The organism is Microbacterium sp. NPDC090281, assembly GCF_044769635.1.
Classification (GTDB): Bacteria; Actinomycetota; Actinomycetes; order Actinomycetales; family Microbacteriaceae; genus Microbacterium.
This window is the reverse complement of sequence record NZ_JBIVYH010000001.1, coordinates 1,588,789-1,644,061: the sequence shown is the minus strand read 5'-3', so window position 1 is coordinate 1,644,061 and position 55,273 is coordinate 1,588,789. Positions and strand designations below refer to the sequence as shown.

Sequence of the window (55,273 nt, the reverse complement as noted above, 5' to 3'; positions counted from 1 at the left end):
GCATCGGAGGGCAGATCGCCGTCGGTCTGGTCCGGCGAGGTCGCGATGCCCTGAGCTGACAGCAGCGGGTCGTCTCCGGCTGTCCCTTCGAGCGCCTCGTCGAGGATGCCGCGCGCCGTGACGGCCCAGGTCACCTCGCCCGTCGCGAGCGCGAGCGCGAACAACCCGTCGGCGAGAAGCCCCAGGTCGGCGGCCGTCGCGACCGCGGCGGACGCGCGACCGTCGAGCGAGGCGCGCACGAGCGCACCCCTGTCGTCCCGGTTGACGTGCAGCACGTGATCGGCGGCGGAGGCGGCGGCATCGATCCACGTCTGCTCGCCGAACGCGGCTCCGGCCCGCGAGAGGGCCCCGATCGCGAGTCCGTTCCAGCCGGTGATCACCTTGCCGTCGACAGCCGGCGGCTCCAGAATCGCACGCTCGGCGAGCGGACGGAGGTAGTACCCGCCTTCGTTGCGCACTTCATCGATCGTCGACTCCGAGTCCTGCGCCGAACCGAACCCGCCATCATCACGACGGAGCACGTCGATCAGGAAGGAGGCGATGCCGCGCACGGTCCGCTCATCTCCCGCATCACGCGCGACATCGAGCAGCTGCGCGTTGTCGGTCAGCATCCGCTCGTAGTGCGGCACCGTCCAGTCGCGCTGGGTCGCGTAACGGAAGAACCCGCCATCGGCATCGCGCAGGTCGGAGCCCGCCATCGCGGTGAGTCCCCGCGACGCAGCGGCCGATGCCTGCGGAGCGCCCTCACGCACGAGCGGGTGCTGCAGGAACCGCAGCGTCGTCGCCACCGGGAACTTCGGGGCGCCGCCGAAACCCCCGAACTGCCGGTCTTCTCGCTGCGCGATCACCTCGGCCGCAGTGGCGATCGCGACCATGTCGGGCAGCTCCGACGGTGCGGAGTCCGCCGCACGGGCGAGCGCGTCGGTCACGGCATCCGCCGACTCCTCGGCCTGCGCACGACGCAGTGTCCACGCCTCCCGCACCGCGGCGAGCACGTCACGGAAGGCGGGCATCGGCGGTCGGGCCTCGGGCGGCCAGTAGGTGCCGGCGTAGAAGGTGCGCCCACGCGGCGTGGCGAACACCGTGAGCGGCCAGCCGAGGTTCTGCGTGAAGGCAGAGGCCGCGGCCATGTAAGCGCCGTCGACCTGCGGATGCTCCTCGCGGTCGACCTTCACGGCCACGAACCCCTCGTTGATGAGCGCGGCGGTGGCAGGGTCTGCGAACGACTCCCGAGCCATCACGTGGCACCAGTGGCAGGTCGAGTATCCGATCGAGATGAGGAGCGGCACATCCCGCCGCCGGGCCTCCTCGAAGGCCTCCTCACCCCACGGGTACCAGTCGACGGGGTTGTCGGCGTGCGCACGGAGGTACGGGCTGAGGGTGTCGGCGAGCCGGTTGGTCATGCCTTCACGCTACGCCCGCGTTGTTCCCCTGCACGATCACTTCTCATTCAGCGCACGAAGCATGTCGAGGAAGCGGCTGAGGTCGTCCGGACCGAGCCTGTCGAAGAAGCGTTCGTCTGCTTCTTCGACAGCACTGTTCGCGGCGTCGATCACGGCAGCCCCCTCACTCGTGGGTGTGAGGAGGACGGCGCGTCCGTCGGTCGGATGCGGGCTGCGAGTGACCAAGCCTCGGCTTTCGAGTCCGCGGATGACCTGAGAGGTCATCATCACATCTGTCGCGGCGGCATCGGCCAGTTGCTTCTGCGTCGCCTGGGTGGGCTGCATGGATGCGAGGGTGGCGAGCAAGACGAACTGAACGTGAGTGAGTTGGTGAGGCGCGAGGGCCGTCCTGATGGAACGCTGCCAAGAATTCGTGAGGTGCCAGAGCATGAGACCCGGGCTGTCATCGGGCCTGCCGAACCGTGTGGCCAGCCCGCTCATCCGCGCATCGCCTCTCGAATGGTCGCAACGTCGCGCGGTTCCAGTTCGATGAGACCGAAGCGCAGTTGGTACCCCCATCGCGCCGCGGAGGTGAGGATCAGCCGATCGCGGACCTCGTCTATCGACACATGCCTGCTCGGCTCATAGTCGCAACGGCGCCGGAACGGTTGGAAGTCACCCTCGTCGGCCTGCCAGATCTCGTCATCCGGGAACGTGCCGATCGCGGTGAAGGAGCGATATCCGTCAGTCACCCCTCGCGCGACCGACGGCGAGTAGTACACCAGGACGTCGCCCGCGTGCATTCGCGCGAGGGGCGTCTTCTTCCCGTGATTGATCTGGGCGATTCCGAGTCGGACCCCCCGTTCGACGTGTTCCGCGGACACGACTCCGAGCCAGCCCCGGCTCATGCGGCGTCCAGATACGCGACCAACCCGGCGATGTTACGTGACGCGGCGTCAGCGAAGCCCCTGCGGAGTACGGAGCCCCAGAGCGCGCTCAGCGGCCCGTCGACACTGATCTTCACGGTCATGCGGCTTCCCCCTCGCGTCGGTTCCACCGCATGTTCGAACGACAACGCTGCGCCGGGCATCCGCGACACCGTCGTGAGCAACCGATCATGGCGCATCGCCACAATCTCGAACGTCGTGGCCGGGCCCGAGGCTGGACGCATCCACCCCCTCGCTCCTTCCACAGGTTCGCCCGCGAAGCGCACCTCGGTGACGTCGGGATCCCACTGCATCCACGAGTCGGGTTCTGACCAGAGTCGATAGACAGCCCCAGCCGTGTGCGGACTGATCTGAGTGTGTGTACTGAGAATCTTCACTCAACAAGTATGCGCGCTTAGTTTCTGACGATTCACTGTGTGCGCACCTGCGACGGCGAGGAACACCGCCAAGGGGCGCCCCCCGCAACGCGTGGATCGCTCGAGGCCGACGCCCTCAGCCGACGAGCAGCTCGACCGGACGCGACGCGGCATAGCCCACGAGCGGCAGGGCTCGCTCGGCAGCCAGCGCGATGCGCGCGTGCAGCACGTCGGAGGTGATCTCGTACCCGTCGAAGTCGGTGTTGCTCGCGTAGACCCCGAGCGGAAGGGTGAGCGCCTGGAAGAACGCGAACAGCGGACGCAGCTGGTGCTCGATGATCAGCGCATGCTTCTCGCCGCCGCCGGTCGCGGCGAGCAGCACCGGCTTGCCCACCAGGTCGTACTGCCCGACGAAGTCGAACAGGTGCTTGAAGAGCCCGGTGAACGAAGCACGGTAGACGGGGCTCCCCACGATCAACAGATCAGCGGATTCGATCGCCTGCAGCTGCGCCTCGACCTCGGGCGGCAACTGGTCACGCTGGAGCGCTCCGGCAAGCCCTGGGCCGATCTGCGTCAGCTCGATGAGTTGCGATTCGACCGGGGCGCGCTCGGCGATCGCGGCTGTGATCGCACGGACGAGGGCGGTCGTCTTGCTGGGCTCGTGCAGGGATCCCGACACGGCCACGACGCGGAACGGAGCTGTCATGCCTCGACGGTACTCACGCGAACGCCCCGTGTCGCGCGAGGCGACACGGGGCGTCATGTGGGCCAGGGACCCGGTTCGCAAGGAGCGGGTCAGTTGACCTCATCCGGGTGCGAGCCGACGCGGCCGGAGCCGTCGAGCGGGTCGAGAGCATCGATCGCCGCGATCTCGGCGTCGGTCAGCTCGAAGCCGAAGACATCGAGGTTCTCGCGCAGGCGCTCGGCGCGCACCGACTTCGGGAACACGATGATGCCCTTCTGCAGGTGCCAGCGCAGCACGGCCTGCGCGGGGGTGACCCCGTGGGCAGCGGCGGCATCCGCGACAGCCGGGGTGCCGAACAGGTCGTACTTGCCCTGACCGAGCGGACCCCACGCCTCGATGCGCACGCCGTTCGCCTCGGCCCACGCGACCACGTCGCGCTGCTGGTAGGCGGGGTGCAGCTCGATCTGGTTCACGGCCGGAACCACGCCGGTCTCCTTCACAGTGCGCTCCAGGTGCGGCACCAGGAAGTTCGAGACGCCGATGCTGCGGGTGAGGCCCGCCTCGCGCAGTTCGACGAGCTTCGCGAACGCGTGCACGTAGTCGTCCTTGGCAGGCGTCGGCCAGTGCACCAGGTACAGGTCGACTTTCTCCAGCCCGAGCTTCTCGAGGCTCTCGGCGATGGCCGCGCGCGGCTCGTCGTCGTGGTGGCGGTCGTTCCAGAGCTTCGTGGTGATGAAGAGCTCGTCGCGGGCGATTCCGGATGCCGCGACGGCAGCACCCACACCCTCTTCGTTGCCGTAGATCGCGGCCGTGTCGATGTGGCGGTAGCCGATCTCGAGCGCCTCGCTCACCGCGCGCTCGGTCTCTGCCGGCGGCACCTTGAAGACGCCGTAGCCGAGCTGCGGGATGGAGTTGCCGTCGTTCAGTTCGAGTGCAGGAATCGTCATGCCTCCAGCCTATGACCTGTGATGACAGGCGATACCGGACGGTGACGAAAGATGTCAGTCGAGACCGCTGAGCCCCTGCGACATCATCAGGAACGCATCGACCGCGCGCACGGCGGGGCGCGGTCCGTCTGGATCCGCGGTCCACTGTTCGAGGCCGACGCGGATCGCGTCGGTCGCGACGGCGGCGATCAGCCTCGCCTCCCACGCGGCGACTCCCCGCTCCTGGAGGATCTCGCGGAGCCGACGCTCGGAATCGTCGTTGACACGCAACCAGACGTCGCGCATCGCCGCATCGTCGTCGAGACCGCGGAGCACGCCGAGCATCGTCTCGAGCTCGAGCCCGTCGCCCTCTGCGAGCTGCGCGCGGATCACCCCGGGAATCTGCTCTCGCAGCGAACGCTCCCCGACCTGCGCAAAGGCCTCCTGCCAGCGCTGAGCGCCGAAGCTGAGGATCGGCGCGATCGCATCTTCCTTGCGCGCGAAGTACCGGTAGAAGGTGCGCACCGAGACGCCTGCTCGCGCGGCGATCTGCTCGGCGGTGACGCCCGCTACGCCCTGCTCGGCGAACAGCGCGGCGGCGGCGGCGGCGATGTCCCGCTCGGTCGCGGCCTTTCGGCGCTCGGTGAGGGTCGTGGTCTCCACCGTCACAGCGTACGGGAATAGGTCACCCACTCGGCAGGTTGGGTCTATGTGGCACGATCTGCCACACAGGCATAGTCTGCCTACAACGGAACGTCGACACGACGACACCACCACGAAGGGAAGATCATGAACCGCTACGAAGGACGTCGGGCTCTCATCACCGGCGGAGGGTCGGGCATCGGCCAGGCCACGGTGCTGCGCATGCTCCGCGAAGGCGGCAGCGTCGTCGCCGCCGACGTCAGCGCCGCCGGCCTCGAAGACACGGTCGCCAAGGCAGGACCACTCGCCGAGCACCTCACGACCGTGACGATGAACATCGCCGACGAGGCCTCCGTCTCGGCAGGCGTCGCCGAGGCCGTCGCAGCTCTGGGCGGACTCGACGTGCTCGTCAACGCCGCCGGCATCCTGCGCTCCTCGCACACCCACGAGACGACGCTCGACCAGTTCGAGCAGGTCATCCGGATCAACCTGGTCGGCACGTTCCTCGTGATCCGTGAAGCGATCCCCGCCTTGCTCGAAGGCCACTCGGCCGCCGTGGTCAACTTCAGCTCGACTTCAGCCGGCTTCGCCCACCCCTACATGGCGGCCTACGCGGCCAGCAAGGGCGGCGTGCAGTCGATGACCCACGCGCTCGCCGCCGAGTACGCGAAGAGCGGCATCCGCTTCACCGCGGTGCAGCCCGGTTCGATCTCGTCCGGCATGACCGACGGGTCCGGCCAGAGCAACCAGAGCAACGGCCCAGGCCTCCCCGCCGACGCCGACATGAGCCTGTTCATGAAGCTCGCACCCGCGATCGGTCAGGGCTTCGCCGGTCCGGAGTCGGTCGCCGGTGTCGTGGCGATGCTCGCAAGCGAAGACGGCGCCTTCATCACCGGCACCGAGGTGCGCATCGACGGCGGCACCCACTTCTGAGAGACCGCAGGTGGGGGCACCCGACCCGATGCCGGTGCCCCCACCTGCTCACTCACTAGCCCAGTCGGATGGACTTGACCTCGTTCACGCGCACGATGTTGGTGCCCGTCGCGCTGCCGGCCCGATAGGAGAACACCGACGGGGAGCCCTCGGCCTGCAGAGCCGGAGTCGCATCGGTCGTGGACACCTGCCACGCCGTAGGCTCCGGCTGACCCTCGGCCCACAGCTTGGCGCGGATCGTCGTCGACGGTGAACCGGACGTCTCGGTCGACAGGTGGAAGACCGTCCCAGCACTCCAGGTCAGACCGGGAACCGCCGCGCTGGCGATCGCCGTCCCGTTGCGCTGGATGACGACCCAGACCGCCCCGTCGGCGCGATGCCATGCCAGCGCGCGGTACCCGCCGTCACCGGCACGACGAGAACCCGCACCGACGTACGCCGTGCCGGACTCCGGACCGCCCGAGAGCGTATACGACATCGTCGTGGCAGAATCCCGCACCGACGCGTCGTCCAGCAGCATCTCGCGCGTCTGCCCCGCAGCGAGGTCGATGACCCCGGCACCGTCGACCACGGAGAGCGCGGTCGACTTGCCCTGCATCGGCGTCCACACACCACCCACATCAGCGGTGCCCCAGCCGGAGTCGACCGCACGATCGAATCCGTCCGTCGCCACCACGACATCGGCCACGACGGGAGCCGTCACCACGACCTGCTTCTCGCTCGACGCCGACAATCCACTGCTGTCGGTCACCGTCACGCGCACCGTGTAGGTGCCCGCCGCCGCGTACTCGTGCGACGCGGTCACACCCGTGGCCGTCGAGCCGTCGCCGAAGTCCCAGGCGTAGGCGCTGATCGATGCCGCACCGTCGGCGACCGAGCCGGACGCGTCGAGCGCCACGCTCAGATCGGTCGGCTGCGCCGTGAAGGCCGCCGTCGGGGCCTTGAGCCCCTTCCCCACCTGGAAGTGCGCACGCACCTGATCCGCGTTCAACGCGACCGGGTACACCGCGGCCTCGTCCAGCGAGCCCTTGAAGTAGTTCGACGAGGGCGCCGACGGCCAGCCCGTGAGCAGGTCACCGCCGATGCGGAGGTAGGCGGGATCGGTCCCCGCCGTCGTCACCGCAGGATCCGAGGCGACGAGCTCGCCATCGACGTACAGCTTCATCCCCTCCGCGCCCTGCGAGACGACCGCGTGATGCCAGGTGCCGTCATTGAGTGCCTTGTCGCCGGAGATCGTGGCGCGGCTCTGACCGGCGAAGACGCCGAAGGTCACAGTGCCGCTGTTGGTCATGTAGAGCTGACGGTCGACGGTCGCGGAGCTGCCCGTCTTGGCAGCCCCGGAGCCGATGAGCATGCCGCCGGTCTTCGTGGTCGTCTGGAACCAGATCTCCGAGGAGAACTCCTTCGACACCGCGGCCTTGGCATCGGACGACACCCGGCCGTTCGTCGTACCGTTGAACGTGGTCGATCCGGTGCCGCTGTTCTCGATGCCGGACGACGAGACCGTGGCGCCCGTGCCGTTCACCGGGTTGTTCGCGCCCGCCCAGTCCTTCGAGACGTTCCCCATCGGGTAGTACAGCGACGGACCGTCCGCGAGAACCTTCGTCGTATACGCCGAAGCGGTCCCCGCCGTGGCCTTGGCGTTCACGCTCGCACTCGTGGCGGTGTTGCCGTTGCCGTCCTTCGCGACCACCGTGTAGCTCTGCGTCGCACCCGGCGTCGCCGTCGGGTCGTCGAGCGTGACCGTCGCGCGCTTCCACCAGGTGCCGTCCGCGGTCGTGCTCGCCACCGGTTCAGCGGTTCCGGCCCGGTACAGCTCGTACGTGAGCGTCAGATCGTCCCGATCCCAGTTCGTCTGGATCGACACACGAGCACGGCCGGGCACCGGGGACGTCCCGGCGGTCGGCTTCCAGCTCGCATCGGAGACCCGAGGGCCGTCCTTCGCACCATCGGGCGGGTTCGTCGAGAAGCGCACCAGTCCCTCGAACTGGCCGTTGTTGACGGATCGGAACTCACCGCCGATCGAGATCATGTCGCCAGCGCCCGTGATGGACAGTCCGGCCTGACCGAGTCCGGTCGTGGTGCCGACCGACCAGTCCGGCGCCCACTGATACGGCGACGGTGCCGGGGTTCCCGCCCAGTTCGCGTACCCGGAGTAGGTGTTCGCGGCGAGGGTGCCGCGCGCATCGGCCGTGTATGCCTCCGCGTACTGGTACACCGCGGGGTTCTTCTGCGGCTGCAGGCCCATCGTGTTGCAGGAGTGCATGTGGCTGGTCGTGTAGACCACCTTGCCGGTCGAGTACACGCCGTAGTGGTCGCCGTGGCAGTCCGCGATCCAGCGCACCGCGCCGGTGCCGGCCTCGGCCGCGAACGTCCCCTCGAGGTTTCCCCCGCCGGCCCAGCTCCAGCCGGTGCCGTAGACGGTGTTCGCGTCGGTGGCGAGTGCGAAGATGCCGGAGTTGCTGCTGCTCCCGCTGTTCTTGACGACCTTGGGTATGCCCCAGGCGGTGTCAGCCGCCCCGGTGGACTTGTCCACTGCCGCCGAACCGCGCAGGCTGCTTCCGTTGACCGTCGAGAAACGTCCTCCGACGATGACGTTCGTCCCGGCCGGGTCCATCACCAGGGCATCGACCTGGCGGTCGGCCTGGGGTGCCCAGCTCATGAGCGCGCCGTTCTGCTGGTCGAAGGCTGCGAGGTTCTTGCGGGCGACGCCGTTGGCCTGGGTGAACAGACCACCGAGGTAGATGTTCGACCCGTCGGTGGTGATCGCGTACACGCCACTGCCGCCGATCGACGGCGCGAACTGCGGCACCAACTCACCGGTCTTCGCATCCAGCGCCGCGAAGTTCCACCGATCCTTGCCGTTCACACTGTTGAACGAGCCACCGATATAGATGCGCGACCCATCAGGAGACGCCGCGACCGCCTTGATCACGCCGTTGACCTTCGGCGCGAACGACGACAGAGCGCCAGAGACGATGTCGTACGCCAGCACGTTCGACCGCGCCGTCAAAGAAGTGCCAGGTGCAGCCTTCGGCTCCCGCGCGTTGTCGAACTTCCCCACCGCGTACACCGTCGTACCGATCGTGGTCTGCGCCCACACGTACCCGTTGTCGATCTGCACCGTCGGAATCGGATCCGACGTCACCACATTCTCATCGCGCTGCAGCTGCGGTGGCGTCGACGGTGGCACGTCGGCAGCAGCCGCCGCGGTCGCTCCGACTCCGGACAATCCCGCGATCAACAGGCCCGCGGTCAGCACTGATGCGACAGCACCCCGTACTCCGCGCCCAAAACTCGTGTTCCCCACAACGACTCCCCAGTCATGTTCTTTCGAACGCGAAGTCACCTTCACACCGCGCGCTCGACGAAATCGAGGCGGCGAAGAACGCCGCAAACGCGGTGGTGTGAACTCCCCAGTTCGAAACTCCCCAGTCCCGACCCGAAAAAAGGGCCGGTCGCGAACGCCAGAAAGCGCTGCACTTCCACGCTAGCACATCGTCTGGCCCGCCCCTATCCGCGAGCGGCGTCCGACCTGCTCAGCGCCGGGGCACCGCCGCCATCGCCGCAGCTCCTCGGCCGACCAGACGTTCAAGCGGTCCACGTCCGAAGAACATCGACCAGAGTGTCGTGACGAGGAGCAGTCCGATCGCGGTCGCGGCCCAGAACGCATTGCTGGAGAAGAACGCGCCAGGCCCGCCGACCAGCACGATCGAAACGACGTGCGCGCTGTATGCCGTCAACGGCATGGAGCCGAGCGCTCCCAACGGGAGCAGTACCCAGCGCAGTGGCCTGCTCAGCAGCAGACACAGCGCGATGACCACGAGCGCGAAGCCGCCGGAGCCGAGGATCTCGGCCGTGCCGCCGCTGTGCGGGTCGACCGCGAAGACCGCGGTGAGCACGGCGCCGAGAGGATCGCTCTCGGCGAGCGCCTGCGGGTAACTCTCCCACCCGGACGGTGCCGTGCCGATGCTGCCGGACCCGCCGTCGATGATCGAACTGCCCTCGCCCGACGAGAACGAGCTGCTGCCGAGGGAGCCGGTGATGCCCGCAGTCTGTCCGATCCCTCCCAGGCCGTAGCCGACCACCACGAGCGCGAGACCGATACCGAGAGCGACCACCGAAGCGCGAAGCTGCCCGATGTGCAGACGCCCGAGCGCCATGCCCGCCAGCACCAGCGACATCCAGACCGTGATCGGATACGTGCCGTAGAACACGAACCCGATGCCGGAGCCGTAGGGGTGAAGCATCACCGCGTTCAGGAACGCGAGCAGTGCGGGCCCGAGGAGCGCGAGCACCGCAGCACCCGTCAGCAGCTGCCAGGGTCGCCACCGCAGGAACGGGATGACCGCGACGTAGAGCAGGCCGTACAGGGTGAGGATCACGGCGATCGGGGTGTTCAGCATCTCCAGGGCCAGGCCGATGAGGAAGATCACCGCACCGCGTCCGATCAGGTTCAGCCGGATGCCCGGGATGCGCTCGCGCTCGGGCACGGCGCTGCGTCCGGTCATCAGGGCGATCGAGATTCCTGCGAGCACCGCGAACAGGATCGAGGAGCGCCCGTGCACCAGGTCGGTCCATGTCGCCGGGTCGAGCCACTCGAACGGCTCGGTCTCGCCGATGTGCGCTCCGGCCATGCCGAGGATCGCCAGCCCCCTGGCGATGTCGAGTCCGAGGATGCGCGGGGGCCGTCCGAACTCGCGGAACCACTGCAGCACTCTCGTCATCCGACGATCGTATGTGCTCGATCCCGGCATACGATGGAGGGCTATGTCCTCCCCTGTGATCTCCTATCCCCCGGAGCTGCCCGTCAGCGCTGCCAGGGCCGAGATCGCCGACGCCATCCGCGACCACCAGGTCGTCATCGTCGCCGGTGCCACCGGATCGGGCAAGACCACCCAGCTGCCGAAGATCGCGCTGGAACTCGGTCGGGAGCGCATCGCGCACACGCAGCCTCGACGCCTCGCCGCCCGCACGATCGCGGAGCGCGTCGCAGAAGAGCTCCAGGTCGAGCTCGGCACCCTCGTCGGATACAAGGTGCGCTTCACCGACAAGGTGTCTGAATCCACCCGCATCGCCCTGATGACCGACGGCATCCTGCTCAACGAGATCCATCGCGACCGGCTGCTCACCCGCTACGACACGATCATCATCGACGAGGCGCACGAGCGCTCCCTCAACGTCGACTTCCTGCTCGGCTACCTCGTCCGCATCCTCCCCGAGCGCCCCGACCTGAAGGTGATCATCACCTCGGCGACGATCGATCCGGAGAGCTTCGCGAAGCACTTCGCCGCACCGTCCGGCGCAGAGGGCGACCGCATCCCGGCACCGATCATCGAGGTCTCGGGCCGCACGTACCCGGTGGAGATCCGCTATCGCGGGCAGGTCGAGGGGTCGGACGACGAGGACACGCCTGCCGAACCGGAGGACGAGGTCTCGGCGATCGTCGCCGCCCTGCGCGAACTCGACCGCGAAGCTCCGGGCGATGTACTCGTCTTCCTCCCGGGCGAGGCCGAGATCCGCGACGCCGCCGATGCCGTGCGCGGTGCGTACGCGAACGACCGCGCGCCCACCGAGGTGCTGCCCCTCTTCGGCCGCCTCTCCGCCGCCGACCAGCACCGGGTGTTCGAGCGCAGCCGGGTCGCCGGCGTACGCCGCCGGGTCATCCTCGCCACGAACGTCGCCGAGACGAGCCTCACGGTTCCCGGCATCAAGTACGTGATCGACACCGGGACCGCCCGCATCTCGCGCTACAGCAACCGTTCCAAGGTGCAGCGGCTGCCGATCGAGGCGATCTCCCAGGCGTCGGCCAATCAGCGCTCCGGCCGTGCGGGCCGCACCAGCGACGGCATCGCGATCCGCCTCTACTCGGAGGACGACTACGACAAGCGGCCGGAGTACACCGAGCCCGAGATCCTGCGCACCTCGCTGGCATCCGTCATCCTGCAGATGCTGTCGCTCGGCTTCGGCGACATCACCGCCTTCCCCTTCCTCACCCCGCCCGACTCCCGAGGAGTGAAGGCCGCGTTCGACCTGCTGACCGAGCTCGGCGCCGTCGAGCCGTCCCGCAGCGATGGTTCCCCGCATCTCACCCGCACGGGGCGCGACATCTCGCGGATGCCGATCGACCCACGGTTCGCGCGCATGCTGATCGAGGCAGGACGCTCGGGTTCCGGCGCAGGAGTGACCCGTGACGTCCTCGCGATCGTCTCGGGCATGACGATCCAGGATGTGCGCGAACGACCGGAGGAGCGTCGCGAGGAGGCTGACCGGCTGCACGCGCGATTCGTCGACCCGACCAGTGACTTCCTGACCCTGCTGAATCTGTGGAACCACCTGCGTGAACAGCAGCGGGAGCTCGGGTCGAGCGCGTTCCGTCGCCTGTGCCGCTCCGAGCACCTCAATTACGTGCGGGTTCGCGAGTGGTTCGACGTGCATCGCCAGCTGCGCACACTCGTGAAGACCCCCGACCGTGGCGGCGACGACACCCGGATCGGCAAAGACGGCGGCGCGAGCGACCCCGACTCGATCCACCGCGCCATGCTCGCCGGTCTCCTGTCGCAGATCGGCATCCTCGACGAGCGCACCGCCCCTGCGGGCAAAGCGCACTCCCCCGCCAAGGAGCCCAAGGGCCGGCGGAGTGCGGAGTACCGCGGGGCCCGCGGCATCCGGTTCTCGATCTTCCCCGGTTCGGGGCTGCGCAAGAAGAGCCCGCGCGCGGTGATCGCCGCCGAGATCGTCGAGACCTCCCGCACCTTCGCGCGGACCGTAGCCGCGATCGACCCGGCCTGGGCGGAGCCCCTCGCCGGCGATCTCGCCAAGCGGCAGGTGACCGAGCCGCACTGGTCGAAGGATGCCGGCGCCGCTGTCGCGTTCGAGAAGGTGACACTGTTCGGGCTCGAGATCATTCCGCGTCGACGCGTGCAGTTCGCGCGGATCGACCGGGCAGCGTCGCGCGAGCTGTTCGTGCGGCACGCGCTCGTCGAGGGCGAATGGGACCCGACGCGGATCGACAAGCGGGTGAGCGCGTTCTGGCGCAGCAACGCCGAACTTCGCAAGCGCCTCGAGAAGCTGGAGGAGCGCGAGCGCCGCCGTGACATCCTCGCCGGCGACGAAGCGGTCTTCCGGTTCTACGACGAGCGCATCCCCGCCGACGTGTTCGATGTGCGCTCCTTCGAGAGCTGGTGGCGAGAGGCCATGGCGACGACGCCGAAGCTGCTCGTGATGCGCGAGAGCGACCTGATCGACGACGAGGAGCGCGCTGATCAGCGCGAGTTCCCGACGCGGTGGACTCAGGGCGACCAGGTGCTCGGCCTCGCATACCGGTTCGAACCCGGCGCGGACGACGACGGCGTCAGCGTGGTCGTGCCGCTGCCGCTGCTCGCCCAGATCGAGGACCGTGGCTTCGACTGGCAGGTTCCGGGTCTGCGCGCCGAACTCGTGACAGGCCTGCTGCGCGCGCTCCCCAAGGCGATCCGTCGCCATGTGGTCCCTGCCGCCGACTGGGCCGAGAAGTTCGGTGCGGAGCTCGCCGAAGAAGGCCCGGAGTCGCACGGCGGCCTGCCCCCGCGCACTCTCAAGGAGGCCCTGGCCCGGCGCATCCAGCCGCTCGCGAACCAGCTGGTCTCGGCGGCCGACTTCGACGATGAGCGGGTGCCCCCTCATCTGCGCATGAACTTCCGTGCCGTGGACGAACGCGGCAGGGTCGCAGGCTCCGGCCGCGACTTGCGGGCACTGCAGGCGCAGCTCTCCGATCGGGCCCGCAGCAGCGTCGCCCGCTCGATCGCCGCGCCTGCGCGCTCCGGAGGACCGGGCGGGAACCGGGGTGCCGAGCGCAGCGGTGTCGGCGGGGGTGTCGAACGTATCGCCGCCGCGTCGATCGAGCAGACCGGTCTCACGGCCTGGACCTTCGGTGATCTGCCCGAGGTGCTCGACACCCGCGTCGCCGGCGGCGTCGTGCGCGGGTACCCCGCCATCGTCGATCAGGGCAAGAGCGTGTCGGTGCGCGTCGAGTCGACACCGGATGCGGCTGCCGCGGCCACCCGCGACGGCGTGCTGCGGCTGGTGCTGCTGGGCGTGCCCTCCCCCTCCTCGTACGTGCAGGAGCACCTGACCAGTCAGGAGAAGCTCGCCCTCGCTGCCTCGCCTTACCAGTCCGCTGCCGCCCTCATCGAGGATTGCCGCGCCGCGGTCGCCCGCAGTGTCATCCACAAGACGGTGCCGGGCGGCATCGTCCGCAGCGAAGCCGAGTTCGCCCGGGTGCGCGACGCGGTCTCTGCTGTCCTCGTCGACGAGCTGTTCGCCTGCGTCTCACTGGTGGCACGCATCCTGACCAAGTCCCGCGAAGTCGAACGCGGCATCAAGTCGCAGAACTCGCTCGCCCTGCTCGGACCGCTGAACGACATCCGCACCCAGCTCAGCGGGCTGCTGCACCCGGGGTTCATCTCCGCCGCCGGCGCCGAGCGGCTCACGCACTTCCCTCGATACCTGGAGGGGATGGTCGACCGCCTGAAGACCCTGGCCAGCGAACCGGGCAAGGACCGCGCGCGCATGACCGAGTACGAGCGGATGGCGAAGGCCTTCGAAGACGCCGGCGGCACCATCCCGCTCCCGGCCGATGCGCCGACTGCGCTGGTCGAGGTGCGCTGGCTGCTGGAGGAGTACCGCGTCAGCGTGTTCGCCCAGCGCCTGGGTACCGCCCAGCCGGTGTCGCCGCAGCGCATCATGAAGGTGCTGTCCGGCCGCTGATCCGCAACCGCGGGTGCCCGGCGCGGGTAGCCTGAAGGCATGGCCAGCGCGATCGTCTACACCGAGTTCGGTTCCCCCGATGTCCTGCACCTGATCGAGGTCCCCGATCCCGTCGCCGCGCGCGGCGAGGTCGTCGTCCGCATCGAGGCGGCCGGCGCGAATCCGATCGACGCGAAGATGCGCAGCGGCAAGCGGCCATCGCCTCCGATCACCGAGCCGCGTCCGGTCGGCTTCGACGGAGCCGGCATCGTCGAGGCGCTCGGCGAGGGCGTCGACGACTTCGCGGTCGGCGACCGGGTGGCGATCCGTGACGGGCGTGGCACCTACGCCTCGGCGCTCGCGATCTCGACCGAGAACCTCGCGAAGCTTCCGGACTCCGTCACGACCGCGGAGGGCGCCGCGATCGGCATCCCCGCCGGCACCGCCTACCAGTCGCTGCGCTCACTCGACGTGAGCGGCAGCGATGTGCTGCTCGTGCACGGCGGCTCCGGCGCGGTCGGACAGGCCGCGGTGCAGTTCGCCGTGGCCTGGGGCACGACCGTGATCGCGACCGCGAGCTCCGCCCGCCACGAGCAGCTGCGCGAACTGGGCGCGATTCCCGTGGCCTACGGCGACGGTCTCCTCGACCGGGTGCGCGAGGCCGCGCCCTCCGCCGTCACCGTGGCGCTGGACTGCGCCGGCACCGACGAGGCCATCGAGACCTCGCTCGCGCTCATGGCGGACCGTGAGCGCATCGCCACGATCGTCCGGGGCCCGGACGCCGCATCCTTCGGCATCCGCGCGTTCTCCGGCGGCTCGCCCGTACCGTTGACCGACCAGGAGCTCGCCTGGCGTGCCGAGGCGCTGCCCGAGACGATCGCGCTCCTGTCCACCGGCGACTTCGTCGTCGACCTGGGCCCGCAGCTGCCGCTCGCCGAAGCGGCGCAGGCCCATGAGCTCATGGAACCCGGCGCCGCCTCGGGCAAGATCATCCTGCTGCCCTAGCCGCAGGTCAGACGGCGGTGTCGATCGCTGCGCCGACGATGCCGACGACGATCGCCTCGGCGACCGCCTCCGCATCGAGCCCCGTGACGATCCTGGTCTCGCCCTCGCCCGGGTGGAATCGGCTCACGCCCTCGATCTCTCCACCCCGGAGGATCTCGATACGACCACGTGGCGAGAACGCGAAGAGCTCGGGCTGCGTCAGCGTGAGCACAGTCACGGGGTCGTGCGGCACGTTCCACTCCGTGCCCCAGAACTCCCACCACTGCCTGATCTCGGCATCGATCACGCGCCCGAGCTCCCCGGATGCGCTCATCCGCACGAGGGCATCGCTTCCCATCGTGATGAGTCGTGTGATCTCGAGGCCCGCCACGGTCGTGGGGATACCGGCGGCGAAGACGATCTCGGCCGCGGTGGCGTCGCTGCGGAAGTTGTGCTCCGAGTCTTCTTCCACGGCGAACGAGCCGCCCATGACCCAGAGATGCCGGACCGCACCTGCGAATCGCGGTTCGCGCTCGATGGCTGCCGCGATGTTGGTGAGGGGTCCGATCGCGATCACGTCGACGGTGCCCGGCTCGGCACAGACGGTCTCGATGAGATGGTCCACGGCGTCGTCACCGTCGAGCAGGTGTCGATCGAGGTCCTCGTAGAGTCGGGCTTCGTGCCCGGCCCACCAGATCTCGCGTCCGGACAGCGTCTCCGACTCCCCGGCGTGGACGGGGATGGTCACGCCGGCGATCTCGGCGATGCGCTTCGTCATCCGCCCGCGCAGCGCGGTGTCGCCGTACACAGTGGTCACACCGAGGAGCTCGATCTCCGGAGAGCCGAAGATGAGCGCGAGCGCCATCAGGTCGTCGACATCCGTGCCGATGTCGGTGTCGAGGATGACGTGGTGGAGTGCAGACATGTGTCGTGCGCCTTTCGTGTTCTGCGTCACTACTTCAGACCCGTCGTGCTGACGGACTGGATGAAGTAGCGCTGGAAGCCGAGGATGATGGCCAGTGGGATGAGGACGAGGATCATGGATGCGGCGAACAGGACGCCGTAGTCCACCTGGAACTGCCCCTGCATGTTCGACAACGCGACCGGACCGAGGATGTGGTCGCTGTCGGTGCCCATGAGCAGCGGCCAGACGTAGGCCTGCCACTGGAACAGGAAGAGCATCAGGCCGGCGCCGATCAGCGCGGGGCGCGAGAGCGGCAGATAGATGCGGGTGAAGATTCCCCACCAGCCCAGGCCGTCGAGGCGCCCTGCCTCGACGAGCTCTTCGGGGATCGCGAGGAAGAAGGTGCGCAGCAGGAAGATCGCCATCCCGTTGCCGATCCCGGGAAGGATGAGCCCGAGGAAGGTGTTCTGCAGCTGCCAGTCGCGGAACATCGCGGCCAGCGGGATAGCGATCGCGTCGAACGGGATGAGGAACGAAAGGATCACCACCGAGAACAGCACCGTCTGCCCCCGGAATCGGAATGCGGAGAGCCCGAACGCAGCGGTCGCGCAGACCACCAGCCCGACGATCACCGTCACCACGCTCACGAAGAGCGAGTTGAGGATGGCGCGTCCGAGGTCGCTGTCCAGCAGCGCGGCGTAGTTGTCGAGTGTGGGCGTGAGGGTGAAGAACGTCTGCCACTGCAGCGGGTTCAGGTAGCTGAAGGTCTCAGACCCGGGGCGGAGCGAATTGATGAAGGTCCACCACAGCGGGGCGAGGAAGGCGATGCCGACCGTGATGGAGAGCAGCGTCGACCACAGGATCAGGATCGTCTTGCGGGAGAGGCGCCGTCGTGCGCCGGTGCGGGTAGAGCCTGCGGCGATGCCCGTCGTGTCTTCGGCTATGCCCGTCATGGCTGGTCCTCCGTCTTGAGCAGGCGGAACTGCAGCGCCACGATCACCACGGTGATGAGCACCAGGATCACGACCTCGGCCTGCGCCTTGTTGATGTCGCCGAACGTGAAGGCTCGGGTGTACAGATCGTGCATGAGCAGGTTGGTCGAGCCGTTGGGGCCGCCCTTGGTGAGGATCTGCACCGGCGCGAACACGAGGAAGTTCGACACCGTGTCCGCGACGAGCACGAAGGCCAGCGGTCGGCGCAGCAGCGGCAGCGTGATGGACCATGTCTGCCGCCACCAGGACGCCCCGTCGAGCGATGCCGCCTCGTAGTAGGAGGTGGGGATGTCGTTGAGGCCGGCGATCAGGAACATCATCCAGTAGCCGACGCCGATCCAGGACAGCAGGATCATGATCGAAAGCAGCGCCTGATACGGCGAGGTGAGGAACGGCTGCGGCGGAATGCCGAAGACCGCGAGGAAGCCGTTCGCGAGTCCGTCCGGGCGGTAGATGACACTCCACACGACCGCGGAGACCGCTGGCGGCACCGCGATGGGGAGGATCACCATCGAGCGCCAGAACTTCGACCCGACGGCCCTTCGCGTGAACAGCACCGCGAGCAGGAACGCGGCGGCGATCTGCAGCGGGTTGATGATCACGGCGAAGAGCAGCGTGACAGCCAGCGAGTTCTGGAAGTCGGCGTTCGCGAACAGCTCGACGTAGTTGCCGAGGCCCACGAAAGAGGTACCGCCGAGCAGAGTCGTGCGCGACAGGCTGTCGACGAGAGCGACACCAGCCGGGGCGAGACGCAGCAGGAGCAGGGCGATCAGTGCCGGAAGCAGGAAGAGCAGCGCGATTCCTGCGGGGCTCCGACGGCGATGCCGCTCGCCCGATCCGCGGGTGCGGGAATGGCGATTCGCCACTCCCGCACCCTTGGTGGGGGTACTCATCGCAGCTGACTCCAGGCATCCTCGATCTGGGACTGCGCCTGCACAAGACGTTCGCCCGCGTCTGCGCCGTTGCGGATATCGCCGAAGGCCTTGTTGATCAGCGACTCGAACTGCACGTAGCCCACCGAGACGGGCCGGGCCACCGCGGTGTTCTCGATCTCGGAGGTGATGAGATCGGCGACGCCCGTGCCGTGGTCGCCCGCGAGTGCCTCGAGGGTGGGGAGGTAGGTAGCGGCCGCCTCCGTGTTGGCGGGGATGATCGTGGTCGCCTCGGTCGTGGCGAGGCTGCCTTCCGGGTCCAGCGCCGCGAACTCCAGGAACTCCTGGGCTGCGGCCTTGTTCTTCGACGCGGTGTTGATACCCCACGACCACGAGCCGGTCGGCGTGACCTCCGATCCGCCCTCGAAGTACGGGTGCGGGGCGATGCCCCAGTCGAAGTCGGCGTTGGCCGCGAACCCGCCGACGTCCCACGGCCCGCCGACGAAGAATGCGACCTTCTGGTCGGTGAAGACCGCGCTGGTCTGGAAGCCGCCCACACCACGTGGCGACAGTCCGGACTGGAAGGTGTCGGCGTACCAGGACAGCGCCTTGTTCCAGCCGTCGTCGGTCACATCCACCTCGAGCATGTCCTTGCCGGAGATGCCGGAGCCACCGCCCGCCGACTCGATCAGGGGCTGCAGCTGGTAGTAGGCCTCGACCTGCTCCAGGAGCAGTCCAGACTCGGCGCCTGCGGCCTGCGCCGCACGTCCGGCCTCGGCGACCTGCTCCCACGTCCAGCGCGACGCCGGATCGATGGCGGGTGCCTCGACTCCCGCGGCCGCGAGGAGGCTCTTGTTGTAGAACAGCATCTGGGTGGAGTTCCAGATGGACAGGGCATACATCTTGTCGTCGTAGATGTTGATGTCGTACTGCGCGGCGGAGGTCGCCTTCTTCGCCTGGTCCTTGAGATCGCTCAGATCTTCGAGGAATCCCTGCGCGGCGATCTGCGCGAGGTTCGGCTGGTCGACCGCGAAGACGTCGATCGTGTCGTCCTTCGCCGAGAGCCGCTGCTGGAGCGTGGTGGCGTACTGGTCGAACGGCACCTGGGTGTACTCCACCGTGATGTCGGGGTGTCCCTTCTCGAACGCGGCGATCACCGGGGCGAAGACCTGGGGATCCTCCGGACCGAGGAACCGCACCGTGCCCCCGGCATCCTCCGAACCGGATGTACCGGCATCGGCACCGGAGCAACTCGAGAGCGCGAGAGCGGCGATAGCCAGCCCTGCGATCGCGGCGACGTGTCGCTTCATGTTCTTCTCCCTTGAACGAGCATTGAATCTATGCGGTTAGACGATGCGGTTAGATGGACTATAGTCCGAGATGGACATCGAATCAAGTGAGTATCGGCAGGCCCGGTGCTAGCCTGACACCGGTGAATCTAACCGCTTAGTGGGGGGAACGGCATGTCAACCGCCAAGGACGTAGCTGATAGAGCCGGCACTTCCACGGCCGTCGTGAGCTACGTGTTCAACAACGGTCCGCGCAACGTCTCCCCCGCGACGCGGGAGAAGGTGTTGCAGGCCGCGACCGAACTCAGCTACCGACCCAACGCCCTGGCCCGCGCATTGAGCTTCGGCAAGACGCTGTCGATCGGCCTGATCGTGCCTGACATCGCCAACAGGTTCTTCGGCGAACTCGCCCGCGCGCTCGAAGAGGCGGCGGCGGCGCAGGGCAACCTCCTGCTGATCGGAGACTCGGGGCTCGACGTCGAAAGAGAGCACTCGCACGTCGCGGCCTTCGTGGAGCGGCGCGTCGACTCCGTCGTCATGGTGTCGATGTCGGACACCCCTGATCTGCGCGCCTTCACGGATGCAGGCATCCCGATCGCGGTGCTGCACCCCGTCGCCCCAGGGCAGCAGGCATCATCGATCTCGATCGACTACCGTGCCGCAGCCGAGGCCGCGACCGCCCACCTGATCGGTCACGGCTACCGCTCGATCGCCCTGCTCAACGGACCGAGCGACTCGGCCGGATCCCGCCAACATCGCGACGGGTTCTTCCGCGCGATCGAGGCGAGCGGCGTCGTGGTCGAGACGACGGAGCTGCAGACCGAGATCTCCCGCGCGCACGCGGCCCAGGTCGCCCTCGACGTGCTCGCACGACCCTCGCGACCCCGCGCCTTCTACTGCTCGACAGACGAGCAGGCCCACGGCGTGATGTTCGCGTGCCACCGCCTCGGCCTTGCGATTCCCGAAGACGTCGCCGTGACCGGGTTCGACGGCACGGAGCATTCCGCCTATACGTATCCCCCGCTCACGACGGTGCGTCAGCCGGTGCCGGAGATGGCGGAGCGGGTGATCGCCCTCCTCACCGGACCAGCTGACCTCCCCGTCCACGAGACCGCACCGTTCGAGCTCATCCTCCGCGAGTCGTGCGGCCCGCACGAGCGCCCGCAGTCCTGAAGGACGACGAGTCAGACCGGAGCCACCGGTCGTCCGATCGACAGCATCAGCCGGTTGGCCCAGTTGAAGAACGCGGCGCCGTGGATCACGTCGGCCACCTCGAGGTCGTCGAGCCCGGCAGCGCGCAGACGTGCGATCTCGTCCTCCCCGAACGCACTCGGGGTATCGGTGAGCGCGACCGATGCGGCGACGATCGCGTTCCACCGCTCGCCGAGATCGGCGTCGATGCCTTCGTCGAGCAGCAGATCGACATCCTCGACGCGCTTGCTGTGGTGTGCGGCGAAACGCGAGTGCACCGATGCGCAGAACACGCAGCCGTTGCGACGGGATGCCGCGGTCGCCGCGAGCTCACGGTCGGCCCGAGGAAGGCCCTCCGCAGCGTTGTAGAAGATGTCCTTGTCGACGAGAGTCCGCGCCCTGAGCACTTCGGGATCGCGCGCGAGCAGACGGAAGTAGTCGTTCTTCGCCCTGGCCGCCTCGACGAGGCCGTCGTAGTGCCGCTCGGTCAGCTCCTCTTCCGCGAGGGGTTCCAGATGCGGGACCCAGCCGACCTCCCCGCGGGTGAACTCATGCGGGTGCGGGGCGTCATCGTGGCGGAGCACGGTCTGTTCGGCGGTCATGCGGCTTCCTCCTCCTCGGAGATCTCGGTCGTCTCGGTCTCGGTCGCGGTGGCGAGTCCTGCGGCGGCGAGCACTCGGAGTCCGGTGACGACCCGTTGCTGGAAGGCGAGGAACGACACCAGCTGCGACAGCGTCACGATCCCGTCCGTCGACCAGCCCGCATCGAGCAGCCGGCCGAGGTCTGCACTCGACGATTCACGGGGCCGGAACACCAGCAGGTGCGTGTGCGCGAGGGCCGCGGAGAGTCGTTCTCCGACGAGTGCGATGACCGCATCGGACGGCGCATAGCGCTCCCCCTCGGTGTTCTCGCTCTGGAGCCCCAACTCGGTGTAGGCACCGAACGGGCCGCTGACTGCTGCGTCGGCCGCCTCCGCGAGCACGACGGTGGCCCGCTGCGGATCTGCCGCCTGCGCGCGGGCGGCATAGAAGCCCGCGGTCGCGTCCTCGGCGCCGGCCAGCCCCGTGGCGAACGCCGCCACGAGGTCGCGCTCCGACAGCGAGACGTGCTCGACGGTCACCGGACGGAACAGGGCGTCGAAGCTCGCCTGCAGCTGCTCCCTGGTGACGGGGCGGCGGCGGCGCAGCGCATCGAGCTCCGGCGTCACCTCCACGATCCGGTCCACGATGTCGTCGGTCATGCGTTCTCCTTGAGGGTGAGGTTGTCTTCGGCGGAAGGGGTGAGCGTGTAGCCGAGGGCCGGGGCGACCTCGTCGGCGAAGAGCGCGATCGAGCGCAGCACGTGCTCGTGCGGAGCATCGACCGAGTGCACCTGGAAGGCCACCTCGGTCGCACGGGCGAGAGTGGTGTCGGCGGCGAGCGACTGCGCCACCTCCTCCGGCGTGCCCAGGTGCGTGTCGAGCGCGGCGATCAACTCGTCGATGGTGTCGCCGGGGATCGTCTGCCCCTGACGGCGGAACCCCTCGGCCGCCCGACGCAGACCGACCTCGGCGAACCGCAGGGCTTCAGCCCGGTCATCGGCGACGAACACGGTGCGCGAGGCCGTGATCCGCGGTTCGACGTCGTCGGGCAGAGCATCGAGGTACGCATCGATGATGGGATCCTGCAGTTCCGACAGCGGCGCGTGCAGACGATCGGCGCGGCGCGGCTGCGTGCGGGAGAGCAGCAGCCCGTGTCCGTTGATGCCGGCCCGATGCCCACCTGGCACCGAGAAGGTGGCCTGCCAGACGCGGTCGGCGAGGTCTCCGGCGTCCGGGTAGAGGGTGTTGCCCGCACCGACATCACGGCCGGCGAGGCCGTCGAGCAGGGTCCGCAGCTTGCGGTCGTAGGTCGGGCCCTTGTCACGCACGTCCTCCCCGAACGGCACGAACGACGACGGGGTTCCGCCGCTGCCGAGGCCCAGATCCACTCGCCCCCCGGAGAGCAGATCGGCGACCACGGCATCCTCGGCCACCCGCACCGGATCCTCCAGCGGCAGCGTGATCACCCCGGTACCGAGGCGGATGCCTCGGGTCACTGCGGCGACGTGCGCGAGGAACACCAGCGGCGACGGCAGCCCGCCCTCGGCCGCATGGAAGTGGTGCTGAGCGACCCAGGCCCGTCCGATCCCGTGACGCTCGGCCTGCTGGATCTGCGCCGTCGCCAGCGCATAGCGTTCGGCGGGCGACGCGTCATCGAGCAGGCGCGTGAAGAAGGCGACAGTGGGTGCGGCGGTCATACGACGGTCTCCGTTCGTCCGGGTACCGCGGCGAGCAGTTCCCTGGTGTAGTCGTGCTGCGGGTCGTGGAAGAGGCCTTCGGTCAGCCCCTCCTCGACGATCCGGCCGCGGCGCATCACCGAGACCGTGTGACTGATCCTGCGCACCACCGCGAGGTCGTGCGAGATGAAGAGGTAGGTGAGTCCGAGTTCAGCCTGCAGCGACGTGAGCAGTTCGAGGATGCGTGCCTGCACGGTGACGTCGAGAGCGGAGACCGCCTCATCGAGCACGACGATCTCCGGGTCGATCGCGAGCGCCCTGGCGATCGCCACCCGCTGCCGCTGCCCACCCGAAAGCTCACGCGGGGTCCGGCGTGCGACGTCGGACGGCAGCGAGACCCTGTCGATGAGCGCGAGGGCGCGATCCCTGCGCTCGGCACGGCTGCCGACCTGGAAGCTCTGCAGCGGCTCGGCCACGATGTCGACGATCTGCTGCCGCGGATCCAACGAGGCGAACGGGTTCTGGTAGACGAGTTGGATGCGCCGGCGCAGCGCCCGCAGTTGCTCACGTTTGGCGTGGGTCACGTCTTCCCCGGCGATCTCGATCGTCCCGGTATCCGGCTGGTGGAACCGGGTGATCAGCCGCGCCGTCGTCGTCTTGCCCGACCCCGACTCCCCCACGAGTGCATGCGTCGTACCCCTGCGCACCCGGAATGAGACATCGTCGACGGCGCGGAAGCGCTCGCGCCCTGCGACCCGGAACTCCTTCACGAGGCCCTCGGCGATGATCGCGTAGGGGTTCTCCGCCGCCACCGCCGAAGCGTCCCGCAGAAACGGCGGCGCATCGGGCCGGCGGAAACCCGTCGCGAATGCGGGAGCGTCGGCGAGCAGCTGCCTCGTGTACGCATCGGACGGGGCGGCGAGCACCGTATCGCTCGGTCCATGCTCGACGATCCGTCCGTCTTTGAGCACGACGAGTCGCTCGGCCCGATCGGCAGCGACGCCGAGATCGTGGGTCACGAGCAGGATGCTGGTGCCTTCCTCCCGCTGCAGCTCGTCGAGCAGGTCGAGCACCTTGCGCTGCACTGTCGCGTCGAGGGCGCTGGTCGGTTCGTCGGCGATCAGCAGACGCGGGCGCAACGCGATGGCGGTCGCGATCAGCACACGCTGCCGCATGCCGCCGGAGAGCTCGTGCGGGTACTGGCGGGCGCGCAGGTCGGGGTCGTCGATGCCGACGCGGTCGAGGAGTTCGATGGCCCGCGCACGACGCGAGCGCCGATCCCGATGACCGTGCAGGCGCAGGATCTCCTCGACCTGCGCACCGATCGGACGCACCGGATCGAGCGAGGTCGTCGGGTCCTGCGGCACCAGACCGATCTCCGCGCCGCGGATGCCTCGGAGCGCGCGATCGGTCCATCCGGAGATGTCGAGGTCGCCGAGCACGACCTTGCCGCCATCGACACGGCCGCCGGCCGGGAGAAGGCCGAGCAGCGCGTGCGCGGTCGTCGACTTGCCCGATCCCGACTCGCCCACGAGAGCCAGGGTCTCCCCCTCGGCGATCTCGAACGAGACGCCGTGCACGACCTCGCGGCCGGCGTAGGAGATCCGCAGATCCGTCGCTGCGAGTACAGCCGAAGCACTCATCGGGCGTTCCTTCCGATACGGTGGCTGATCCGGTTGGCGCTGAGCACCACGGCGACGACGATGAGGCCCGGAAGGGCCGTGAGCCACCAGGCGGTACCGACGTAGTTGCGGCCCTCGGCGATCAGCAGCCCCCACTCCGGGGTGGGAGGCGGCGCGCCGTAGCCGAGGAACCCGAGAGTGGAGATCGCCAGGATCGCGGTACCGAACTGCAGTGCGGCGAGGGCGACGATCGGGGTGAGCGAGTTCGGCAGCACGTGACGGCGGAGCACCGCGAAGAAGGTGCCCCCGCTGCCGAAGCCTGCCTCGACGTACTCGGTGCGGCGCACGCGCGCGACCTCGGCGCGCATCAGGCGGGCGAAGGCTGCGACGCTGCCGAGACCCACCGCGAGCGCAGCGTTGACGGTGCCGAACCCGAGCAGGATGATCACCGACAGCGAGAGCAGGAGCCCGGGGATCGCCAGCAGCACGTCGACCACGCGCATCAGCACGTCATCGACGACCCCGCCGACGGCCCCGGCGACCGCCCCGAGCACCGTGCCGAGGGCGAGCCCGACCGTGACGGCGATCAGCGCACCGGAGAGCGAGTTGACCGCACCGTGGACGACGCGGCCGAACAGGTCGCGGCCGAGGGTGTCGGTGCCGAACCAGTGCGCCGCGCTCGGCGGCAGGAGCTTGTCGGCCGGCACGCCGGTGAGCGGGTCGCCCGGCGCGAACACCCCGGGGATGACCGCCCAGAGCACGGCGAGGGCGATCACGGCGAACGCCAGATACAGCCCCCACGCACGGCCGCGCAGGTGGCCACGGCGACGAGGCGCCTCGGCACTTTCCGGTGCAGGCGCTGCCGGCGACGTGGCGGGCTCGGCGATCGTCTCGGCGATCCCTGATCCAGCCACTGATCCAGTCGCTGCTGCGGTCACGGGAGCGGTCATGCTGCCACCTCCTGGGGTACGCGTCGCGTGGCACGGCGCCCGGTCGATCTTGCGACCGCGCGCTGACGCGGATCGATGAGCGGGGTGACGAGGTCGACGGCGAAGCTGATGATCACGAACCCGAGGGCCGAGAGCAGCACGACGCCCTGCAGTACCGGGATGTCCTGGTTCGCCACGGCCTGCTCGGTCAGCCGGCCGATGCCGGTGCGACCGAACACGGTCTCGGTGACGACCGCTCCCCCGACGAGTTCGCCGAACAGCACGCCGGCGATCGTCAGGGTCGGCACGGCGGCATTGCGGGCGACCGAGCGTGTGAGCACCCACAGCGGCGGTGCGCCCTTCGCACGGACCACCGTCACGAACGGCTGTGCATGCACCTGGTCGACCGCCCGCACCAGCACCTGGGCCAGCGGCGCCGAGATCGGGACCGCGAGCGTGAGCACCGGAAGGATGAGTCCGCTCACCGGGTCGGCGCCGACGATCGGCACCCACCCGAGCCCGAACGAGAACACCTGGATGAGCAGGATGCCGAGCCAGAACACCGGCACCGCCACGAACAGGCCCGGCACCTGGCGGAGGCCGTCGCGCAGCCACGCGAACGGCGCGAGCGAGGAGAGTCCTGCGATCAGGACGGCCAGCAGAAGTGCCACGACGAGTCCGAGCGACGCCAGCAGCAGTGTCGCGGGGAGCGCCTCGGCGAGCATCGTCAGCACCGGTGTGCCGAACTGTGTCGAGAAGCCGAAGTCCCCGGCGAGGAAGCCGAGACCCGCGTGCACGTACTGCTCCCACCAGGGCAGGTCTGCACCGTAGGTGGTGCGGATGCTGTCGAGCTGGTCCGGCGACAGCCCGAGGCTGGGGTCGGAGAACTTGATCAGGATCGCATCACCCGGCAGCAGCTGCAGCAGCAAGAAGGTGGCCGTGAAGGCCGCGATCAGAACGATCGCGGCCTGCCCGGCTCGTCGGAGGACGAACGTCATCGATGCACCATGCCGATCAGTGCTCGGCGAGCCAGACGCCGGAGAACGTCGGGCGTCCCACCGACTCGAAGGCGACGCCGTGCACGTAGGTCGCGGTGCCGTACACCTGCGGCTCCTCGAACAGCGGGATCACGTAGGCCTGCTCTGCGATGTAGTCCTGCACGGCTTGAGAAGCGGCGACGCGCTTGTCGGCATCGGGCTCGGATGCCACGGCGAGGAGCAGCTCGTCGAGCTTCGCATCCTTCGAGATCAGCACGTCACGGTTCTTCGTGAAGTACTGGCTCTTGATCACGTCGAGATCCGCGCGACCGACCATCGAGTGGTAGAAGCCTGTCTTCAGCGGGTCGCGGGTGTCCTCCGCGTAGCTGCCGGCATCACCGGGCTTGACCGAGAGCTCGACACCCACCTTCGCCAGCTGCTGCGCGACGAGTTCGAGAGTCTGCTTCGACAGCGGCTGCGGCTTCGCCTCGTACACCGTGATCGACAGGCGCTCGCCGTCCTTCTCTCGGATGCCGTCGGTGCCGGGCTTCCATCCGGCCTCGTCGAGGAGCTTCGCGGCCTTCTTGGGGTCGTATTCGTAGTGCTCCGACTCGTCCTTGTAGCCGAGCGCCTGGGAGGAGAGCACCGAGGTCGCCACCGGGTAGTTCTCGGTGAAGAGGGTGTCCACGACCTCCTGCGCGTTCACGGCGGCGATGATCGCCTGTCGCACGCGGATGTCGGAGAGCAGCGGGTTCTCGGGGCGCAGCGCGATCGAGTTGTTCACGCCGCGGGTCTGCGGGGCGTAGAGCGTGAAGCCGGCGCTCTCGACGCGGTCCTCATCGAACGCCTGCACGTAGCGGACGTAGTCGGCCTGGCCGGCGAGCAGCGAGCCGATGCGCACCGAGTCCTCCGGAGTGATCAGCACGTGCACGGCATCGAGGTAGGGGCGGCCGTCGTTGTCGACGCTGTCGGGGCCCCAGTCGTAGTCGTCGCGGGCGGTGAGCGTGTACTCGGTGCCGAGCTTCTCGCCCGTGACCGTGAACGGACCGGATCCGACGATCTCGGCGGCATTGCCCGCACCGAAGTCCTCGATCGTGCCGTCGAGCGTCTCCGGCGACAGGAGGCCGGAGTTGATGGTCGAGGTCGCCTGCAGGAACCCGGGCGACGGGGCGGTGAAGTGGAACGTGACGGTGTCGTCGTCGACCACCTCGCTGCTGGCGTAGTTGTTGATCGCCTCGGAGACGGTGAGGCCGCGCTCCGCATCGCCCAGGCCGTAGGTGTCGAAGTTCTTCTTCACGGCCGCGGCGTCGAGCACCGTGCCGTCCGAGAACGTGACGTCGGGGTTCAGATTGAACGTGTACTCGGTCGCATCGTCGTTCACCGTCCAGTCCGAGGCGATCCACGGCTCGATCTCGAGCGTGTCCGGATTCTGCCAGGTGAGACGGGCGGCGATGTTGTTCACGATGCCGCCGTTCGGGTAGAAGCCGGCCTGCGGCGGGTACAGGTTCGTGTACGCCTGGTGCTCGAGGTAGGTGAGCGTTCCCCCGGTGACGGGGTCGCCGCCTTCTGCGGGCGAGTTCGCCGGGGCGGGCGTCGACGCGCAGGCGGCGAGGCTCCCTGCGAGGACGAGCGGCAGCGCGATGGCGGCGGCGCGGATGAGACGACGGTTCATGGGAGGGGCCTCCTGGCTTCGGGGGTGCAGTGCTTCGGGTGCGTGCTGTGCTTCGGGTGTGTGCTGTGTCGTGAGGTGTATTCACGGTAGGAATCGGTGCTGCCGTGGCGCGAGGCGGCGGACTCCGGATGTCGCGTGGCGAAACGTGTGGTCACGCGTCGACATACGAGGAAATGCGCAGGCGGTCGCGAAGCGTCGCTCCCGCTCCCTCCTCCGCGCCTCGCAGCAGTCCGCGACGGCGAAGTTCCGGCGCCGCGATCCGAGTGAACGCCTCGAACTGCGCGGGTTGGAAGGCCGACAGCACGTTGAATCCGTCGGCCGCGCCCTCGTCGCGCCAGGTCTCGAAGTGATCCGCGATCGTGCCGGCGTCGCCCACGACGAAGGCCGCGGGCACCGCGTTGGCCGCGACGAGGTGCCGCCAGGTGAGCGGGTCGCCGCCCGCAGCCCCGGATCCGGAGATGCCTGATCCGGAGACGCGCAACCCGGCGATCAGGCCGAGTCGCTCGATCAGCGCGGCGCCGCGTTCGCCCAGCCGCAGAGCCTGGGCGGCGGTCACCGGCGCGTCGAAGGTCGCAGAACGCAGGGGGTCGTCGAGCGGGACGTCGAACGCATCGGCGAGGGCTGCGACGGTGCGGTTCGGCGGGAAAGCCGTGCGCGCGGCCTGGTGCCCCTCGGCGAGCGGCACCAGGGCGAGCAGACGCTCCACGATGCGTCGGGCGTCGGCATCGGTGTCCGCCACGACAGGAAGCACCGGAGCGATCACCTTCAGCGCGTCGGGCGACCGGCCGGCGTCTGACGCGATCTCCCTCAGCAGCCGACGCGTGGCGATCGCATCGGCAAGCGTCGGCGCGGCGGTCAGCGCGAGATCGGCCTCGGTGGCCGCGAGCGCCCTCGACCGCGGCGAGGTGCCGGCATGCACGATCGGGATCCGCCCCTGTGGTGGGCGGGCCACGTTGAGCGGACCGGTGACCCGCACCTGTGCACCCCGGAAGTCGGCGGGGTGCAGCCCCTCCGGATCGATCAGCACGCCGCGCTCGGCGTCGGCGATCCAGGCGTCCTCTCCCCACGAGTCCCACAGCCGCCGCAACACCTCGACGAACTCCTCCGCCCTGTCATAGCGGGTCTCGTTGTCGGCGTGCGCATCGCGGCCGTGGTTGCCGGCGGCACGCGGCTCGGCGCCCGTGACGAGGTTGACGCCCGCGCGACCACGGGTGAGCACGTCGAGCGATGCCAGCGAACGTGCCGTCGTGTACGGGTCGGCGTAGGTGGTGTTCACGGTGGCGATCAGACCGATCCGCGAGGTGATCCCGGCGAGGAAGAGCACCGCGCTCACCGGGTCGATCCGGGCGAGCAGATACGGGTCACGGAATTCCAGATCGGGGCCCGTGGCGAGCCAGTCCCCGAAGAAGAGATAGTCGAGACCGGCGGCCTCCCCCTCCTGCGCGATGTGCCGCAGGATGTCGGCGTCGGCCGCAGGATCACGGTGCGCCCCTGGCTGGCGCCAACCCGAGGGATACGCGCCGAGGGTACGCACCATGGCGCCGATGATGAGGGGTTCGGTCATGCCGTCACGGTAGGAGGCGTCGACGGCCCACTGCCACGGCCCCGATGCCGGGCGTCACGGGATGTAACAGTCCGTCACACCCACCGCACCCCCTACGCTGAGACCATGACAGGTCTTCGGTGGGGAATCCTTGCGACCGGCGGTATCGCCGGCGCGTTCGCGTCCGATCTACGTACCGCGGGGCTCGACCTCGTGGCGGTCGGCTCGCGCTCGCAGGAGTCAGCAGACGCTTTCGCGGCCCGCTTCGACATCACCCATGCACACCCCTCTTACGAAGCCCTGGTGGCCGACCCCGATGTCGACATCATCTACGTGTCGACGCCGCACCCGATGCACCACGAGAACGCCCGGTTGGCGCTCGAGAACGGCAAGCACGTGATCGCCGAGAAGGCCTTCACACTGAACCGTGCAGAGGCGGCAGATCTGCAGGCGCTCGCGGCGGAGCGCGGCCTGCTCGTGATGGAGGCGATGTGGACCAGGTACCTGCCGCACATGATCCGCATCCGCGAGATCATCGCCGAAGGCGCTCTCGGCGAGATCCGTGCGGTCAGCGCGGACCACACCCAGCTGCTGCCCTCCGACCCCGCACACCGGCTCAACGACCTGGCACTCGGCGGCGGCGCACTGCTCGACCTCGGCATCTACCCGATCTCGTTCGTCTGGGACATCCTCGGCGCCCCGACCACGATCCGTGCCCTCGGACGACTCATCGAGACGGGGGCTGACGCCGAGGTCGCCACCGTCATGACCCACGAGGGTGGCGCGATCTCGACCACCCTCTCGTCGTCGCGCGCGGCGGGACCCAACGTCGCGAGCATCATCGGCACGGCCGCTCGCATCGACATCGACACCGTCTGGTACAGCCCCACCACGTTCCGGGTGGTGCTTCCCGACGGCACGGTGCAGGAGACCTACACCTCCGAGGTCGAGGGTCGCGGTATGCAGTACCAGGCGCTCGCCGCCGAACGACTCGTACGCGACGGCATCCTCGAAGGCGACATCCTGCCGATCGCCGAGAGCGTCGCGATCATGGGAACCCTCGATGAGATCAGAGCGCAGATCGGCGTCCGCTACCCCCGCGAGGAGGTCTGATCATGGCTGAGACCACCGATGCCCGCGTCGCCGTCTACCTCGACTTCGACAACATCGTCATCTCCTGGTACGACCGCGTGCACGGCCGCAACGCCTACGGCAAAGACCGTCAGCGGATCAGCGAGAACCCGAACGACCCTGAGGTCACCGACCGGCTGAGCCGCGCGATGATCGAGGTCGGTGCCATCATCGACTACGCCGCCTCCTTCGGCACGCTGGTGCTCACACGGGCCTACGCCGACTGGTCCTCTCCTGTGAACGCCGTGTACCGCTCGCAGCTCGTGGCGCGTGCGGTCGACCTCGTGCAGCTGTTCCCCGCCGCCGCCTACGCGAAGAACGGCGCCGACATCCGGCTCGCGGTCGACGCGGTCGAGGACATGTTCCGACTGCCCGACCTCACCCACGTCGTGATCGTGGCAGGCGACAGCGACTACGTGCCGCTGGCTCAGCGCTGCAAGCGTCTCGGCCGCTACGTGATCGGTGTCGGGGTGTCCGGCTCGACCGCCAAGTCTCTGGCCGCGGCGTGCGACGAGTTCGAGTCGTACGACTCGCTGCCCGGCGTGGTGCGTCCGGTGAAGGCCGCCCCCGTGGTCGCTGCCAAGGCCCAGCCCGTGGTGGAGGCGCCCGCCCCCGTCGCCGACGCCGTCACGGAGAACGTCGCCGAGACGACCTCGAAGCCGAAGACCACCCCGAAGCGCACGCGCGCCAAGTCCGCACCCAAGGCGGAGGAGCCCAGGGTCGAGGACAAGGTCGACGATCAGGAGGTGGCGACCCAGTTGCTGGAGCGCGCGCTGCGCCTCGGTCACGACAAGGCCGACGCCGACGAGTGGCTGCACAGCTCTGCGGTCAAGACGCACATGCGCCGCATGGATCCGTCGTTCAGCGAGAAGGCCCTCGGCTACCGCTCGTTCTCCGACTTCCTCAAATCGCGCGACGACATCGCCGAGCTCGAGGAGACCGGCCACGAACGGTTGGTCCGTCTCCGCGAGCCCGCCGCCTGACAGCGACGGCGTCACTCGACAGCGTCAATCGACAGAGTCACTCGACGAAGTCACTCGACGAAGTCGTACTCCTGGAACGTGGCGACCTCGGGAAGCCAGCGCTCCGAGACGAACGCCCGGTGTGCGGGGTGCCCGTCGTACGCGTCGTAAGCGTGCTGATCGGTGAACACCATCGAGAACTGATGGCTGAGGTCGCTCTTCGCGCTCACCTGACGGCGGATGGTGAAGTCCTCGACACCGGGGATGGAGGTCAGGACCGCGTGCCCCGTCGCCAGGAACTCCCGCTCCTCGGCGGACCCGGCCGGGTGGATCAGGCGGAAGACGACGGTGTGCTGGATGGACATGAGGCTCCTGTTCTGAAGATCACTGGCTGACGATCACTGGTTGCTGAACGCGGCGTCGAACGAGGCTGCGGGCTTCGGCCACAGCAGAGATCTCACGAATCCCAGCGCCTCGGGGGCACCGTGCAGGCGGTCCATACCGGCGTCCTCCCACTCGATCGAGATGGGTCCTGCGTAGCCGATCGCGTCGAGCGCACGGAAGGCGTCCTCCCACGGCACATCGCCGTGTCCCGTGGAGACGAAGTCCCAGCCGCGCCGGGGGTCGCCCCACGGCAGGTGCGAGCCGAGCACTCCCGCACGCCCGTTCCGGGGCCGCATCCGGGTGTCCTTGCAGTCCACGTGATAGATCCGGTCCGCGAAGTCGACGATGAACCCGACCGGGTCGATGTTCTGCCACATCATGTGCGAGGGGTCCCAGTTGAATCCGAACGCCTCACGGTGCTCGATCGCCTCCAGCGCACGCACCGAAGACCAGTAGTCGTAGGCGATCTCGCCCGGATGCACCTCGTGCGCGAAGCGCACACCCTCGCCGTCGAAGACATCCAGGATCGGATTCCAGCGTCGGGCGAAGTCCTCGAACCCGCCCTCGATGACGGATGCCGGAACCGGAGGGAACATCGCGAGATACGGCCAGATCGATGATCCGGTGAACCCCACGACAGTGTCGATGCCGAGCTTGCGTGCGACCCGTGCCGCCCGCTTCATGTCGTCGGCTGCCCGCTGCCTGACCCCCTCGGCCTCGCCGTCGCCCCACACGTAGTCGCGGAGGATGGCCTTATGGCGGAAGTCGATCGGGGCGTCGCACACGGCTTGACCGGCGAGATGGTTCGAGATGGCGAAGATCTTCAAGCCGTGCCGGTCGAGGATCTCCTTGCGCGAGGCCGCATAGGCGTCGTCCTCGTCGGCGCGCTTCAGGTCGAGGTGATCCCCGGAGGCCGCGACCTCGAGCCCGTCGTACCCCCACTCCGCCGCGAGACGAGCGACCTCCTCGAAGGGCAGATCGGCCCACTGACCGGTGAACAGGGTGACCGGGTGACTCGTCATGAGGACTCCTTCGTCTCGGACTCGTTCGAGGTCGTGCGGGTTCAGGTGCCGAAGGCGCGCAGCGCCTCGATGCTGCGCGCGGCGAGCTCGTCCTGGCTCGGGGCGAGCGGACGCCAGACGGAGGCCGCGACCGCGATCGTGGCGTTCTCCCCGGTGAAGCTCTCCACGCCGAGCGGACCTCGATAGGCGGCGTCGTCGAGGGCGCGGAGGATGCCCGGCCAGTCGGTGTGGTCATCGCCCACGGCGCCGCGATCACTGCCGCACACCTGCACGTGGGCGATCGCCGCCCCCGCCGCGCGGATCGCGTCGTCGGGCTTCTTCTCCTCGATGTTGAGGTGGTAGGTATCGAGAGCGAGTCCGAGCCCCGGGCCGAAAAGCGGACCGAGTGCGTCCAGACTCTGCTCGACCGTGTTGAGCACACTGGTCTCGTAGCGGTTCAGGGGTTCGATCGCGAGCGTCACTCCCCGGGCCGCCGCTTCATCGACGAGCCCTGCGAGGTTCTCGCGCAGCTCCCCGACGACGGCGGCGCGCTCGTCGGCGTCCATCCGCCAGGTCACGCCGGTCGGGGCGTAGAACGGACCGGCCACGACCCGCGCGCCCAGAGCCTCTGCGGCCGCGATGCAGGATCGGAGATACGCCTGCGTCGCACCGACATCCCCCGCGCGGGCCACCAGTGAGCGTCGTGGACCCATCGCTCCGACCACGATCGCACCGAGTCTCAGGCCGTCGAGCACAGCACGTGCGCGCTGCGGATCCCAATCGCCGACACTCTCGAGCGGCAGCTCCAGGGCGTCGTACCCGAGGCCCCGGGCCTTGCGGGCGAGCGGCTCGATCGTGGCATCGGTCAGCGGAGACGTCCACACCCAGGTGTTGACGGCGATCGTGCGGGGCATCGTTGTCCTCTTGATCGTGAAGTCGATCCCACCCTCCCACTCCACGGGTGCGGAGCGGAAGGGTGGGATCGCATCGGCTACGGGATCTGCCGTTCCTGCCACACCGTCGGGTAGCCGGGAAGGTTCTCCCCGCCGAACTTGGCGTAGTGGCCGTCGGGCATTCCCTCGTTGGCCTTGAGGTAGTCGTCGAGCTCCGGTTCCGTGATCGGCTTCTGCGGCAGCACCCACTCCTTCGGCACCTCTTCGCCGGCGAAGATCATCTGCGCCGCGAGCAGAGGAGTGCGCCACTGGAAGTTGGAGTACACCGGCGCGAGCCCCGTGAGACCCGTGTCCTTCCACTTGCGCAGGAAGCTCATCTCGTCCTCACCGGTCATGACCGGGTAGTCCGCTCCGGCGTCCTCGAATGCCTCGATGGCCGCGACAGCGCCGTCACCGGCGTCCATCCAGATGCCGTCGACGTCGCCCTTGGCGAGCTCGTCACTGATGATGCTCTTGATCTCGGCCGGGTCGGCGCCTGTGAAGTAGTCCACGGCCTCGATGCCCGCTTCGTCGAAGAGCTTCTCGGCGCCCGCCCAGCGGTGCTCCAGCACGTCCACACCCGGGAGGATGCGGAGGGCTACGACCTTGTCGCCCTTGTCGAGGTTGTCGATCAGGAACTCCGCCGTGTCGATGCCCCAGGCGAAGCCGCCGATCGGGTGGATGAACGTGACGGGGCAGTCGGTGTTGACGCCGCGGTCGAACACGACGACCGGTTTTCCGGTGTCGCACGCCCGCTCGACGGCGGGAGTCATCGCCGCCGTGCTGTTCGGCGAGATGAGGAAGACGTCGCAGCCGCCCTCGGCGATGAAGTAGTCGATGTCGGCGATCTGCGTGTCGTCGGAGTCCTTCGCGTCGCGGGTCTCCATGTCACTGATGGCTCCGACGTCCTGCAGCGCCTTGAGCTGCTGGTTCATCGTGATCCACCCGGTCTGGCGCCACGGGTTCGAGATCGAGGCGTTCGCGAAGCAGGCCTTCTTGGCCCCTTCGCTCGTGAACTCCGACGTGTCGACCATCTCGGCGTTGATGTGCTGCAGGTACGGCTCGTCGGCCGGCCCCTGCGGGTCGATCCCGCGCTCCTCGTCCTGCTTGTCGAAGAGCTCCTGGTCGAACCACTCCGTCGTCTCAGCCGTCGCATCCGGATTCTCCGACTCCGCCGGCGCCACTGACGGGTCGGTCGTACACCCGGCGAGCGCGATGAGGCCGAAGAGAGCCACCCCTGCGGTGGCGATCTTCATTGATCGTCGCATTGCTAATCTCCTCTGGTTTCTGTGTGGATGGTGCTGTTGGTGTGGATGGTGCTGTTCGTGTGAATCGTGCTGGTCGTCGTTGCGGGTTCTGCGGTGGTGAGATCAGGAGAAGGCTGTGGGTCGCGCTTGCGTCGTGCCCGGAAGGCGACGGCGGAGTACGCGACGGCGGCGATGATGATGACGCCCTGGACGGCATCGCGCAGCGTCGAGGGGACGCCGGCGATGTTGAGAAGCATGAACAGGGCCTCGAGTGCGAAGGCGCCGGCGACCGCACCGACGATCCAGCCTCGGCCACCGCCCAGCACGACTCCGCCGAGGACGACGGCGGTGATCGCGGTGAACTCGTAGCCGCGACCCACCGAGGGATGCACGCCTGCGTATCCGACCAGGAGCACTGCCGAGAGCGATGCGGACAGCGACGAGATGATGAACGCTCGCGTGGTCACCCAGGCCCGACGCGCCCCGGCGTAGTCGACGGCGCGGGCGTTGTCGCCTACCGCGATGAGCGTCTTGCCCAACGGGCGCTTGGTGATCCAGATGCCGAGCGCGAGCCAGACGATGAGCAGCAGAACGGCCCACGGGATGAACTCGAGGAACGGCACGTCGCGGATGCCGCCGCGGCCGATCTCGCGGAAGCTGTCGGCGGGATTCCCTGTCGCCGCGCCGCCGGTCCACCACATGACCCCGCCCAGGAGGGCGAGCATCATGCCGAGCGTGACGATGAAAGAAGGCACCTTGAGCAGTGTCGTGATCAGACCGTTCACGAGTCCGACGGCCACCGCGAACACGATCATCAGTAGCAGCACCGGGATGGTGCGGGAGTCATCCTGTCCGACCAGGTTGCCGGCGATGATGACCTGCGCCGTGATGAGCGATCCCTGCGACAGGTCGAACTCCCCGGCGATGATCACGAAGTACTGGCCGATCGCGACGATGGCGATCGGGGCCACCCGCTGGATGAAGCGCATGAACTGTCCAGGCTCCGCGAAGCTCGGGTTGAGGATCGTGACGGCCACGAGCAGGAGCACCAACAGCAGGAACACCGCCCCACGGGGACTCACGAGGGTGCGCAGCGCGTTCATGAGCGTCCTCCTTCCGCAGCAGTGCTCGTATCGGGGGTGGCACTCGGGGTGGCATCGACGAGCTGCGACACGGCAGCGGCCATCTCGGGCGCCGCGGCCTTCGCCGCGTCGTCACCGCCGGTGCGTGTGCCCCCGGAGCCGAAGCGCGGACGCCGACGGACGATCGAGCGACGGCTGTAGACGGCCACGGCGGCGACGATCACCACTCCGCGGACCACGTCCTTGAGGAACGGGTTGATCTGCATGACGCTCATCACGTTGTCGACCACCGCGAGGATCGCGACGCCGCCGATCGTGCCCCAGACGGATCCGCGTCCGCCGAGCAGCAGGGTGCCGCCGAGGACGACCGCCGCGATCGACAGCAGCGCGTAGCCGCCCTGCTGGCCGACGGTCGGGCTGCCGACGCCGAGACGACTGGCGAGGAGAAGGCCGGCGAGACCCGCGAACACCGAGCACAGCACGTGCGCCCAGATCAGCGGCATCCGGATCCGAACGCCCGACAGCCGGGCGATCTCCGGGTCGCCGCCGACCGCGTAGAGATGCGCGCCGGTGCGGGTGCGGTTGAGGAGCACCCAGACGACCACTGCCAGCACGATCATGATGAGCGTGGACACCGGGATGGGGCCGACGCCGGTGGCGCCGATGAGCTGGAACGCCCACGGGACGCTGCCGGCCGAACCCTCGAAGTTCGTGTTGAGGATGCCCTGCAGGATGAGCCCGACGCCGAGCGTGGCGATGAACCCGTTGACTTTCAGGACGGTCACGATGAGCCCGTTCACCAGTCCGATGCCGCCGCACACGAGCAGGGTGACGATGACGGCGAGCGGGATGTTACCGGCGTTCCCGTTCATGATCGTTGCCGCGAGCAGGCTCGACAGGCTGACGACGTAGGTGACCGAGAGATCGAGAGAGGCACCCAGTACGACGAGCGTCTGCCCGATCGCGACGAGGCCGAGCACGCTCATGCCCGTGAGGACGTCGCGAATGTTGCCGGGGCTCAGGAAATTGCGCCCGACCGTGGCGACCAGGATCGCGCCGACGACGATCACGAGCAGGAGAATGCCGAGCACGATGACGGTGGAGTCGATGCGGAGGCGCTTCATCGCGCACCCCCGTCCGCCACGGTGCCGGGATCGCTCGCACCGGTCGCGGCTCCGAGTATCTCGTGCTCCGCCGCTCCTGCCGGCAGCTCGGCGACGAGCTCGCCGTCGTGCATCACCAGGATCCGATCGCTCATGCCGATCACCTCCGGGAGTTCGCTCGACACCATCAGGACGGCCTTCCCCTGGGCTGCGAGCTCGCGCATGAGCTGGTAGACGGCGTACTTCGCGCCGACGTCGATGCCACGCGTCGGCTCGTCGAAGAGCACGATCTGCGGCTGGGTGAGCAGCCACTTGGCCAGCACGACCTTCTGCTGGTTGCCGCCGGAGAGGAAGCGCACCTCCTGATCGACGCCCTGCGAGCTGACTTCGAGCGAGCTCAGCACCCCTGGCACTTCACGGCGGGAGGCGGCTGTGCGGCTCGCGAAGACACTCCGCACGACCAGCAGCGCATTGTCGAGGATCGACTGTCCGAGCGCGAGTCCCTGTGCCTTGCGGTCTTCCGACACCAGGGCGAGCCCGGCCCGCACCGCCGCCCGAGCACTGGCGATGCGCGCGGGCACCCCGTCGATCCGCATCGAGCCCCTGGTGAACGCCTGGATGCCGAACACCCCTTCCACGAGCTCGGTGCGCCCGGATCCCTGCAGCCCCGCGATGCCGACGATCTCCCCTGCACGCAGCGTGAGCGACACCCCGTCGATGTAGGCGTTGCCGCAGCCGTCGAGCTCGAGCCGCGGCTCACCGACCGTCGTGCCCTCGAGCGCGTCGGGGAAATACGACTGGATGGACCGGCCGACCATACGTCGGACCAGTTCGTCGGTGGTGAGGGCTGCCGTGTCGTCGGTCGAGACGAGCGCACCGTCTTTGAGGATCGTGATGCGGTCGCACAGGTCGAAGATCTCCTTCAGCCGGTGCGAGACGTAGATCACCGCGACACCGCGCGAGGTGAGACGACGGATGATCGCGTACAGCAGCTCGACCTCGTGATCGCTGAGCGCGGCGGTCGGCTCATCCATCGAGATGACCCGTGCATCGAACGAGAGCGCCTTGACGATCTCGACGATCTGCTGCTCCGCGACCGTGAGCGAGCCGACGCGCGCCTGCGGCTCGATGAACGAGACCCCGAGGTCGGTCAGCAGCTCTGCCGTCCTCGTGTTCATGGCACGCTGGTCGACGAAGCCCCCGCGGCGCGGCTCGCGGCCGAGGTAGACGTTCTGCGCCACCGTGCGCTCGGGGAGGAGCGTGAACTCCTGGAAGACCGTGACGATCCCGGCATCCATCGCCTGTCGCGGGTGCGCGTGATGCACCTCTTCCCCGCGGTAGGAGACCACTCCATCGTCCGCCGGCTGCACGCCGGCGATGATCTTCATGAGGGTCGATTTGCCGGCGCCGTTCTCTCCGACGAGACCGTGCACCTCCCCCGGTCGCACGTCGAAGTCGATGCCCTTGAGCACCTCGACGCCGAAGAACGACTTGCGGATGCCTGTCACGCTGAGCACCGGTTCGGTCGTGATCGAGATCATGCCGTCACCTCCACCCATCGTCCGCCCGCAGCCGCCGATTCGAGCACGGCCTCCGTCAGCACGACCGAGCGGTACCCATCGGCGAACGTCGGCAGGCCGTCGGGCTGCGCTCCGGCGATCGCCGCGTACACATCCGTCACGAACCCGTTGAACGCATCCTGATATCCCATCGGGTGCCCGGCGGGCACACGCTGGAGCCGCGCCGAATCCGGAGCGGACGTGGCGGGATCGCGCAGCAGCAGCAGGGACTCATCGCGCGTGCCGATCCAGAGCTCCTCCGGTCGCTCCTGCTCGAAGCGCAGACTCTGACGCGAGCCGTGCAGCTCGAGCGTGAGGGCGTTCTTGCGCCCGGCAGCCATCTGCGAGATGAGCAGCGTGCCGAGGGCGCCAGACTCCGTCTCCACCAGCACGGCGACGATGTCCTCCGTGTCGACCGCGTGCCCCGAACGCTCGGAGAAGACGCGCCTGGTGCGGGCGCTCAGTGCGCGGATCCGCTCGCCGATCACGAACTCGATCAGGTCGCACAGATGCGAGCCGATATCGGCGAACGCACGACTGGCGCCGCCGGACTCGGAGCGCACGCGCCAGTCGTCATCGCTCGAGAGCAGCATCCAGTCCTGCAAGTAGGAGCAGTCGAGGGTGAGGAGCTCCCCCGCCTCGCCGCGCGCGATGCGCGCCCTGGCCTCACGCACCATCGGGTGGTAGCGGTAGATGAACGGCACGGCTGCCACGCGCCCGGTGGCCTCGGCAGTCTCGGCGAGCAACCGGGCGTCGGGCGCCGTCGTCGCGAGCGGCTTCTCGCAGACGACGTGCTTGCCCGCGTTCAGAGCCTGGAGGGCGAGATCGGCATGGGTCGCGTTCGGCGTGCAGATGTGGACGACGTCGATGTCGGCGGCCTCCAGCAGTGCCTTCGCGTCGTGCTCCGCCCGGTCGGCGCCGAGAGCCTGTGCGGCATCGCGGCCGCCCTCGACGGAACGGGTCGCTATCGCGCGCAGTTCACCGCCGGCGTCTCGCGCCGCGGTGCGATGCACGCGGGCCATGAATCCTCCGCCGAGGATGCCGGTTCGGATCGTTCCGAGACCGGTGTCGGTGACATCCGTTGTCATGCGGCCGATTCTGACACAGACCTATCGACTTTTGCTAGCCCTTGGTCAAAAGTTGTCTGAGACAAATCCGAAGTCAATCGGCGAGACGCCGAAGTGCTGTGGTTTACTGACGCAATGGTTGACGTTCCCAAGCCGGCGCCGGCGATCTCCTCCGGCTCCGGAGAGATCTTCCAGATCCTTCGCGACGGGCACGCCAGAACCAAGGCTGAGATCTCCGCGCTCACGGGGCTCGCCCGCTCCACGGTGGCGCTCCGCGTCGACGCGCTCCTCGCCGCCGACCTCCTCCGCCCGGCCGGCGAAGCGGTCTCCACCGGCGGAAGGCCCCCGGCACGGGTCGCCTTCAACCCCCGTGCCGGACTCGTGCTCGCCGTCGACCTCGGCGCGACGCACGCGACGGTCGCCATCGCAGATCTCGCCGGGATCATCCTCGACTCCCGGACCCGCACGATCGACATCGGCGACGGGCCGGAGAGCCTGCTCGACACGATCATCGCCGACGCCACCGGCCTGCTCGCCGCCACGGCCGCAGGGCTCCCTCTGGTCGGGGTGGGTATCGGCGTGCCCGGCCCCGTCGAACATTCGACCGGCCGCCCCACCAACCCGCCGATCATGCCGGGATGGGACAGGTTCGACGTTCCCGCCTACGTGCAGAAGACGTTCGACGTGCCGGTGCTGGTCGACAACGACGTCAACATCCTGGCCCTCGGCGAGCAGGCGACGAGCTGGCCCCGGGTCGACGATCTGATCTTCGTGAAGGTGTCGACCGGGATCGGGGCCGGCATCATCGCGGGCGGTCAGTTGCAGCGCGGCGCTCAGGGCTCCGCCGGCGACATGGGCCACGTGCAGGTGCCGACCGGAGCGGGGTCCACCCGCGCGCCGGGCGACGAGCGCGACCTCGAGGCTCTCGCGAGCGGATCCGCCCTCGCGATCGCTCTCCGCGAAGACGGTCTCGAGGTGAACAGCGCTTCAGACGTCGTCGACCTGGTGCGCACGGGGAACACCGCCGCGATCGAAGCCACCCGTCAGGCCGGACGCGACGTCGGCGAGGTGCTCGCCACGGTCGTCAACCTGCTGAACCCCTCGATCATCGTGCTGGGCGGCAGCATCGCTCGCGCGGGAGAGCATCTTCTCGCCGGAGTGCGCGAGGTGGTCTACCGACGCTCGATCCCGCTCGCGACGCAGCACCTCGCGATCGTGCAGTCCCAGGCGGGAGATCGCGCTGCGGTCCTGGGCGCGGCGATCATGGTCGCCCGCGAGGTGCTCTCGCCGGCGAGCGTCGACCGCTACGTGGCGGCGAAGGCGCGTTGATCCGCATCTCCGCCGCCACGATCGGCCGCTGTCAGAGCGTCGCTTCGAACGGATCGAAGTCCGAGGCGATCGAACCGACCTGATCGAGCGTGCTCTCGACGGCGACGAAGCCGCGCGCCTCGGCGGCCTCCTCGATCGAGAGGAGCGTGTCGAGCACGTGGTAGCCGAACTCCCCCGTGGCGACGTGCGGGCGACCGGCGGCGATCGAGCGCGCCATGTCGAGTAGTCCTACGCCGCGACCGGAGAGCACTCCCTCCTGCTCGACGTCGATGATGTCCTGCTGGATCGGCTCCGGCGGGATAAACAGTCGCGTGAGAGGTCGGGTGATCGAGATCGCGCCGCCGAAGGTGTTCGGATCGGGGATCACGATGGTGCCCTCGGTGCCGGTGATCTCGACGATCCCCTGTCGGATCACGGGCGAGTCGGTGCTGTAGATGCTCTGCGCCTGGCCGCCCTCTTCGAACGCCATCAGCACGCTGAGCGTCGAGGGGATCTCGACCGGGAACTCCTGACCGGCCAGCTCGCCGACCTGTACGCGCCGGGTGGGCGTGCCCTGCAGCCCCAGGGCTGCGACCGAGGCGACGGGTCCGAACACGTGCACGAGAGCCGACACGTAGTACGGCCCCATGTCGAGCAACGGTCCGCCGCCCTTGGCGTACAGGAACGCGGGGTTCGGGTGGAAGATCTCCGGACCCGACCACTGGAACGTGGTCTGCGCGAACAGCGGGCGGCCGATGTCGCCACGCGCGATCGCCCGCTTGGCCGTCTGCACGCCCGGTCCGAGCACGGTGTCCGGGGCGACGCCGACCCGAAGGCCAGCGGCATCCGCCTTCTCCAGCAGTCGACGCGACTCCTCACGGCTCACACCGATCGGCTTCTCGGTCCAGACGTGTTTGCCCGCCGCGATGATCGCCTCGGAGACCTCGACGTGCACGGCGGGGATCGTGAGGTTCACGACGATGTCGATCTCGGGGTCGTCGAGAACCGTGTCGACGCCGCCGGCGCGCGGGACGCCGTACTTCTCGGCCTGCGCCTTCGCTCGCTCCTCGAGGATGTCACCGATCGCGAGGACGCGGACGTCGGGGAAGGTCGTGAGGTTCGACAGGTACTGGTCGCTGATGTTCCCGGCGCCGATGATGCCGACGCCGACGGGGCCTGTGCCGATTGAGCCTGTGCCGATCACCATCAGCCGGCGACCTTCTCATCGAGGTAGACGCGGCTGCGCTCGATCGCGTCGAACAGGTCTCCCTCGTAGTGGTCGAACTCCACGATCGCGAGTTCGAGCGCGGGAGCCGCCGCGATGGCTTCGACGAGCGGCACAGCACCTTCGCCCGCCGCCACCTGGTCGGCCGGCGGGTAAGCCGCGGCGAGTGCCGGGTCGAGCGTGCCGTCCTTCGCGTGCACAGCGATCACGCGGCTGCCCAGGCGCTCCAGCAGCGCCACGGGGTCGACGCCACCACGAGCGACCCAGTACAGGTCGACCTCGAGCACGACGCGGTCATCGAGGAGGCCGGCGAGGACCTCGAGCCCGGTGACGCCGTCGAACACGGCCTCCAGCTCGTGGGCGTGGTTGTGGTATCCGACGCGCACTCCGACGGTCGCACCGATCTCGGCCGCCTCGTTCAGCAGCCGCGCGGTCTCCTCGATCTGCTCGACCGACTCCCAGCGCGCAGGTGCCGTGTAGGGGTCGATGACGGTGTCCATGCCGAGCACCTTCGCGGCGGCGAAGACCTCGGCGGGCGACGGGACGGGTACCGTGGTGCCGCTGCCGTCGGGGTTCACGAACGACTCAGAGGCGAGGAACGCGTGACCGGAAGGAGCGACCAGCCCGGCAGCCGTGAGGGCTGCCGCCAGAGGTTCCGCCCGGCGGACGAAGTCGTAGGGCTCAACGGCGGTGAAACCGCGGGCGGCTACCGCCGCGAGGGAGGATTCGAGGTCGGCCTCCAGCTCGTCCTTGATCGTGAACAGCTGCAGGGAAGTCCGAATCGTCATCGGTCGTGCTCCTTCGGTCATCGGTGACATGGCGGGATCTGTGCCCCGTGCAGGCACGCTATCACCAAATACCTCCATGCGGAAGTTTTGATTCGCTAGACTCCGATCATGCCCGCCGACACGCCAGATCACGCCGAGCCGCCACGCCAGCGCGGCGCCTACGCCAAGGGGATCGCTCGACGACAGGAGATCCTCGACCGCGCGATCGAGGTCTTCGCCGAGCGCGGCGCCGATCGCACGAGCCTGCGGGCGATCGCACGCGAGGTGGGGGTCACCCATGCAGCGCTCACCCACTACTTCGGCTCACTCGAAGAGCTCCTCGTCGCCGTCTACCAGGAGAGCACGGCGCCAGAGCGACAGCCGAGCTCGCCGGCGGATGACGCGACGCCGGTCGAGATGATGATCGAATCCGCTCGCATCAACCGTGCGATCCCCGGACTCGTGCAGTTGTATTCCACCCTCGTCGCCACGGCGCTCGAAGAGGGGCATCCGGCGGCGCGCACGTTCGCCACCGACCGCTTCACCCGCCTCCGTGGCCGACTCGCCGGCATCGTCCGAGAGCAGCAGGCGGATGGGCGGATCCGGAAGGACATCGATCCGGATGCCGTCGCCGCGCTCGTCGTCGCCGCCTCCGACGGCTTGCAGACGCAGTGGCTGCTCGATGAGACCGCACCCCAGCACGAAGCGCTCGCACTCCTCGATCGACTGCTGCGACCGGAGTCCTGAACGCAGCCGCCGGAGCGCATCGAGAGCATCCGCCATCGGGCTAGGCTCGAAGAGTGACGCCTGTGCCGCAGTCTCCCTATACCAGGGCACTCGGCGAGCGCATCGACGATCTGCACCCGCGTCTGCAGGCATACTTCGCAGCGATCCCCGACGGCGCTGTCGGCATCGGCGAAGGGGTGTTCCAGCGCGTCGGCACTCCGCGACGCTGGCTCTGGCCGTTCCTGCGTCTTCTCGAACGCCGCGGCGTCGTCGCTGCGGGCTGGGAGCGCGACGTGCCGTTCCGCGTGGAGAACCGCACGATCGCATCCAGGGCCATCGGCGAGCGCACCTTCCATTTCGCGCGACGACAGTGGGTCATGCGCGACGCGGTCGCGCTCACGCGCCATGGACGTGTGGTCGATGAGCTCGGTGAGCCGGGGGTCATCGCCGCCTGCTTCGACGTCGCGGTCCATGAAGGCGCGCTCCGCCTCACCAGCCGTGCCGTGGGCATCCGCCTCGGACACCTCAGAGTGCGCATCCCGTCCCCCATCGCCCCGGTCGTCCGCCTCACCGAGCGCTTCGACGACGCACTCGACCGGCAGCGGGTGACCCTGACCATCGATGCGCCCCTCATCGGCCGCGTGTACGAGTACCGGGGCGACTTCACCTATCGCATCCAGCACGTGGACGTGCACCATGACCCCGCAGAGAAGGAGCAGTCCGAATGAGCACAGGTCGGGTCGTCATCGGCGGATCCACGGGCTTCATGGGCCGATTCCTCCTGCCGCGGTTGCGGGCAGAGGGTCGCGAGGTCGTCACGATCTCGCGTTCGGGCGCCGATGTCCGCTGGGGAGATCAGGTGGAGATCGACCGCGCAGTCGACGGGGCGGCCCTCGTCATAGGGCTCGCCGGCAAGAGCGTGAACTGCCGCTACACACCCGCGAACCGCGCCGAGATCTTCCGCTCTCGCCTCGACACCACCGCCTCCCTGAGCACGGCGATCATGCGGGCGTCGAATCCCCCTGCCCTCTGGGTCAACTCCTCGACAGCCACCATCTACCGGCACGCCGAAGACCGCCCGATGACGGAATCCACCGGCGAGATCGGCACCGGCTTCTCGGTCGAGGTCGCGAAGGCATGGGAGAAGGCGCTGTTCGCCGACGCGCTCCCCCGCACACGCCGCGTCGCGCTGCGCAGCACGATCGTCCTCGGACACGGCGGGGTCCTCGGGCCCGTGAAAGACCTGGCTCGCCTCGGTCTGGGCGGATCTCAGTACGACGGGCGCTGGCCGGTCAGCGCTGCTCGACGGGCTGCCGGAACGGGGCACTTCCCCGGCGCACGCCGCGGGCGTCAGCGGTTCAGCTGGGTGCACATCGAGGATGTGGCCCGCATCATCGACTTCCTCGAGCAGACGCCCTCGCTCGAGGGTCCGGTCAACGCCGCATCCCCGCACCCGGTCGACAACGCCGAGTTCATGGCGACTGTTCGACGAGTTCTGGGCGTGCGCGTCGGCGTGCCGATGCCCCGATGGATGCTCGAGCTCGGAGCGATCGGCATGCGCACCGAGACCGAGCTGATTCTGAAGAGCCGATGGGTGCTGCCGGAGAAGCTCACCACCGCGGGGTTCGAATTCCGGTACCCGACGCTCGACGACGCGATCCGCGAGTCCTTCGACCGCCCCGTGGCCGTCTAGGAGTCGGACCCGACTGCGCCGGTCGACGCATCGCCGTCGTGCCGGCGCTTCTCGATCTCCTCACGCCGCCGCCACTCCGCGATCTCACGGTCGAGGTCGGCGATCTGCTGCTCGGTCGTCCGCGTATCGGTCGGCGGAGCCGGGCGCACGTCGGTCTGCGCCGTCGGCCGCTCGGCTCTCCGCATCCGCGGGATCGAGAGTCCGGATTCGCCATACTCGCGGCCGATCGTGAACCACAGCAGGCCACCGATCAGCGGAAGCAGGATCACGATGATGATCCAGGCCAGCTTCGGGAGGAACTTCACCAGCGAGTTGTCGCGCGTGATGATGTCGATCAGCGCGCCGATCATCAGTGCGATGACGAGGAGCGAGAACAGGAACGACATGAGTTCAGGGTAGACGACGACGCATGATGCTGCTCGGACTACGGGAGCAGGTGCCCGCCGGCGCGGAACAGCTCGTACCACTCGGGGCGGGTGAGCTCGATGTCGGCTCCGGCCGCGGCGTCGCGCACTCGCTGCGGCGTGGTGGTGCCGAGAACCACCTGCATGCCGGCGGGGTGCCGTGTGATCCAGGCCGTCGCGATCGCGATCGGCGTGACACCGTGCACTGCCGCGAGACGGTCGATCACCGCGTTCAGCTCGGGATACTCGGAGTTGCCGAGGAACACTCCGTGGGAGAAGCCGTCTTGGAACGGCGACCACGCCTGAATCGTGATGCCGTTGATACGGCAGTACTCCACGATCCCACCGCCGTCACGGACGATGCTCTGCTCGTGAGCGGCCATGTTGGCTGCAACGGGCTGCGCGATGATCGGTGCGTGCGTGATCGACAGCTGCAGCTGATTCGCGACCAACGGCTGACGCACCGCCGTGCGGAGGAGGTCGATCTGACGCGGCGTGTGATTGGAGACGCCGAATGCCTTGACCTTTCCTGCGCTCTCCAGGTCGTCGAACGCCCGGGCGACTTCCTCGGGCTCGACGAGCGCGTCGGGGCGGTGGAGCAGGAGCACGTCGAGGCGGTCGGTGCGCAGAGCGGCGAGCGATCCTTCGACCTGGGCCACGATGTGCTCGTACGAGAAATCGAACATCCCCTGCGACGGCACGATGCCGCACTTCGTCTGGAGCACGATCTCATCGCGCTCGGAGGAGCTGAGCTGCAGCGCATCGGCGAACCGCGCCTCGCAGTGATGCATGCTCCCGCCGTAGATGTCGGCGTGATCGAAGAAGTCGATGCCCGCTGCACGGTTGGTCTCATACAGTGTGCGGATGTGAGCGTCGTCCTTGTCGTCGATGCGCATCATGCCGGCGATCACGGCGGGGGCGGTGGCTGATCCGAACGACACTGTCTTCATACGCACCACGCTACAGCCCGGCACCGACGTCGTCAGGAGTCGTCGGGCGCCGCGCCGGGGAGCAGAGAGGTGACCGGGACGCCGAGAACCTCCGCGATGCGCACGAGGTCGACGACCGTGAAGTCCTCCATGCCGTCCAACAGATCGCCCAGCGCCTCAGGGCTGATGCCCGAGCGCTCGGACAAATCCGAGAACGACACTCCGGCGTGGAATCGCGCCCCATCGACCTCGGAAGCGAGCAAATGACGCAATTGTGTCCCCATACGCCTACACTAGCGCCACAAACGGACACGCATGGGGCTCGAATGGACCAGAATGGCAGCATTCTGGCCTCGACTCGCTGCTATGGTGAGCCAGGTGAAGACACCTGCCGAGGAGTTCAACGACGCTGTCGGTCGACAGATGCGTGCGGAGATCGCTGCATCTCGCAGCAGCATCGCGGCGATGGCGCGGAACATCGGGATCGCCCGCAGCGCGCTCGACAACTATGTGACGGGCAAGCGTGCGATCCCCGTCCCGGTCGTGTACGCGGTCTGCGCCGATCTCGGAGTCGAGCCCCATGTGCTGCTCGCTCGCGCCGAAGAGCGCCTCAGGGCAGACGGAGAGACCACCGCGCGCATCACTCCGATCCGACGTGCACCCGATGTCGCCGGTCCGCGCGAAGATACCCGAGAGGTCGCTTTCGAGTCCCGCGTGCGGCACGACACCGACACGGACGACCTCTACCAGTAGAGCCGGAACCAGGGTCCCGGCGCGAAGAGATCCGCACGAGGAGGAGCAGCATGCAGCACCTCCTCCGCCTCGCCGAAGACCAGCGGCTGCGCGTGATCGAGCGGGTGGGCCGTACCCGCGGTGGCTACGACCCCGTGACACGCACGATCCGGCTCGATCCGGGGATGAGCAGGCGCACGACTCGCAGCGTGCTGGCGCATGAGCTCGGCCATGCCTGCCTCGGGCACCACCCGGCTCCCACACCAGCCGTCCGCGCCCAGCAGGAGCGTCAGGCCGACGAATGGGCAGCATCCCAACTGATCACCCCGCACGCCTACGCCGAGGCAGAGGAGATGCGCGGGCCGCACCTCGCGAGCCTGGCCTTCGAGCTGGAGGTCACGGTCGAGCTCGTGACCGCCTACCAACGGCTGCTGCGTCAGACACTGCTCCTCGCTGGTTGAATATCGTCATGGCTTTCCTCGTCACCCCCTCCCCCATCACGCTCACCGGTGAACTCGTCGAGCTCCGCCCCCTCGAGCCCTCGCACGTCGACGGGCTGATCGAGGCGGTGCAGGAAGGCGACCTGTGGAAGACCGCGTGGTACACCTCGGTGCCGGCGCCCGACGGTGTGGCCGCAGAGGTCGAGCGACGCATCGGGCTCATCGCCAAGGGTGAGATGGTGCCGTTCACGGCGTTCGACGCCACGGGCCGCATCCTCGGTCTCACGTCGTACTACGACATCGTCGCCGATGTCCCGCGCCTGCACATCGGCTTCACCTGGAATCGGCCGTCCGCGCACGGCAGCGGCACGAACGCCGAGTCCAAACTGCTGCTGCTGCGGCACGCATTCGAGACGCTCGGGGTCTTCCGCGTGGGTCTCACCACGCAGTGGGTCAACTTCCAATCGCGCACCGCGATCGAGCGGCTCGGCGCGAAACAGGACGGCGTGATGCGGGCGATGAGCCGGTACCGCAACGGAGCACTTCGCGACAGCGTGGAGTACTCGATCATCGAGCCGGAATGGCCGGCAGTCAGGGCGAACCTCGAAGCGAGACTCGCCAGACACCGCTGAGCGGTCAGCGACGATGAGCGGTCAGCGACGCCGAGCGACGCGCGGACCGCGAGAAGTCACTCGGTGGCGTTGCCCGACCAGTTGTTCGACCGGCGGGTGGCCGAGCCGCCCTGACGGAAGATGAAGGCGAGAGCCAGCGTGACCAGCAGGAGACCGCCGCAGAACGCGAGCGCCTGGAATGCCGGCAGCCCGAACGAGATGCCCATCAGCAGGATCCCTCCGATGAAGAGGATCATGAAGAAGAGGAAGCTGAGGATCACGGGATCTCCTGTCGTCGGTACCGTCTACCAGGATAGCCCGGACTCGGAAACCCCCTGTGCACGCATCGCACCGTCTGGTCTGCTCGGAGCATGAAGACACCTCTCACCGCGGTCGCCGTCTCCTGCACCCTGAAGCCGTCACCCGCCTCCTCCAGCTCCGATCTGCTCGCAACCCAGCTGCTCGATGCACTCGCCGACCACGGCGTCACCGGAGACCTGGTGCGCGCCGTCGACCTCTCCCTGAGTCCGGGAGTCGAGAAGGACATGGGCGGCGACGACGAGTGGCCGAAGATCCGTCGCCGCGTGCTGGACGCCGACATCCTCGTGTTCGTCACGCCCACGTGGATGGGTCAGCATTCGAGCGTCGCGCAGCGTGTGCTCGAACGCCTCGATGCCGAGCTCGGCGAGACCGACGCCCGCGGACGCCCCACTCTGTTCGACAAGGTGGCCATCGCGGGCATCGTCGGCAACGAGGATGGAGCCCATCACATCGCCGCGATCCTCTTCCAGTCGCTCAACGACGTCGGCTTCACGATCCCCGCTCAGGGCTCGGTCTACTGGAACGGCGAGGCGATGCACACCACCGACTACAAGGACCTCGACGAGACCCCGGAGAAGGTCGAATCGGCCATCGGGACAGCAACGAGGAACGCCGCGCACCTGGCCCGGCTGCTCAAGGGGCAGGAGTACCCGGCGGGCTGACGGAAGCGGGGGCCGCGAGGTCGAGTGCCCACTCGTTCACCACCAGGTCCGCGCCGCGGAACTGCATCGTCATCGTTCCCGACAGGACGAAGCCGTTTCGCCGGCAGACACCGTTGGAGCCGGGGTTCTCGACCCCGGGGAACGCGGTCAGGAACCGCCTGCCTGCTCGATGCGCGCGTGCGTCTTCGATGAGCAGCGCGAGAGCGGCCGATGCCACCCCACGCCTCTGCGCCTCCGGCCGGACGAACCATCCGGTCTCCAGCGCAGGCTCGTCCTGCCACACGACGTGCCAGTGGCCGATCGAACCGAGCGACAGACCTTGCTCATCCTCGATGACGAACATCCTCGCCTCACCGGAGGCGACGAGGCGCAGATAACGGGCATGCCGCTCCACGATCTCGTCTTCGGTCTCTGGTCCGTTGAGGTGGGCGGTCATCTCCGGGGTGTTCGCGGCGTGCAGCAGCTCGAGGTCGTGCTCTGACCAGAGCCGGAGTCGGAGGGTTTCCATGTTCGGATCATGGCACGCGCCGCCGACACCCACTCAGTGCGCGGGTGGCCGCGACGCCGGCTCCGACGGTCCTCGGAACGTGATGACCTCGCCCCGGCGCGTGTTCTCCAAGGCGAGCCCCGCCAGTTCGAGTCGTCGATACACCCGTCTCGGCAGGGCGGGGAGTTCGGCGGAGACGCCACGCGGCGGTTTGGCGAGTCCGGCGAACAGCGACAGATCGACACCGGCACCACGCACCTCGATGCGCGCGTAGTCGCTGCGGCACCGCCAGCGCAGGAACTCGAGCTCACGGAAGGGAATCGTGTGGAACTCATCACCCACCCGCACACGCAACTCGTCGTTCCCGAAGGCGACCGTGCACGCTTGCGTGCGACGGCGCAGGATCGCCGTGAACACGAGGTACACCGGGAGTCCGACCACGATCCCCATGAGCACGATCGCAATCCGCGGACCCATCCGCATCACGATGTCGTCGAGCGCGATCAGGATCGCGACGCCGAAGAGGCCGACGACCACGACGATCGCGACGATCGCCTGGGTGAGGGTGCGCAGTCGGAGCTCGATGGCGGGGAAGCGCACGATCGACCCGTCGCCGCTCGCCTCCCGTTCCCAGTCCGGCGACACGAGCGGCGGCCGCTTCTTCGCATCCCGACGCGCGAAGAGGTCGGTGATCCGGCCGATGACCCCGAGCCAGATCCACCCGGCAGCCGGTATCGCCGCGAGCTGCAAGACCACTGCGATTCCGCTCACCCACTCGGGGAACGGATCGAGCAAGTCTCCCCCGAACTCGATCACGAACGCGACCAGAGCGCCGAGCACGACGGCCACCCCGACATGCAGGATCGCGCCGTTGCGGGCGGGCACCATGGCGAGGGTCGCGTTCACGAACGCGAATCCGAAGCACCACCCTCCGACCAGCATGAGCAGGAAGGGGAAGAAGCTGAGGTCATCACCCGCGAGCGTGAACCAGATGGCGACGAGCAGCAGTACGGCGCCCCACACGAGCGGGTTGCGCACGAGCGTGCGTGCCACTTTCGTGCGCACGCGCGCCTCGACGGCGGTCTCCTCGGTCATCGGGTTAAGGGGGCTGTTACGGCTGCTTGTCGGCATTGCGGTATTCGACGACGCCGCGGCTTGCGAATGTCGCCGCGGCGACGAGCGCGAAGTAACCCCAAGTCTTCATGCGTCCGATCGTACAGCGCACGTCATCCGGGCACGGGAGCAGAAAGCCCCGGTCGGACGCTCGAGATGAGCACCCGACCGGGGCCTTTGTCGCGTCAGCTGTTCAGCGGCCGACGAGCGTCTGTCAGAAGTCCCAGTCGTCGTCTTCCGTGGCCTCGGCCTTGCCGATGACGTACGACGAACCCGACCCCGAGAAGAAGTCGTGGTTCTCGTCGGCGTTGGGCGAGAGAGCCGAAAGGATCGCCGGGTTCACGTTCGTGACGCTGGAGGGGAACATCGCCTCGTAGCCCAGGTTCATGAGCGCCTTGTTGGCGTTGTAGTGCAGGAACTTCTTGACGTCTTCGGTCAGACCGACTCCGTCGTAGAGGTCCTGCGTGTACTGCACCTCGTTGTCGTAGAGCTCATAGAGCAGCGAGAACGTGTAGTCCTTGAGCTCGTCGCGTCGCGCCTGGTCGACCGTCTCGAGTCCGCGCTGGAACTTGTAACCGATGTAGTACCCGTGCACGGCCTCGTCGCGGATGATGAGGCGGATCAGGTCTGCCGTGTTGGTGAGCTTGGCACGGCTCGACCAGTGCATCGGCAGGTAGAAGCCCGAGTAGAAGAGGAAGCTCTCGAGCAGAGTCGAGGCGACCTTGCGCTTGAGCGGGTCGTCGCCGCGGTAGTAGTCGGTGACGATCTGCGCCTTCTTCTGAAGGTTCGGGTTCTCCACCGACCAGCGGAACGCCTCGTCGATCTCCTTGGTCGACGCGAGCGTCGAGAAGATCGAGGAATAGCTCTTGGCGTGCACCGACTCCATGAACGCGATGTTCGTGTAGACGGCCTCCTCGTGCGGGGTGATCGCATCGGGGATCAGCGAGACCGCACCGACCGTCGCCTGCACCGTGTCGAGCAGCGTGAGTCCGGTGAACACGCGCATCGTGAGCAGCTGCTCTTCGGGGGTCAGCGTGTTCCACGACTGGATGTCGTTGGACAGCGGGATCTTCTCGGGCAGCCAGAAGTTGTTGACGAGGCGGTTCCACACCTCGACGTCCTTATCGTCCTGAATGCGGTTCCAGTTGATCGCCTGCACGTGGTCGACCAGCTTGAGAGGTTCGTGCGGAGTCATGATTCTTCGTCGTTTCTCGAGTTCAGGGGCGGATCAGAGCATGCACGAGACGCACTCGGCCATGTCGGTGCCCTCGAGCGCCATCTGGCGCAGACGGATGTAGTAGATCGTCTTGATGCCCTTGCGCCATGCGTAGATCTGCGCCTTGTTGATGTCGCGCGTGGTGGCGGTGTCCTTGAAGAACAGCGTCAGCGACAGCCCCTGGTCGACGTGCTGCGTGGCGGCCGCATACGTGTCGATGACCTTCTCGTAGCCGATCTCGTACGCGTCCTGGTAGTAGTCCAGGTTGTCGTTCGTCATGAACGCAGCCGGGTAGTAGACGCGACCGAGCTTGCCTTCCTTGCGGATCTCGATCTTCGACGCGATCGGGTGGATCGACGACGTCGAGTTGTTGATGTACGAGATCGAGCCGGTCGGCGGGACGGCCTGCAGGTTCTGGTTGTAGATGCCGTGCTGCTGGATCGACGCCTTCAGCTCAGCCCAGTCGTCCTGCGTCGGGATGTGCTTGCCGGCGAAGAGCTCCTTGACCTTCTCGGTCTCCGGCACCCAGGCACGGTCGATGTACTTGTCGAAGAACGCACCACTCGCGTAGGTGGAGTCCTCGAACCCGTCGAACGTCGTGCCGCGCTCGATGGCGAGGTTGTTCGACGCACGCAGCGCGTGGAACAGCACCGTGTAGAAGTAGATGTTCGTGAAGTCGATGCCCTCTTCCGAGCCGTAGTACACGTGCTCGCGAGCCAGGTAACCGTGCAGGTTCATCTGGCCGAGGCCGATCGCGTGAGAGCGGTCGTTGCCGTCTTCGATCGAACGCACCGAGCCGATGTGGCTCTGGTCGCTCACCGCGGTGAGTGCACGGATCGCCGTCTCGACCGTCTGGCCGAGGTCGTCGGCATCCATCGACAGCGCGATGTTCATCGAGCCGAGGTTGCAGGAGATGTCCTTGCCGATGTTGTCGTACGACAGGTCGTCGTTGTACGTCGTCGGCGTGTTCACCTGCAGGATCTCGCTGCAGAGGTTGGACATGTTGATCCGACCCTTGATCGGGTTGGCCTTGTTCACCGTGTCTTCGAACATGACGTACGGGTAGCCGGACTCGAACTGGATCTCGGCGACGGTCTGGAAGAACTCGCGCGCATTGATCTTGGTCTTCTTGATGCGCGGGTTGTCGACCATCTCGCGGTACTTCTCGGTGACCGAGATGTCGCCGAAGGGAACGCCGTAGACCTTCTCGACGTCGTAGGGCGAGAACAGGTACATGTCCTCGTCGTTCTTGGCGAGCTCGAACGTGATGTCGGGCACGACGACGCCGAGCGACAGCGTCTTGATGCGGATCTTCTCGTCGGCGTTCTCACGCTTGGTGTCGAGGAAGCGCATGATGTCGGGGTGGTGCGCGTTGAGGTACACGGCACCTGCACCCTGACGGGCGCCCAGCTGGTTGGCGTAGCTGAAGCTGTCTTCGAGGAGCTTCATCACGGGGATGATGCCTGAGGACTGGTTCTCGATCTGCTTGATCGGCGCACCCGACTCGCGGATGTTCGAGAGCAGCAGGGCGACGCCGCCGCCGCGCTTGGAGAGCTGCAGCGCGGAGTTGATGCCGCGGGCGATCGACTCCATGTTGTCTTCGATGCGCAGCAGGAAGCAGCTGACGAGCTCGCCGCGCTGCGCCTTGCCGGCGTTGAGGAACGTCGGGGTGGCCGGCTGGAAGCGACCGGAGATGATCTCCTCCACCAGGGCGACCGCGAGCTTCTCGTCGCCGTCGGCGAGGCCGAGGGCGGTCATCACGACGCGGTCCTCGAAGCGCTCGAGGTAGCGCTTGCCGTCGAACGTCTTGAGCGTGTAGCTCGTGTAGTACTTGAAAGCGCCGAGGAACGTCTCGAAGCGGAACTTCTTGCCGTAGGCGAGGTCGTTGAGCTTCTGGATGAACTCCATCGAGTAGTTCTCGATGACCGCACCCTCGTAGTACTCCTTCTCCACGAGGTAGTCCAGGCGCTCCTTGAGCGAGTGGAAGAACACCGTGTTCTGGTTCACGTGCTGGAGGAAGTACTCCCGCGCTGCGCGCTTGTCGGCGTCGAACTGGATCTTCCCGTTCGCGTCGTACAGGTTCAGCATCGCGTTGAGGGCGTGATAGTCGAGACCCTCGTAAGAGGGGTTCGCCTTGAATGCCACTGTCTCGGTCACTGCGTCACGCTCTGCGTGCTCTTCGACTGCAATACCCACCGTCGTTCCAATCCGTCGCTCACGCGATCCACATCGTCTTGTGTGCCGAAGATCTCGAGCCGATACAAGTGAGGCACGTTGCACTTGCGGCTGATGATGTCGCCGGCGAGGCAGAAGGCATCGCCGAAGTTGGTGTTACCCGCGGA

Annotated in this window: 54 protein-coding genes (2 of these 54 running past the window's edge); 14 read left to right on the top strand and 40 right to left on the bottom strand. The window is 68.0% G+C overall.

Going from position 1 to position 55,273, the window contains the following annotated elements; genetic code table 11:
- The 7 genes from ACIQTX_RS07990 to ACIQTX_RS07960 form a co-directional block, all read right to left on the bottom strand.
- On the bottom strand, window positions 1-1,403 hold the 5' portion of the coding sequence (locus ACIQTX_RS07990) for a thioredoxin domain-containing protein (protein WP_402970978.1). It extends 400 nt beyond the left edge of the window; the window shows 1,403 of its 1,803 coding nt (coding positions 1-1,403); it begins with the start codon at window positions 1,401-1,403; its stop codon lies off the left edge, out of view.
- 36 nt (window positions 1,404-1,439) lie between these two features.
- A complete protein-coding gene (locus tag ACIQTX_RS07985) occupies window positions 1,440-1,727 on the bottom strand; it encodes a MarR family winged helix-turn-helix transcriptional regulator (RefSeq protein ID WP_402970975.1) in 288 nt (95 codons plus the stop codon).
- A 152-nt stretch (window positions 1,728-1,879) separates the two neighbouring features.
- The gene (locus tag ACIQTX_RS07980; RefSeq protein ID WP_402970972.1) at window positions 1,880-2,266 is read right to left on the bottom strand and encodes an EVE domain-containing protein; all 387 of its coding nucleotides are present in this window, start codon (window positions 2,264-2,266) and stop codon (window positions 1,880-1,882) included.
- 20 nt (window positions 2,267-2,286) lie between these two features.
- Window positions 2,287-2,706, bottom strand: coding sequence for an SRPBCC family protein (locus tag ACIQTX_RS07975; protein WP_402970969.1), 420 nt, complete (start codon window positions 2,704-2,706; stop codon window positions 2,287-2,289).
- Window positions 2,707-2,821: 115 nt separating this feature from the next.
- The gene (gene msuE, locus ACIQTX_RS07970) at window positions 2,822-3,391 is read right to left on the bottom strand and encodes an FMN reductase (protein WP_402970966.1); all 570 of its coding nucleotides are present in this window, start codon (window positions 3,389-3,391) and stop codon (window positions 2,822-2,824) included.
- Between the two features lie 89 nt (window positions 3,392-3,480).
- Complete coding sequence (locus tag ACIQTX_RS07965) at window positions 3,481-4,317, bottom strand: aldo/keto reductase (RefSeq protein ID WP_402970963.1); 837 nt, start codon at window positions 4,315-4,317, stop codon at window positions 3,481-3,483.
- A 54-nt stretch (window positions 4,318-4,371) separates the two neighbouring features.
- Window positions 4,372-4,959 carry a TetR/AcrR family transcriptional regulator gene (locus tag ACIQTX_RS07960; RefSeq protein ID WP_402970960.1) on the bottom strand — a complete coding sequence of 196 codons (588 nt, stop codon included), beginning with the start codon at window positions 4,957-4,959 and terminating at the stop codon, window positions 4,372-4,374.
- A gap of 126 nt (window positions 4,960-5,085) precedes the next feature.
- Here ACIQTX_RS07960 and ACIQTX_RS07955 point away from each other — a divergent pair, with 126 nt between their 5' ends.
- Window positions 5,086-5,871 (top strand): SDR family NAD(P)-dependent oxidoreductase, encoded by a 786-nt coding sequence (locus tag ACIQTX_RS07955; protein ID WP_402970957.1) that lies wholly within the window; start codon window positions 5,086-5,088, stop codon window positions 5,869-5,871.
- A 55-nt stretch (window positions 5,872-5,926) separates the two neighbouring features.
- Here the strand turns inward: ACIQTX_RS07955 and ACIQTX_RS07950 are convergent, their stop codons facing one another.
- The gene (locus ACIQTX_RS07950) at window positions 5,927-9,133 is read right to left on the bottom strand and encodes a LamG-like jellyroll fold domain-containing protein (RefSeq protein ID WP_402970954.1); all 3,207 of its coding nucleotides are present in this window, start codon (window positions 9,131-9,133) and stop codon (window positions 5,927-5,929) included.
- A 277-nt stretch (window positions 9,134-9,410) separates the two neighbouring features.
- A complete protein-coding gene (locus ACIQTX_RS07945; RefSeq protein ID WP_402970952.1) occupies window positions 9,411-10,598 on the bottom strand; it encodes a heparan-alpha-glucosaminide N-acetyltransferase domain-containing protein in 1,188 nt (395 codons plus the stop codon).
- 43 nt (window positions 10,599-10,641) lie between these two features.
- Here ACIQTX_RS07945 and hrpA point away from each other — a divergent pair, with 43 nt between their 5' ends.
- Both hrpA and ACIQTX_RS07935 read left to right on the top strand, forming a co-directional pair.
- The gene (gene hrpA / locus ACIQTX_RS07940) at window positions 10,642-14,619 is read left to right on the top strand and encodes an ATP-dependent RNA helicase HrpA (RefSeq protein ID WP_402970949.1); all 3,978 of its coding nucleotides are present in this window, start codon (window positions 10,642-10,644) and stop codon (window positions 14,617-14,619) included.
- A gap of 39 nt (window positions 14,620-14,658) precedes the next feature.
- On the top strand, window positions 14,659-15,603 hold the full coding sequence (locus tag ACIQTX_RS07935) for a zinc-binding alcohol dehydrogenase family protein (protein WP_402970946.1): 945 nt from the start codon (window positions 14,659-14,661) through the stop codon (window positions 15,601-15,603).
- A gap of 7 nt (window positions 15,604-15,610) precedes the next feature.
- On the opposite strand, the gene ACIQTX_RS07930 is transcribed toward ACIQTX_RS07935, so the two are convergent.
- The 4 genes from ACIQTX_RS07930 to ACIQTX_RS07915 are packed head-to-tail and all read right to left on the bottom strand — an operon-like array spanning window position 15,611 to window position 19,660.
- Entirely contained in the window at window positions 15,611-16,507 is an 897-nt protein-coding gene (locus ACIQTX_RS07930) for a nucleoside hydrolase (protein ID WP_105596240.1), read from the bottom strand.
- 29 nt (window positions 16,508-16,536) lie between these two features.
- A complete protein-coding gene (locus ACIQTX_RS07925; protein ID WP_402970942.1) occupies window positions 16,537-17,439 on the bottom strand; it encodes a carbohydrate ABC transporter permease in 903 nt (300 codons plus the stop codon).
- A complete protein-coding gene (locus ACIQTX_RS07920; protein WP_402970939.1) occupies window positions 17,436-18,371 on the bottom strand; it encodes a carbohydrate ABC transporter permease in 936 nt (311 codons plus the stop codon). The genes ACIQTX_RS07925 and ACIQTX_RS07920 overlap by 4 nt, the downstream gene beginning before the upstream one ends.
- On the bottom strand, window positions 18,368-19,660 hold the full coding sequence (locus ACIQTX_RS07915) for an extracellular solute-binding protein (RefSeq protein WP_402970936.1): 1,293 nt from the start codon (window positions 19,658-19,660) through the stop codon (window positions 18,368-18,370). The genes ACIQTX_RS07920 and ACIQTX_RS07915 overlap by 4 nt, the downstream gene beginning before the upstream one ends.
- A gap of 153 nt (window positions 19,661-19,813) precedes the next feature.
- On the opposite strand from ACIQTX_RS07915, the gene ACIQTX_RS07910 reads away from it, so the two are divergent.
- Window positions 19,814-20,812, top strand: coding sequence for a LacI family DNA-binding transcriptional regulator (locus ACIQTX_RS07910; protein WP_402970933.1), 999 nt, complete (start codon window positions 19,814-19,816; stop codon window positions 20,810-20,812).
- Window positions 20,813-20,823: 11 nt separating this feature from the next.
- Here ACIQTX_RS07910 and ACIQTX_RS07905 read toward each other — a convergent pair whose 3' ends face one another.
- The 8 genes from ACIQTX_RS07905 to ACIQTX_RS07870 form a co-directional block, all read right to left on the bottom strand.
- On the bottom strand, window positions 20,824-21,432 hold the full coding sequence (locus ACIQTX_RS07905; RefSeq protein WP_105526981.1) for an alkylhydroperoxidase domain protein: 609 nt from the start codon (window positions 21,430-21,432) through the stop codon (window positions 20,824-20,826).
- Window positions 21,429-22,070: a CMD domain protein gene (locus ACIQTX_RS07900; protein WP_402970930.1), complete on the bottom strand. Its 642-nt coding sequence runs from the start codon at window positions 22,068-22,070 to the stop codon at window positions 21,429-21,431. The genes ACIQTX_RS07905 and ACIQTX_RS07900 overlap by 4 nt, the downstream gene beginning before the upstream one ends.
- On the bottom strand, window positions 22,067-23,107 hold the full coding sequence (locus tag ACIQTX_RS07895) for a putative FMN-dependent luciferase-like monooxygenase (RefSeq protein WP_402970927.1): 1,041 nt from the start codon (window positions 23,105-23,107) through the stop codon (window positions 22,067-22,069). Before ACIQTX_RS07895 ends, ACIQTX_RS07900 begins: the two co-directional genes overlap by 4 nt.
- The gene (locus ACIQTX_RS07890) at window positions 23,104-24,729 is read right to left on the bottom strand and encodes a dipeptide ABC transporter ATP-binding protein (protein ID WP_402970924.1); all 1,626 of its coding nucleotides are present in this window, start codon (window positions 24,727-24,729) and stop codon (window positions 23,104-23,106) included. Before ACIQTX_RS07890 ends, ACIQTX_RS07895 begins: the two co-directional genes overlap by 4 nt.
- On the bottom strand, window positions 24,726-25,658 hold the full coding sequence (locus ACIQTX_RS07885) for an ABC transporter permease (RefSeq protein WP_402970921.1): 933 nt from the start codon (window positions 25,656-25,658) through the stop codon (window positions 24,726-24,728). Before ACIQTX_RS07885 ends, ACIQTX_RS07890 begins: the two co-directional genes overlap by 4 nt.
- On the bottom strand, window positions 25,655-26,635 hold the full coding sequence (locus ACIQTX_RS07880; RefSeq protein WP_402970918.1) for an ABC transporter permease: 981 nt from the start codon (window positions 26,633-26,635) through the stop codon (window positions 25,655-25,657). The genes ACIQTX_RS07885 and ACIQTX_RS07880 overlap by 4 nt, the downstream gene beginning before the upstream one ends.
- A gap of 16 nt (window positions 26,636-26,651) precedes the next feature.
- The gene (locus ACIQTX_RS07875) at window positions 26,652-28,286 is read right to left on the bottom strand and encodes a TIGR04028 family ABC transporter substrate-binding protein (RefSeq protein ID WP_402970915.1); all 1,635 of its coding nucleotides are present in this window, start codon (window positions 28,284-28,286) and stop codon (window positions 26,652-26,654) included.
- A gap of 151 nt (window positions 28,287-28,437) precedes the next feature.
- Window positions 28,438-29,850, bottom strand: coding sequence for an NtaA/DmoA family FMN-dependent monooxygenase (locus tag ACIQTX_RS07870; protein WP_402970912.1), 1,413 nt, complete (start codon window positions 29,848-29,850; stop codon window positions 28,438-28,440).
- 105 nt (window positions 29,851-29,955) lie between these two features.
- On the opposite strand from ACIQTX_RS07870, the gene ACIQTX_RS07865 reads away from it, so the two are divergent.
- On the top strand, window positions 29,956-30,942 hold the full coding sequence (locus ACIQTX_RS07865; protein WP_402970909.1) for a Gfo/Idh/MocA family protein: 987 nt from the start codon (window positions 29,956-29,958) through the stop codon (window positions 30,940-30,942).
- Between the two features lie 2 nt (window positions 30,943-30,944).
- On the top strand, window positions 30,945-31,943 hold the full coding sequence (locus ACIQTX_RS07860; protein ID WP_402970906.1) for an NYN domain-containing protein: 999 nt from the start codon (window positions 30,945-30,947) through the stop codon (window positions 31,941-31,943).
- Window positions 31,944-31,993: 50 nt separating this feature from the next.
- Here the strand turns inward: ACIQTX_RS07860 and ACIQTX_RS07855 are convergent, their stop codons facing one another.
- The 8 genes from ACIQTX_RS07855 to ACIQTX_RS07820 all read right to left on the bottom strand — a co-directional run bounded on the left by ACIQTX_RS07855 (window position 31,994) and on the right by ACIQTX_RS07820 (window position 40,318).
- Window positions 31,994-32,287 carry a Dabb family protein gene (locus tag ACIQTX_RS07855; protein WP_028503239.1) on the bottom strand — a complete coding sequence of 98 codons (294 nt, stop codon included), beginning with the start codon at window positions 32,285-32,287 and terminating at the stop codon, window positions 31,994-31,996.
- A 33-nt stretch (window positions 32,288-32,320) separates the two neighbouring features.
- Window positions 32,321-33,328: a sugar phosphate isomerase/epimerase family protein gene (locus ACIQTX_RS07850; protein ID WP_402970903.1), complete on the bottom strand. Its 1,008-nt coding sequence runs from the start codon at window positions 33,326-33,328 to the stop codon at window positions 32,321-32,323.
- A gap of 41 nt (window positions 33,329-33,369) precedes the next feature.
- Window positions 33,370-34,221 carry a sugar phosphate isomerase/epimerase family protein gene (locus tag ACIQTX_RS07845; RefSeq protein ID WP_402970900.1) on the bottom strand — a complete coding sequence of 284 codons (852 nt, stop codon included), beginning with the start codon at window positions 34,219-34,221 and terminating at the stop codon, window positions 33,370-33,372.
- 77 nt (window positions 34,222-34,298) lie between these two features.
- A complete protein-coding gene (locus ACIQTX_RS07840) occupies window positions 34,299-35,507 on the bottom strand; it encodes a substrate-binding domain-containing protein (protein ID WP_402970897.1) in 1,209 nt (402 codons plus the stop codon).
- Window positions 35,508-35,509: 2 nt separating this feature from the next.
- Entirely contained in the window at window positions 35,510-36,589 is a 1,080-nt protein-coding gene (locus ACIQTX_RS07835; RefSeq protein ID WP_402970894.1) for an ABC transporter permease, read from the bottom strand.
- The gene (locus tag ACIQTX_RS07830; protein WP_402970891.1) at window positions 36,586-37,692 is read right to left on the bottom strand and encodes an ABC transporter permease; all 1,107 of its coding nucleotides are present in this window, start codon (window positions 37,690-37,692) and stop codon (window positions 36,586-36,588) included. Before ACIQTX_RS07830 ends, ACIQTX_RS07835 begins: the two co-directional genes overlap by 4 nt.
- A complete protein-coding gene (locus ACIQTX_RS07825) occupies window positions 37,689-39,212 on the bottom strand; it encodes a sugar ABC transporter ATP-binding protein (protein WP_402970888.1) in 1,524 nt (507 codons plus the stop codon). The genes ACIQTX_RS07830 and ACIQTX_RS07825 overlap by 4 nt, the downstream gene beginning before the upstream one ends.
- Window positions 39,209-40,318, bottom strand: coding sequence for a Gfo/Idh/MocA family protein (locus ACIQTX_RS07820; protein WP_402970886.1), 1,110 nt, complete (start codon window positions 40,316-40,318; stop codon window positions 39,209-39,211). The genes ACIQTX_RS07825 and ACIQTX_RS07820 overlap by 4 nt, the downstream gene beginning before the upstream one ends.
- Before the next feature lie 114 nt (window positions 40,319-40,432).
- On the opposite strand from ACIQTX_RS07820, the gene ACIQTX_RS07815 reads away from it, so the two are divergent.
- Entirely contained in the window at window positions 40,433-41,626 is a 1,194-nt protein-coding gene (locus ACIQTX_RS07815) for an ROK family protein (protein ID WP_402970883.1), read from the top strand.
- 31 nt (window positions 41,627-41,657) lie between these two features.
- Here ACIQTX_RS07815 and ACIQTX_RS07810 read toward each other — a convergent pair whose 3' ends face one another.
- Together ACIQTX_RS07810 and ACIQTX_RS07805 are read right to left on the bottom strand one after the other, a co-directional pair.
- Window positions 41,658-42,812 carry a Gfo/Idh/MocA family protein gene (locus ACIQTX_RS07810; protein ID WP_402970880.1) on the bottom strand — a complete coding sequence of 385 codons (1,155 nt, stop codon included), beginning with the start codon at window positions 42,810-42,812 and terminating at the stop codon, window positions 41,658-41,660.
- Window positions 42,812-43,618: a sugar phosphate isomerase/epimerase family protein gene (locus tag ACIQTX_RS07805; protein WP_402970877.1), complete on the bottom strand. Its 807-nt coding sequence runs from the start codon at window positions 43,616-43,618 to the stop codon at window positions 42,812-42,814. Before ACIQTX_RS07805 ends, ACIQTX_RS07810 begins: the two co-directional genes overlap by 1 nt.
- A 108-nt stretch (window positions 43,619-43,726) precedes the next feature.
- On the opposite strand from ACIQTX_RS07805, the gene ACIQTX_RS07800 reads away from it, so the two are divergent.
- Genes ACIQTX_RS07800 through ACIQTX_RS07790 form a run of 3 tightly spaced genes read left to right on the top strand, consistent with a single transcriptional unit; the run spans window position 43,727 to window position 46,016 of the window.
- A complete protein-coding gene (locus ACIQTX_RS07800; protein WP_402970874.1) occupies window positions 43,727-44,344 on the top strand; it encodes a TetR/AcrR family transcriptional regulator in 618 nt (205 codons plus the stop codon).
- A gap of 53 nt (window positions 44,345-44,397) precedes the next feature.
- A complete protein-coding gene (locus tag ACIQTX_RS07795; RefSeq protein ID WP_402970872.1) occupies window positions 44,398-45,051 on the top strand; it encodes a DUF4166 domain-containing protein in 654 nt (217 codons plus the stop codon).
- A complete protein-coding gene (locus ACIQTX_RS07790) occupies window positions 45,048-46,016 on the top strand; it encodes an epimerase (protein WP_402970869.1) in 969 nt (322 codons plus the stop codon). The genes ACIQTX_RS07795 and ACIQTX_RS07790 overlap by 4 nt, the downstream gene beginning before the upstream one ends.
- Here the strand turns inward: ACIQTX_RS07790 and ACIQTX_RS07785 are convergent.
- From ACIQTX_RS07785 to ACIQTX_RS07775, 3 genes are read right to left on the bottom strand one after another with little or no spacing between them, the layout of a single operon-like run.
- Complete coding sequence (locus ACIQTX_RS07785) at window positions 46,013-46,402, bottom strand: PLDc N-terminal domain-containing protein (protein ID WP_105527000.1); 390 nt, start codon at window positions 46,400-46,402, stop codon at window positions 46,013-46,015. The genes ACIQTX_RS07790 and ACIQTX_RS07785 overlap by 4 nt on opposite strands.
- A gap of 38 nt (window positions 46,403-46,440) precedes the next feature.
- A complete protein-coding gene (locus tag ACIQTX_RS07780; RefSeq protein ID WP_402970866.1) occupies window positions 46,441-47,370 on the bottom strand; it encodes an aldo/keto reductase family oxidoreductase in 930 nt (309 codons plus the stop codon).
- 32 nt (window positions 47,371-47,402) lie between these two features.
- The gene (locus ACIQTX_RS07775) at window positions 47,403-47,633 is read right to left on the bottom strand and encodes a helix-turn-helix domain-containing protein (RefSeq protein WP_258131386.1); all 231 of its coding nucleotides are present in this window, start codon (window positions 47,631-47,633) and stop codon (window positions 47,403-47,405) included.
- A 94-nt stretch (window positions 47,634-47,727) separates the two neighbouring features.
- Here ACIQTX_RS07775 and ACIQTX_RS07770 point away from each other — a divergent pair, with 94 nt between their 5' ends.
- Genes ACIQTX_RS07770 through ACIQTX_RS07760 form a run of 3 tightly spaced genes read left to right on the top strand, consistent with a single transcriptional unit; the run spans window position 47,728 to window position 49,153 of the window.
- Entirely contained in the window at window positions 47,728-48,102 is a 375-nt protein-coding gene (locus ACIQTX_RS07770) for a helix-turn-helix domain-containing protein (RefSeq protein WP_402970862.1), read from the top strand.
- A gap of 50 nt (window positions 48,103-48,152) precedes the next feature.
- The gene (locus ACIQTX_RS07765) at window positions 48,153-48,542 is read left to right on the top strand and encodes an ImmA/IrrE family metallo-endopeptidase (protein WP_402970859.1); all 390 of its coding nucleotides are present in this window, start codon (window positions 48,153-48,155) and stop codon (window positions 48,540-48,542) included.
- 8 nt (window positions 48,543-48,550) lie between these two features.
- Window positions 48,551-49,153, top strand: coding sequence for a GNAT family N-acetyltransferase (locus ACIQTX_RS07760; protein WP_402970856.1), 603 nt, complete (start codon window positions 48,551-48,553; stop codon window positions 49,151-49,153).
- Between the two features lie 56 nt (window positions 49,154-49,209).
- Here the strand turns inward: ACIQTX_RS07760 and ACIQTX_RS07755 are convergent, their stop codons facing one another.
- On the bottom strand, window positions 49,210-49,413 hold the full coding sequence (locus tag ACIQTX_RS07755; protein WP_028503256.1) for a hypothetical protein: 204 nt from the start codon (window positions 49,411-49,413) through the stop codon (window positions 49,210-49,212).
- 90 nt (window positions 49,414-49,503) lie between these two features.
- Here ACIQTX_RS07755 and ACIQTX_RS07750 point away from each other — a divergent pair, with 90 nt between their 5' ends.
- Complete coding sequence (locus ACIQTX_RS07750) at window positions 49,504-50,115, top strand: flavodoxin family protein (protein ID WP_402970853.1); 612 nt, start codon at window positions 49,504-49,506, stop codon at window positions 50,113-50,115.
- On the opposite strand, the gene ACIQTX_RS07745 is transcribed toward ACIQTX_RS07750, so the two are convergent.
- From ACIQTX_RS07745 to nrdI, 5 genes are all read right to left on the bottom strand, one after another.
- Window positions 50,087-50,623, bottom strand: a complete 537-nt coding sequence (locus ACIQTX_RS07745; protein WP_402970850.1) for a GNAT family N-acetyltransferase — start codon at window positions 50,621-50,623, stop codon at window positions 50,087-50,089. The genes ACIQTX_RS07750 and ACIQTX_RS07745 overlap by 29 nt on opposite strands.
- 33 nt (window positions 50,624-50,656) lie before the next feature.
- Window positions 50,657-51,697: a hypothetical protein gene (locus tag ACIQTX_RS07740; protein ID WP_402970847.1), complete on the bottom strand. Its 1,041-nt coding sequence runs from the start codon at window positions 51,695-51,697 to the stop codon at window positions 50,657-50,659.
- A 232-nt stretch (window positions 51,698-51,929) separates the two neighbouring features.
- Window positions 51,930-52,910 carry a class 1b ribonucleoside-diphosphate reductase subunit beta gene (gene nrdF / locus ACIQTX_RS07735; RefSeq protein WP_028503261.1) on the bottom strand — a complete coding sequence of 327 codons (981 nt, stop codon included), beginning with the start codon at window positions 52,908-52,910 and terminating at the stop codon, window positions 51,930-51,932.
- Between the two features lie 33 nt (window positions 52,911-52,943).
- Window positions 52,944-55,088, bottom strand: coding sequence for a class 1b ribonucleoside-diphosphate reductase subunit alpha (nrdE, locus tag ACIQTX_RS07730; RefSeq protein ID WP_402970844.1), 2,145 nt, complete (start codon window positions 55,086-55,088; stop codon window positions 52,944-52,946).
- Window positions 55,085-55,273, bottom strand: the end of a protein-coding gene (gene nrdI, locus ACIQTX_RS07725; RefSeq protein WP_028503263.1) for a class Ib ribonucleoside-diphosphate reductase assembly flavoprotein NrdI. The gene runs 273 nt beyond the window's last position; 189 of the gene's 462 nt are visible here — the last part of the coding sequence; its start codon lies off the right edge, out of view; the stop codon is at window positions 55,085-55,087. Before nrdI ends, nrdE begins: the two co-directional genes overlap by 4 nt.

What these genes read in the sequence shown, in the direction of transcription:
- ACIQTX_RS07985 (WP_402970975.1), bottom strand. Translation starts at nt 1,727, where the DNA reads ATGCAGCCCACCCAGGCGACGCAGAAGCAACTGGCCGATGCCGCCGCG.
- msuE (WP_402970966.1), bottom strand. Translation starts at nt 3,391, where the DNA reads ATGACAGCTCCGTTCCGCGTCGTGGCCGTGTCGGGATCCCTGCACGAG.
- ACIQTX_RS07965 (WP_402970963.1), bottom strand. Translation starts at nt 4,317, where the DNA reads ATGACGATTCCTGCACTCGAACTGAACGACGGCAACTCCATCCCGCAG.
- ACIQTX_RS07955 (WP_402970957.1), top strand. Translation starts at nt 5,086, where the DNA reads ATGAACCGCTACGAAGGACGTCGGGCTCTCATCACCGGCGGAGGGTCG.
- ACIQTX_RS07945 (WP_402970952.1), bottom strand. Translation starts at nt 10,598, where the DNA reads ATGACGAGAGTGCTGCAGTGGTTCCGCGAGTTCGGACGGCCCCCGCGC.
- hrpA (WP_402970949.1), top strand. Translation starts at nt 10,642, where the DNA reads ATGTCCTCCCCTGTGATCTCCTATCCCCCGGAGCTGCCCGTCAGCGCT.
- ACIQTX_RS07935 (WP_402970946.1), top strand. Translation starts at nt 14,659, where the DNA reads ATGGCCAGCGCGATCGTCTACACCGAGTTCGGTTCCCCCGATGTCCTG.
- ACIQTX_RS07930 (WP_105596240.1), bottom strand. Translation starts at nt 16,507, where the DNA reads ATGTCTGCACTCCACCACGTCATCCTCGACACCGACATCGGCACGGAT.
- ACIQTX_RS07925 (WP_402970942.1), bottom strand. Translation starts at nt 17,439, where the DNA reads ATGACGGGCATAGCCGAAGACACGACGGGCATCGCCGCAGGCTCTACC.
- ACIQTX_RS07920 (WP_402970939.1), bottom strand. Translation starts at nt 18,371, where the DNA reads ATGAGTACCCCCACCAAGGGTGCGGGAGTGGCGAATCGCCATTCCCGC.
- ACIQTX_RS07915 (WP_402970936.1), bottom strand. Translation starts at nt 19,660, where the DNA reads ATGAAGCGACACGTCGCCGCGATCGCAGGGCTGGCTATCGCCGCTCTC.
- ACIQTX_RS07910 (WP_402970933.1), top strand. Translation starts at nt 19,814, where the DNA reads ATGTCAACCGCCAAGGACGTAGCTGATAGAGCCGGCACTTCCACGGCC.
- ACIQTX_RS07905 (WP_105526981.1), bottom strand. Translation starts at nt 21,432, where the DNA reads ATGACCGCCGAACAGACCGTGCTCCGCCACGATGACGCCCCGCACCCG.
- ACIQTX_RS07900 (WP_402970930.1), bottom strand. Translation starts at nt 22,070, where the DNA reads ATGACCGACGACATCGTGGACCGGATCGTGGAGGTGACGCCGGAGCTC.
- ACIQTX_RS07895 (WP_402970927.1), bottom strand. Translation starts at nt 23,107, where the DNA reads ATGACCGCCGCACCCACTGTCGCCTTCTTCACGCGCCTGCTCGATGAC.
- ACIQTX_RS07890 (WP_402970924.1), bottom strand. Translation starts at nt 24,729, where the DNA reads ATGAGTGCTTCGGCTGTACTCGCAGCGACGGATCTGCGGATCTCCTAC.
- ACIQTX_RS07885 (WP_402970921.1), bottom strand. Translation starts at nt 25,658, where the DNA reads ATGACCGCTCCCGTGACCGCAGCAGCGACTGGATCAGTGGCTGGATCA.
- ACIQTX_RS07880 (WP_402970918.1), bottom strand. Translation starts at nt 26,635, where the DNA reads ATGACGTTCGTCCTCCGACGAGCCGGGCAGGCCGCGATCGTTCTGATC.
- ACIQTX_RS07875 (WP_402970915.1), bottom strand. Translation starts at nt 28,286, where the DNA reads ATGAACCGTCGTCTCATCCGCGCCGCCGCCATCGCGCTGCCGCTCGTC.
- ACIQTX_RS07870 (WP_402970912.1), bottom strand. Translation starts at nt 29,850, where the DNA reads ATGACCGAACCCCTCATCATCGGCGCCATGGTGCGTACCCTCGGCGCG.
- ACIQTX_RS07865 (WP_402970909.1), top strand. Translation starts at nt 29,956, where the DNA reads ATGACAGGTCTTCGGTGGGGAATCCTTGCGACCGGCGGTATCGCCGGC.
- ACIQTX_RS07860 (WP_402970906.1), top strand. Translation starts at nt 30,945, where the DNA reads ATGGCTGAGACCACCGATGCCCGCGTCGCCGTCTACCTCGACTTCGAC.
- ACIQTX_RS07855 (WP_028503239.1), bottom strand. Translation starts at nt 32,287, where the DNA reads ATGTCCATCCAGCACACCGTCGTCTTCCGCCTGATCCACCCGGCCGGG.
- ACIQTX_RS07850 (WP_402970903.1), bottom strand. Translation starts at nt 33,328, where the DNA reads ATGACGAGTCACCCGGTCACCCTGTTCACCGGTCAGTGGGCCGATCTG.
- ACIQTX_RS07845 (WP_402970900.1), bottom strand. Translation starts at nt 34,221, where the DNA reads ATGCCCCGCACGATCGCCGTCAACACCTGGGTGTGGACGTCTCCGCTG.
- ACIQTX_RS07840 (WP_402970897.1), bottom strand. Translation starts at nt 35,507, where the DNA reads ATGCGACGATCAATGAAGATCGCCACCGCAGGGGTGGCTCTCTTCGGC.
- ACIQTX_RS07835 (WP_402970894.1), bottom strand. Translation starts at nt 36,589, where the DNA reads ATGAACGCGCTGCGCACCCTCGTGAGTCCCCGTGGGGCGGTGTTCCTG.
- ACIQTX_RS07830 (WP_402970891.1), bottom strand. Translation starts at nt 37,692, where the DNA reads ATGAAGCGCCTCCGCATCGACTCCACCGTCATCGTGCTCGGCATTCTC.
- ACIQTX_RS07825 (WP_402970888.1), bottom strand. Translation starts at nt 39,212, where the DNA reads ATGATCTCGATCACGACCGAACCGGTGCTCAGCGTGACAGGCATCCGC.
- ACIQTX_RS07820 (WP_402970886.1), bottom strand. Translation starts at nt 40,318, where the DNA reads ATGACAACGGATGTCACCGACACCGGTCTCGGAACGATCCGAACCGGC.
- ACIQTX_RS07815 (WP_402970883.1), top strand. Translation starts at nt 40,433, where the DNA reads ATGGTTGACGTTCCCAAGCCGGCGCCGGCGATCTCCTCCGGCTCCGGA.
- ACIQTX_RS07810 (WP_402970880.1), bottom strand. Translation starts at nt 42,812, where the DNA reads ATGGTGATCGGCACAGGCTCAATCGGCACAGGCCCCGTCGGCGTCGGC.
- ACIQTX_RS07805 (WP_402970877.1), bottom strand. Translation starts at nt 43,618, where the DNA reads ATGACGATTCGGACTTCCCTGCAGCTGTTCACGATCAAGGACGAGCTG.
- ACIQTX_RS07800 (WP_402970874.1), top strand. Translation starts at nt 43,727, where the DNA reads ATGCCCGCCGACACGCCAGATCACGCCGAGCCGCCACGCCAGCGCGGC.
- ACIQTX_RS07790 (WP_402970869.1), top strand. Translation starts at nt 45,048, where the DNA reads ATGAGCACAGGTCGGGTCGTCATCGGCGGATCCACGGGCTTCATGGGC.
- ACIQTX_RS07785 (WP_105527000.1), bottom strand. Translation starts at nt 46,402, where the DNA reads ATGTCGTTCCTGTTCTCGCTCCTCGTCATCGCACTGATGATCGGCGCG.
- ACIQTX_RS07780 (WP_402970866.1), bottom strand. Translation starts at nt 47,370, where the DNA reads ATGAAGACAGTGTCGTTCGGATCAGCCACCGCCCCCGCCGTGATCGCC.
- ACIQTX_RS07775 (WP_258131386.1), bottom strand. Translation starts at nt 47,633, where the DNA reads ATGGGGACACAATTGCGTCATTTGCTCGCTTCCGAGGTCGATGGGGCG.
- ACIQTX_RS07765 (WP_402970859.1), top strand. Translation starts at nt 48,153, where the DNA reads ATGCAGCACCTCCTCCGCCTCGCCGAAGACCAGCGGCTGCGCGTGATC.
- ACIQTX_RS07760 (WP_402970856.1), top strand. Translation starts at nt 48,551, where the DNA reads ATGGCTTTCCTCGTCACCCCCTCCCCCATCACGCTCACCGGTGAACTC.
- ACIQTX_RS07750 (WP_402970853.1), top strand. Translation starts at nt 49,504, where the DNA reads ATGAAGACACCTCTCACCGCGGTCGCCGTCTCCTGCACCCTGAAGCCG.
- ACIQTX_RS07745 (WP_402970850.1), bottom strand. Translation starts at nt 50,623, where the DNA reads ATGGAAACCCTCCGACTCCGGCTCTGGTCAGAGCACGACCTCGAGCTG.
- ACIQTX_RS07740 (WP_402970847.1), bottom strand. Translation starts at nt 51,697, where the DNA reads ATGACCGAGGAGACCGCCGTCGAGGCGCGCGTGCGCACGAAAGTGGCA.
- nrdF (WP_028503261.1), bottom strand. Translation starts at nt 52,910, where the DNA reads ATGACTCCGCACGAACCTCTCAAGCTGGTCGACCACGTGCAGGCGATC.